53 protein-coding genes (1 of these 53 only partly in view) are annotated in these 54,825 nt (G+C 66.9%); 34 read left to right on the top strand and 19 right to left on the bottom strand.

Going from position 1 to position 54,825, the window contains the following annotated elements:
• Both AC3DET_RS00990 and AC3DET_RS00985 read left to right on the top strand, forming a co-directional pair.
• On the top strand, positions 1–838 hold the 3' portion of the coding sequence (locus AC3DET_RS00990) for a M14 family metallopeptidase (protein ID WP_488390438.1). 89 nt of this gene lie to the left of the window's left edge; only the last 838 of its 927 coding nucleotides appear in the window; the start codon falls outside the window, past its left edge; the stop codon is at positions 836–838.
• Positions 839–933: 95 nt separating this feature from the next.
• Positions 934–1,200, top strand: a complete 267-nt coding sequence (locus tag AC3DET_RS00985) for a DksA/TraR family C4-type zinc finger protein (RefSeq protein ID WP_488391150.1) — start codon at positions 934–936, stop codon at positions 1,198–1,200.
• Between the two features lie 28 nt (positions 1,201–1,228).
• Here AC3DET_RS00985 and AC3DET_RS00980 read toward each other — a convergent pair whose 3' ends face one another.
• A complete protein-coding gene (locus tag AC3DET_RS00980; protein ID WP_337729929.1) occupies positions 1,229–1,522 on the bottom strand; it encodes a YkgJ family cysteine cluster protein in 294 nt (97 codons plus the stop codon).
• Positions 1,523–1,921: 399 nt separating this feature from the next.
• Here AC3DET_RS00980 and AC3DET_RS00975 point away from each other — a divergent pair, with 399 nt between their 5' ends.
• The 7 genes from AC3DET_RS00975 (at position 1,922) to AC3DET_RS00945 (ending at position 15,528) form a co-directional block, all read left to right on the top strand.
• Positions 1,922–2,512 carry a DUF6151 family protein gene (locus AC3DET_RS00975; RefSeq protein ID WP_488390437.1) on the top strand — a complete coding sequence of 197 codons (591 nt, stop codon included), beginning with the start codon at positions 1,922–1,924 and terminating at the stop codon, positions 2,510–2,512.
• Positions 2,513–2,567: 55 nt separating this feature from the next.
• Entirely contained in the window at positions 2,568–3,458 is an 891-nt protein-coding gene (locus AC3DET_RS00970; RefSeq protein WP_488390436.1) for a bifunctional helix-turn-helix transcriptional regulator/GNAT family N-acetyltransferase, read from the top strand.
• Between the two features lie 428 nt (positions 3,459–3,886).
• Entirely contained in the window at positions 3,887–5,053 is a 1,167-nt protein-coding gene (locus AC3DET_RS00965; protein ID WP_337729926.1) for a sensor histidine kinase, read from the top strand.
• Positions 5,054–5,309: 256 nt separating this feature from the next.
• On the top strand, positions 5,310–11,867 hold the full coding sequence (locus AC3DET_RS00960; protein WP_488390435.1) for a fibronectin type III domain-containing protein: 6,558 nt from the start codon (positions 5,310–5,312) through the stop codon (positions 11,865–11,867).
• A gap of 204 nt (positions 11,868–12,071) precedes the next feature.
• Positions 12,072–14,195 carry a M13 family metallopeptidase gene (locus AC3DET_RS00955; protein ID WP_488390434.1) on the top strand — a complete coding sequence of 708 codons (2,124 nt, stop codon included), beginning with the start codon at positions 12,072–12,074 and terminating at the stop codon, positions 14,193–14,195.
• A 120-nt stretch (positions 14,196–14,315) separates the two neighbouring features.
• Positions 14,316–14,909, top strand: coding sequence for a 2'-5' RNA ligase family protein (locus tag AC3DET_RS00950; protein WP_446537208.1), 594 nt, complete (start codon positions 14,316–14,318; stop codon positions 14,907–14,909).
• 181 nt (positions 14,910–15,090) lie between these two features.
• Positions 15,091–15,528, top strand: coding sequence for a hypothetical protein (locus AC3DET_RS00945; RefSeq protein ID WP_488390433.1), 438 nt, complete (start codon positions 15,091–15,093; stop codon positions 15,526–15,528).
• A gap of 55 nt (positions 15,529–15,583) precedes the next feature.
• Here AC3DET_RS00945 and AC3DET_RS00940 read toward each other — a convergent pair whose 3' ends face one another.
• Complete coding sequence (locus tag AC3DET_RS00940; protein ID WP_446537206.1) at positions 15,584–16,657, bottom strand: tetratricopeptide repeat protein; 1,074 nt, start codon at positions 16,655–16,657, stop codon at positions 15,584–15,586.
• 147 nt (positions 16,658–16,804) lie between these two features.
• Here AC3DET_RS00940 and AC3DET_RS00935 point away from each other — a divergent pair, with 147 nt between their 5' ends.
• From AC3DET_RS00935 to AC3DET_RS00910, 6 genes are all read left to right on the top strand, one after another.
• Complete coding sequence (locus AC3DET_RS00935) at positions 16,805–18,163, top strand: M24 family metallopeptidase (protein WP_488390432.1); 1,359 nt, start codon at positions 16,805–16,807, stop codon at positions 18,161–18,163.
• Positions 18,164–18,195: 32 nt separating this feature from the next.
• Positions 18,196–18,636: a thioredoxin TrxC gene (gene trxC / locus AC3DET_RS00930; RefSeq protein ID WP_488390431.1), complete on the top strand. Its 441-nt coding sequence runs from the start codon at positions 18,196–18,198 to the stop codon at positions 18,634–18,636.
• Positions 18,637–18,706: 70 nt separating this feature from the next.
• On the top strand, positions 18,707–19,207 hold the full coding sequence (locus tag AC3DET_RS00925; RefSeq protein ID WP_488390430.1) for a GNAT family N-acetyltransferase: 501 nt from the start codon (positions 18,707–18,709) through the stop codon (positions 19,205–19,207).
• A gap of 26 nt (positions 19,208–19,233) precedes the next feature.
• Positions 19,234–20,046: an SAM-dependent methyltransferase gene (locus AC3DET_RS00920; protein WP_488390429.1), complete on the top strand. Its 813-nt coding sequence runs from the start codon at positions 19,234–19,236 to the stop codon at positions 20,044–20,046.
• 91 nt (positions 20,047–20,137) lie between these two features.
• Positions 20,138–20,419, top strand: coding sequence for a hypothetical protein (locus AC3DET_RS00915; protein WP_488390428.1), 282 nt, complete (start codon positions 20,138–20,140; stop codon positions 20,417–20,419).
• 34 nt (positions 20,420–20,453) lie between these two features.
• On the top strand, positions 20,454–22,271 hold the full coding sequence (locus AC3DET_RS00910) for a sensor domain-containing diguanylate cyclase (RefSeq protein ID WP_488390427.1): 1,818 nt from the start codon (positions 20,454–20,456) through the stop codon (positions 22,269–22,271).
• 24 nt (positions 22,272–22,295) lie between these two features.
• Here AC3DET_RS00910 and AC3DET_RS00905 read toward each other — a convergent pair whose 3' ends face one another.
• Positions 22,296–23,384 (bottom strand): diguanylate cyclase, encoded by a 1,089-nt coding sequence (locus AC3DET_RS00905; RefSeq protein ID WP_488390426.1) that lies wholly within the window; start codon positions 23,382–23,384, stop codon positions 22,296–22,298.
• A gap of 250 nt (positions 23,385–23,634) precedes the next feature.
• Between AC3DET_RS00905 and AC3DET_RS00900 the strand changes: the two genes are divergently transcribed.
• The 3 genes from AC3DET_RS00900 to AC3DET_RS00890 are packed head-to-tail and all read left to right on the top strand — an operon-like array spanning position 23,635 to position 24,815.
• Positions 23,635–24,207 carry a DUF998 domain-containing protein gene (locus AC3DET_RS00900; protein WP_488390425.1) on the top strand — a complete coding sequence of 191 codons (573 nt, stop codon included), beginning with the start codon at positions 23,635–23,637 and terminating at the stop codon, positions 24,205–24,207.
• A gap of 47 nt (positions 24,208–24,254) precedes the next feature.
• On the top strand, positions 24,255–24,599 hold the full coding sequence (locus AC3DET_RS00895) for a RidA family protein (RefSeq protein ID WP_192201024.1): 345 nt from the start codon (positions 24,255–24,257) through the stop codon (positions 24,597–24,599).
• A gap of 15 nt (positions 24,600–24,614) precedes the next feature.
• Positions 24,615–24,815, top strand: a complete 201-nt coding sequence (locus tag AC3DET_RS00890; protein WP_225590851.1) for a hypothetical protein — start codon at positions 24,615–24,617, stop codon at positions 24,813–24,815.
• 176 nt (positions 24,816–24,991) lie between these two features.
• Here AC3DET_RS00890 and AC3DET_RS00885 read toward each other — a convergent pair whose 3' ends face one another.
• On the bottom strand, positions 24,992–26,254 hold the full coding sequence (locus tag AC3DET_RS00885) for a TIGR03862 family flavoprotein (RefSeq protein WP_488390424.1): 1,263 nt from the start codon (positions 26,252–26,254) through the stop codon (positions 24,992–24,994).
• Between the two features lie 97 nt (positions 26,255–26,351).
• On the opposite strand from AC3DET_RS00885, the gene AC3DET_RS00880 reads away from it, so the two are divergent.
• Entirely contained in the window at positions 26,352–27,953 is a 1,602-nt protein-coding gene (locus tag AC3DET_RS00880; protein ID WP_488390423.1) for a serine hydrolase, read from the top strand.
• Between the two features lie 145 nt (positions 27,954–28,098).
• Here AC3DET_RS00880 and AC3DET_RS00875 read toward each other — a convergent pair whose 3' ends face one another.
• On the bottom strand, positions 28,099–28,533 hold the full coding sequence (locus tag AC3DET_RS00875) for an FKBP-type peptidyl-prolyl cis-trans isomerase (protein WP_488390422.1): 435 nt from the start codon (positions 28,531–28,533) through the stop codon (positions 28,099–28,101).
• Between the two features lie 87 nt (positions 28,534–28,620).
• Here AC3DET_RS00875 and AC3DET_RS00870 point away from each other — a divergent pair, with 87 nt between their 5' ends.
• The 5 genes from AC3DET_RS00870 (at position 28,621) to AC3DET_RS00850 (ending at position 33,267) form a co-directional block, all read left to right on the top strand.
• Positions 28,621–28,983: a DUF6164 family protein gene (locus AC3DET_RS00870; RefSeq protein ID WP_488390421.1), complete on the top strand. Its 363-nt coding sequence runs from the start codon at positions 28,621–28,623 to the stop codon at positions 28,981–28,983.
• Positions 28,984–29,017: 34 nt separating this feature from the next.
• Positions 29,018–29,770, top strand: coding sequence for a sulfurtransferase (locus AC3DET_RS00865; RefSeq protein WP_488390420.1), 753 nt, complete (start codon positions 29,018–29,020; stop codon positions 29,768–29,770).
• An 8-nt stretch (positions 29,771–29,778) separates the two neighbouring features.
• Positions 29,779–31,338, top strand: coding sequence for a protein adenylyltransferase SelO (locus AC3DET_RS00860; protein WP_488391149.1), 1,560 nt, complete (start codon positions 29,779–29,781; stop codon positions 31,336–31,338).
• A gap of 189 nt (positions 31,339–31,527) precedes the next feature.
• Positions 31,528–32,199: a glutathione S-transferase gene (locus tag AC3DET_RS00855; protein WP_337729909.1), complete on the top strand. Its 672-nt coding sequence runs from the start codon at positions 31,528–31,530 to the stop codon at positions 32,197–32,199.
• A gap of 84 nt (positions 32,200–32,283) precedes the next feature.
• Positions 32,284–33,267 (top strand): LLM class flavin-dependent oxidoreductase, encoded by a 984-nt coding sequence (locus AC3DET_RS00850; protein ID WP_192201031.1) that lies wholly within the window; start codon positions 32,284–32,286, stop codon positions 33,265–33,267.
• Positions 33,268–33,373: 106 nt separating this feature from the next.
• Here the strand turns inward: AC3DET_RS00850 and AC3DET_RS00845 are convergent, their stop codons facing one another.
• From AC3DET_RS00845 to AC3DET_RS00835, 3 genes are all read right to left on the bottom strand, one after another.
• Positions 33,374–34,993 (bottom strand): carboxylesterase/lipase family protein, encoded by a 1,620-nt coding sequence (locus tag AC3DET_RS00845; RefSeq protein WP_488390419.1) that lies wholly within the window; start codon positions 34,991–34,993, stop codon positions 33,374–33,376.
• 69 nt (positions 34,994–35,062) lie between these two features.
• Positions 35,063–36,244: a BaiN/RdsA family NAD(P)/FAD-dependent oxidoreductase gene (locus AC3DET_RS00840; protein WP_488390418.1), complete on the bottom strand. Its 1,182-nt coding sequence runs from the start codon at positions 36,242–36,244 to the stop codon at positions 35,063–35,065.
• A 4-nt stretch (positions 36,245–36,248) separates the two neighbouring features.
• Complete coding sequence (locus AC3DET_RS00835) at positions 36,249–36,806, bottom strand: YaeQ family protein (RefSeq protein ID WP_337729905.1); 558 nt, start codon at positions 36,804–36,806, stop codon at positions 36,249–36,251.
• 308 nt (positions 36,807–37,114) lie between these two features.
• Between AC3DET_RS00835 and AC3DET_RS00830 the strand changes: the two genes are divergently transcribed.
• A complete protein-coding gene (locus tag AC3DET_RS00830) occupies positions 37,115–37,324 on the top strand; it encodes a cold-shock protein (RefSeq protein WP_055942770.1) in 210 nt (69 codons plus the stop codon).
• 234 nt (positions 37,325–37,558) lie between these two features.
• Here AC3DET_RS00830 and dbpA read toward each other — a convergent pair whose 3' ends face one another.
• Genes dbpA through AC3DET_RS00810 form a run of 4 tightly spaced genes read right to left on the bottom strand, consistent with a single transcriptional unit; the run spans position 37,559 to position 40,727 of the window.
• Positions 37,559–38,935, bottom strand: coding sequence for an ATP-dependent RNA helicase DbpA (gene dbpA / locus AC3DET_RS00825; protein ID WP_488390417.1), 1,377 nt, complete (start codon positions 38,933–38,935; stop codon positions 37,559–37,561).
• Between the two features lie 40 nt (positions 38,936–38,975).
• The gene (locus tag AC3DET_RS00820; RefSeq protein WP_142125307.1) at positions 38,976–39,410 is read right to left on the bottom strand and encodes a barstar family protein; all 435 of its coding nucleotides are present in this window, start codon (positions 39,408–39,410) and stop codon (positions 38,976–38,978) included.
• On the bottom strand, positions 39,407–39,955 hold the full coding sequence (locus AC3DET_RS00815) for a guanyl-specific ribonuclease (protein ID WP_488390416.1): 549 nt from the start codon (positions 39,953–39,955) through the stop codon (positions 39,407–39,409). Before AC3DET_RS00815 ends, AC3DET_RS00820 begins: the two co-directional genes overlap by 4 nt.
• A 7-nt stretch (positions 39,956–39,962) precedes the next feature.
• The gene (locus tag AC3DET_RS00810; RefSeq protein ID WP_488390415.1) at positions 39,963–40,727 is read right to left on the bottom strand and encodes a YbaY family lipoprotein; all 765 of its coding nucleotides are present in this window, start codon (positions 40,725–40,727) and stop codon (positions 39,963–39,965) included.
• 153 nt (positions 40,728–40,880) lie between these two features.
• On the opposite strand from AC3DET_RS00810, the gene AC3DET_RS00805 reads away from it, so the two are divergent.
• The 3 genes from AC3DET_RS00805 to AC3DET_RS00795 all read left to right on the top strand — a co-directional run bounded on the left by AC3DET_RS00805 (position 40,881) and on the right by AC3DET_RS00795 (position 43,320).
• The gene (locus AC3DET_RS00805) at positions 40,881–41,486 is read left to right on the top strand and encodes a YdeI/OmpD-associated family protein (RefSeq protein WP_488390414.1); all 606 of its coding nucleotides are present in this window, start codon (positions 40,881–40,883) and stop codon (positions 41,484–41,486) included.
• Positions 41,487–41,635: 149 nt separating this feature from the next.
• Positions 41,636–42,517, top strand: a complete 882-nt coding sequence (locus AC3DET_RS00800) for a ZIP family metal transporter (protein ID WP_488390413.1) — start codon at positions 41,636–41,638, stop codon at positions 42,515–42,517.
• 50 nt (positions 42,518–42,567) lie between these two features.
• On the top strand, positions 42,568–43,320 hold the full coding sequence (locus AC3DET_RS00795) for a glutathione S-transferase family protein (protein ID WP_488390412.1): 753 nt from the start codon (positions 42,568–42,570) through the stop codon (positions 43,318–43,320).
• 73 nt (positions 43,321–43,393) lie between these two features.
• On the opposite strand, the gene AC3DET_RS00790 is transcribed toward AC3DET_RS00795, so the two are convergent.
• Positions 43,394–45,148 (bottom strand): M14 family metallopeptidase, encoded by a 1,755-nt coding sequence (locus tag AC3DET_RS00790; RefSeq protein WP_488390411.1) that lies wholly within the window; start codon positions 45,146–45,148, stop codon positions 43,394–43,396.
• Between the two features lie 149 nt (positions 45,149–45,297).
• Between AC3DET_RS00790 and AC3DET_RS00785 the strand changes: the two genes are divergently transcribed.
• From AC3DET_RS00785 to AC3DET_RS00775, 3 genes are all read left to right on the top strand, one after another.
• Positions 45,298–46,914: a POT-type proton-dependent oligopeptide transporter gene (locus AC3DET_RS00785; protein WP_337729897.1), complete on the top strand. Its 1,617-nt coding sequence runs from the start codon at positions 45,298–45,300 to the stop codon at positions 46,912–46,914.
• A gap of 9 nt (positions 46,915–46,923) precedes the next feature.
• The gene (locus tag AC3DET_RS00780) at positions 46,924–47,541 is read left to right on the top strand and encodes a rhomboid family intramembrane serine protease (RefSeq protein ID WP_142125314.1); all 618 of its coding nucleotides are present in this window, start codon (positions 46,924–46,926) and stop codon (positions 47,539–47,541) included.
• Between the two features lie 68 nt (positions 47,542–47,609).
• A complete protein-coding gene (locus tag AC3DET_RS00775; protein ID WP_488390410.1) occupies positions 47,610–48,344 on the top strand; it encodes a hypothetical protein in 735 nt (244 codons plus the stop codon).
• A 145-nt stretch (positions 48,345–48,489) separates the two neighbouring features.
• Here the strand turns inward: AC3DET_RS00775 and AC3DET_RS00770 are convergent, their stop codons facing one another.
• Positions 48,490–48,693, bottom strand: coding sequence for a hypothetical protein (locus AC3DET_RS00770; protein ID WP_192201043.1), 204 nt, complete (start codon positions 48,691–48,693; stop codon positions 48,490–48,492).
• Positions 48,694–48,891: 198 nt separating this feature from the next.
• Here AC3DET_RS00770 and AC3DET_RS00765 point away from each other — a divergent pair, with 198 nt between their 5' ends.
• From AC3DET_RS00765 to cfa, 3 genes are all read left to right on the top strand, one after another.
• Positions 48,892–49,185 carry a GNAT family N-acetyltransferase gene (locus AC3DET_RS00765; RefSeq protein WP_192201044.1) on the top strand — a complete coding sequence of 98 codons (294 nt, stop codon included), beginning with the start codon at positions 48,892–48,894 and terminating at the stop codon, positions 49,183–49,185.
• Positions 49,186–49,304: 119 nt separating this feature from the next.
• Positions 49,305–50,099: a DUF3298 and DUF4163 domain-containing protein gene (locus AC3DET_RS00760; protein WP_488391148.1), complete on the top strand. Its 795-nt coding sequence runs from the start codon at positions 49,305–49,307 to the stop codon at positions 50,097–50,099.
• A 7-nt stretch (positions 50,100–50,106) separates the two neighbouring features.
• Complete coding sequence (gene cfa, locus AC3DET_RS00755; protein ID WP_488390409.1) at positions 50,107–51,225, top strand: cyclopropane fatty acyl phospholipid synthase; 1,119 nt, start codon at positions 50,107–50,109, stop codon at positions 51,223–51,225.
• A 64-nt stretch (positions 51,226–51,289) separates the two neighbouring features.
• On the opposite strand, the gene pilH is transcribed toward cfa, so the two are convergent.
• The 5 genes from pilH to AC3DET_RS00730 all read right to left on the bottom strand — a co-directional run bounded on the left by pilH (position 51,290) and on the right by AC3DET_RS00730 (position 54,736).
• Positions 51,290–51,682 (bottom strand): twitching motility response regulator PilH, encoded by a 393-nt coding sequence (gene pilH, locus AC3DET_RS00750; protein ID WP_093297747.1) that lies wholly within the window; start codon positions 51,680–51,682, stop codon positions 51,290–51,292.
• Between the two features lie 104 nt (positions 51,683–51,786).
• Entirely contained in the window at positions 51,787–52,779 is a 993-nt protein-coding gene (locus AC3DET_RS00745) for a YhdH/YhfP family quinone oxidoreductase (RefSeq protein ID WP_488390408.1), read from the bottom strand.
• Between the two features lie 21 nt (positions 52,780–52,800).
• Positions 52,801–53,097, bottom strand: coding sequence for a GIY-YIG nuclease family protein (locus AC3DET_RS00740; RefSeq protein ID WP_488390407.1), 297 nt, complete (start codon positions 53,095–53,097; stop codon positions 52,801–52,803).
• Between the two features lie 787 nt (positions 53,098–53,884).
• The gene (locus AC3DET_RS00735; RefSeq protein WP_488390406.1) at positions 53,885–54,478 is read right to left on the bottom strand and encodes an LOG family protein; all 594 of its coding nucleotides are present in this window, start codon (positions 54,476–54,478) and stop codon (positions 53,885–53,887) included.
• A 3-nt stretch (positions 54,479–54,481) separates the two neighbouring features.
• On the bottom strand, positions 54,482–54,736 hold the full coding sequence (locus tag AC3DET_RS00730) for a hypothetical protein (RefSeq protein ID WP_488390405.1): 255 nt from the start codon (positions 54,734–54,736) through the stop codon (positions 54,482–54,484).
• Between the last annotated feature and the right edge of the window lie 89 nt (positions 54,737–54,825).

Genomic DNA, 54,825 nt, shown 5'->3' with positions numbered 1-54,825 from the left:
CGTGCAACGCCGTCATGCGGATGATGTGGTGACGGTGATCGATCGGCTGCGCGGACGCTTCGATGTGCAGCAGTACGGCACGCTGGACTACGGTCCGGGCGAGGTCTATCCGCTGTTGGCGGTACGCAGCCGCGACTGGAGCGAGGCACTGCCCACGATGCTGGTCACCGGCGGCGTGCATGGCTACGAGACCAGCGGCGTGCATGGCGCGCTGCAGTTCCTCGACGAGCGTGCCGCCGACTATGCCGGCAAGGCGAACCTGCTGGTGGTGCCGTGCGTCAGTCCGTGGGGCTACGAACGCATCCACCGCTGGAACGCCGATGCGCTGGATCCGAACCGTTCGTTCCGTGCGGACAGTCCTGCGCAGGAATCCGCCGCGTTGATCGCGCTGGTTGCGCCGGTGAAGGACCGCGTGCTGATGCACATCGACCTGCACGAAACCACCGACAGCGATGAGAGCGAGTTCCGTCCTGCACTTGCCGCACGCGACGGAAAGCCGTTCGAACCCGGGGAGATTCCGGACGGCTTCTACCTAGTGGACGACAGCGCGAATCCGCAGCCCGATTTCCAGCGCGCCGTGATCGCGGCGGTGGCAGCCGTCACCCATATCGCCCCGGCCGACGACAATGGCGAGATCATCGGTTCGCCGGTGGTGGCCGAGGGTGTCATCCAGTACCCGGTGAAGTCGCTGGGCCTGTGCACCGGCATCACCGACGCTCGCTATACCACCATCACCGAGGTCTATCCCGACAGTCCGAAGGCGACGCCGCAGCAGTGCAACGATGCGCAGGTGGCGGCGGTGGTGGCGGCGATCGGATACGCACTGGCGCAGGATTGAAATCCACCCGTCGCGGCCCCATTCCTGTTCGTGAAAACCGCTGTGGTTGCCGGGCGTAAGCTGTCCGGGCAGCAGTGCGAAGCGAGGACATGACCATGGCAACCGGATGGGCCGGCGATGGCGCCGTGCAGGAACAGATCGATGCGACCGTGAAGGACGGCATCGAACGCGCGCGCCGCGCGCTGCCGAAGGGGCCGAGCCTGACCCACTGCGAAGCGTGCGACAGGCCGATCCCGGTTGCCCGCCAGCAGGCGGTGCCGGGCGTGCGACTGTGCGTGGAATGCCAGGAGGCGGCTGACCAGGAAGAGCAGGGTGCCGGGCTGTACAACCGGCGGGGCAGCAAGGACAGTCAGCTGCGCTAGCAAGGGCGCGTAACGGGCACGGCGGGCGTCACTCCACCGTCAGCGGGATGCCCTTCTTGCGCATGTCCAGGTAATCGGTACGCACGGCACGGCAGTAGGGTCCGCTCATGACGAAGCGGCGACACACGTCCGGCCGGGTCTGGTAGATGCCGCAGTTCATCCGCGCGCCATCGAGTGCCACGCACCAGCCTTCCTCGTCGCGCGCCATCACATGCAGGCCGGCGGGGGTACGGGTGGTGAGATGCGAGGGAATCTGGTCTTCCGGTTGCAGGACCACGGTCAGGCGGCAGCAGACGGCGTCGCACCGCGAACACGAGGTCATGACGGCATGACCTGCAGCGGCCGGTCCCCGGCAGCGCACGCTGCAGCGGGGAAAGGCATGGCATGTGCAACGACGGGGCGAGGGTGTGACGGGGAGGGCATGGAAGCTCCCGGGGGCAACCATCCCGTCGTGGGGAATGCGTCGCGTGGGAAAGGGAGCGAAGCGGAGGGCCGGGGGCCGTGCGGAACGCGCGAAGCAAGCGGAGGGCTCGCGGCACGCATGCTACAGCATGCATCGCGAGGAGCGGCCTGCGCGCGCGAAGATACGTCACCTGCGCTTCATGTCGCGTCGTGCAACGCCGGGTTGCCTGCGGGTCAGGTAGGCACGCCTGGTTTGACGCTGCACTCATACCGCGTGCGTTATCCCTGTCCGCAGATGTCTTGAAGCGGAGGTGCGTCGATGGCGCTGGAGCTGCGTTGCCGCTGCGGGCAGGTGCAAGGCACGGTGGATGCCCGTCGGGCGTATGCGCGTGCAACGTGCTACTGCGGGGATTGCCGGACCTACGCGCGTCACCTCGGGCAACCCGGCGTGATGGATGCGCAGGGCGGTACCGACATCGTGGCGATGAACCCGCTGGCGGTGCGTTTCACGGCGGGCGAGGAGCACATCGCCGGCCTGTGCCTGCGCGAAGGCGGGCTGTTGCGCTGGTACGCGGCGTGTTGCCGTACGCCGCTGGCCAATACGCCGCGCGACGGGAAAGTCGCCTACGTGGGCGTGGTTGCCACATGCCTGGTGCCGGAGACCGACGTCGATGCCGCATTCGGCCCGCCGGGCCACGTGGTGTTGAACTCCGACAGTGCCGTCGGCGAGGTGCGCCGCACGCCGCTTGCATTCCTCGCGGCCGGAGCGCGCATCGCCATGGGCATCATGGCGGCACGGCTGCGCGGGCAAGCGCCGGGCCTGTTCTTCAGCGCCAACGGCCAGCCCCTGCGTACCGCGTACCCCTTGGGCGAAGATCCGCGCGGCGAGGCGGGGCGGGAGCCGGCCTGAGCCGATCATGCGTACCGCAGTTGCTTCCGCTTGAATATCTGACTAAAGTCAGGCAATGAACGAGAGCCAGATCCAGCGGGTCCGCCGCTTCAACCGCACCGTCACCCGCCGCATCGGGGTGCTCACTGACGACTACCTCGGGCACGGCCGCCCGTTGGCCGAGTCACGCCTGCTGTTCGAAACAGGGCATGCGGGGGCGGATGTGCGCGACCTGCGTACACGCCTCGGATTGGACTCCGGCTATGCGAGCCGGTTGTTGCGTGCGCTCGAGGCGCAGGGGCTTGTGCGGGTACAGGCATCGCCCGTCGATGCACGCAGGCGGCATGTGGTCCTGACCGCGAAAGGGCGGCGCGAGGTGGATGCGCTCGATCGGGATTCGCGCGCGTTGGCGGATTCCCTGCTGGCGCCCTTGTCGGCGCGGCAGCGCGAACGGTTGGTCGAGGCGATGGATGAAGTGGAGCGCCTCATGCGTGCGTCCGCGGCGGAGATCGCGCTGGAGGATCCGGCCAGTGTCGAAGCGCAGGCGTGCATCCAGGCCTATCTGGATGAACTCGATGCGCGCTTCGAAGGCGGTTTCGACGCCGCCCGCAGCGTGTCGGCCGATCCCGGCGAACTGGTGCCGCCCCGTGGCGCCTTCGTGGTCGCGCGGCTGGAGGGCGCGGCGGTCGGGTGCGGGGGATTGAAGCGGATCGCCGGCGGCATGGGCGAAATCAAGCGCATGTGGGTGGCACCGGATGCGCGCGGGCTGGGCATCGCGCAGCGGGTGCTGGATGCGCTGGAGGCGCACGCGGTGGCAATGGGACTGCACACGTTGCGATTGGACACCAACAGCAGCCTGGTGGAAGCACGGGCGTTGTATGACCGCAACGGCTACATCGAGATCCCCGCCTATAACGACAACCCTTACGCGCATCACTGGTTCGAGAAACGCCTGCGGACGGACTGAGGGCGAGGCCCATCGCTTCGAGCGGAGATGGGCGGGGGCTCCGCGTTCGCTCGACCGCATTCGCGGCCGAGCCGTCCTTCCCGTACTTCGTGCCCTTGGTGCCCTGCGATCAGGAGCGTTTGCCGGGATTGGGCAATTGGCCCTTCCCATGATCCTTGGGAAGAGTGCGGGGTGGGGTTGATGGTGTGGCAGGCGCGGGTATCGCCCTGGAGGTGTCGTGGCGGGCGGGCGGCTTGGGATGGAATGTCATGGCAGGTCTCCTCCGGCCGACGGCCGGACGTGCACCGTGCACGTGGAGGGATGAGTAACGCGTGTAGTTATGGGGAAAGCAGGCCGTCAGGCCGGAAAAGGCCGGATTGCCCGATGGACGGCTGCGAATGCGCGCAAAAGACCCCTCTGTACCGGCAAAAGGCGCGTAAGGTCGAGGGATGATGCATCGGTTCCTCAGTGACAACCGCGCCGAACTGATTGCGCGCTGCCGTGGCAAGGTCGCGCTGCGATCCGCTACGGGCGTGCCCGGCCAGGAACTGGATCACGGCGTGACGGTTTTCCTGGACCAGCTGATCAAGACGCTGCAGGTGGAGGAGGGCGCCGAGCCGATGCGCAGCCGCAAGGTATCGGGACCCTCGGGCGGCGGTCGTCCCGCCCTGTCGGAGATCAGTGAGTCGGCGGCACTGCATGGCCGCGAACTGCTGACGCACGGGTTCACCGTCGACCAGGTGGTGCACGACTATGGCGACCTGTGCCAGGCGATTTCCGATCTCGCCTTCGAGCGGGGCGCGGTGATCGAGACCGATGAGTTCCGCACGCTCAACCGTTGCCTGGACAATGCCATCGCGCACGCGGTGACGGAATTCGGCTACCAGAACGAGATCGTGCAGTCCGACAGGCAGGCCCTGGCGTTGAACGAGCGGCTGGGATTCTTCGCGCACGAGTTGCGCAACCAGCTGTGCACGGCGACGCTGGCGCTGTCGATCATCAAGGAAGGCAGCGTGGGCATGTCCGGTGCGACGGCCGGCATCCTGGATCGCGCCCTGGCCGGGCTGGGAAGCCTGATCGATCGTTCGCTGGCCGAGGTGCGGATGGCGGCCGGCACGCCGGTGCAGAAGCGGCTGTACTCGTTGGCGGATTTCATCGCCGAGATCAGGCTGTCGGCCTCGCTGGAGGCCACGGTCCGGGGATGCGTACTGGTCGTGTCCGAGGTGGATCCTGTGCTGGCCATCGATGTCGACCGCGACCTGTTGCTGTCGGCAACCGGCAATCTGCTGCAGAACGCCTTCAAGTTCTCTGCGCCAGGCAGCGAGATCACGTTGAACGCCTACGCGCTCGCCGACCGCATCCTGATCGACGTGGAGGACCGCTGCGGCGGGCTGCCTTCCGGCGATGGCGCCGCCCTGTTCCAGCCTTTCGTGCAGGAGAGCGCGGACCAGAGCGGCCTGGGGCTGGGGTTGTCGATCTCGCAGCGCAGTGTGGAGGCCAACCAGGGGCAGCTGAGCGTGCGCGACGTGCCGGGCATCGGGTGTGTCTTCACCATCTCGCTGCCACGCCACCTGATGCCGCCATCGGAGGGGCCGCTGCCACGCGTGACGGGTTAGGGGTCGTTGGTACGGGGCTTGCATCGGCGACGGGACCGGAGACGGCGTCGCGGTCACTGGAGTAAGTGGCGTTACGCGGCTACCATGCCGCATCAGCGTTGGCCATGGCGTCGCCAGGGACACTGCTCATTCGGGTATGCCGGGGAAGTCCATCCGCGAGGAGGGCTGGCATGCACGGCCAAGAGGGGGGCGACCGTCTGTCGGCGTGTCGCTGGTCGATGTACGCATCACGCATTCACGTTTCCGGGGACTCGACATGCCTATCCTTTCCGGCGCCACGCGCCGTGTACGTCTGTTCGCGCGCGTGTTCCTGCTGGGCGTGTTCGCCAGTAGCGCGATGGCGATCCCTGCCGCAATGGCGGAGACGTTGACGTTCACAAACGATGCCGGCCTCGGAGACGGCATTGCCGCCGACGGTGAAGGCGGGTCGGGCGATATCGTCGGGCTGTCCATCCAGATCTACAACATCAGCAACGTCAATGGAAGCAATGTCGGCGTGATCCACTGGCGACCGAATGCCTTCCTCAATAGTGAAGACTCGGGGTATTCGGCCCTCACCTTCGATGATGGCGCACTCGGAATCACCAAGGGCATGGCGGTCCGCTCCGCGGATGGCAGTGAATTCAAGCTGACGTCGTTCCGCTATTACAGCTGGGGCGAGACGTCGCCCATGACGAATACCGTCGTGGGCTACCGGGACGGTGTCCAGGTGGCCTCCATGGCCTTCCAGGGATACGATCCCAACCCCATGCCGCAGACGGTCTCGTTGGGGGCAGCGTTCTCGTACGTGGACGACGTCAGGATGTTCACCTCCGCGGGCGGCGAGAACGGGGGTGTTGGCAGCTGGCACTCGATGAACAACATCGTCATCGATCCCGCCGTGCCGCCCGACACCACGCCTCCCACCGTCAGCTCGATCACTTCCAGTACGGCCAACGGCACGTACAACGTGGGCGATGTCATCAGTCTTGAGGTGACTTTCAGCGAAAACGTCACCGTCACCGGAACCCCGCAGCTGACGATCGAGACCGGTTCGACCGATCGCATCGTCAATTACATCAGCGGCAACGGCAGCAGCAGCACGCTGATCTTTATCTACACCGTGCAGGCCGGCGACACCACGGCTGACCTGGACTACACCTCGCCCACGGCGCTTGCGCTGAATGGCGGCACGATCCGCGATGCGGCCAGCAACAACGCCATCTTGACGCTGCCATCGCCGGGTGCGGCCGGCTCGCTTGGCGCGAACAAGAACCTGGTGATCGATGGCGTGGTGCCCTCGGTCACATCGGTCACTTCGTCCACGCCGGACGGCACGTACGCACTCGGGTCTACGATCAGCCTGCAGATCAGCTTCACCGAAGCGGTGACAGTCACCGGTACGCCGCAGCTGACGCTGGAGACGGGCAGTACCGATCGCGCGGTCAACTACGTCAGCGGCAGTGGCACCGGCACGTTGACGTTCAACTATGCCGTGCAATCGGGCGATGTCAGCAGCGACCTGGATTACGTGTCGACGAATTCGCTCGCGCTCAACGGCGGCACGATCCAGGATGCCGCCGCCAACAACGCCACGCTGGCGCTGGCCGTTCCGGGTACGGCGGGATCACTGGGGGCCAACAGGGCGCTGGTGGTGGATGGTGCGCCGCCTGCCGTCACCGCCATCACGGTGAGCGGTTCGCCCGCGGCCACCGCCACCAGCGTGACATTCACGGTGGCGTTCAACGAAGCGGTCAGCAATGTCTCGACCGACGACTTCTCCCTGGGCACGACCGGTTCGGCCACGGGCACGATCAGCGCCGTCTCCGCCAGCAGCGGTACCTCGATCGACGTCACGGTGAGCGGCATTGCCGGCAACGGCACCCTGGAAGTGAATCTCAACGGGTCCACCAACATCGCGGACGCGGCCGGTAACAGCGGGCCCGCGGCGTTCACCAGCGGATCGACCCATACCGTCGCCATTCCCACCGCACCGGCCGCACCGACCATCGGCACCGCCACGGCGGGTGACGGCCAGGTCAGCGTGACCTTCACTGCACCGGGCAGCAACGGTGGTTCCGCCATCACCACGTACACGGCGACGGCCAGTCCCGGTGGCGCGTTCGGCACCTGTGCGGGTCCGGCAGCCTGCACGGCCACCGTGACCGGGCTCAGCAACGGCACGGCGTATACCTTCACGGTCACCGCCACCAACGCCATTGGAACGAGCGTGGCGTCGGGCGCCTCGAACGCAGCCACGCCCAAGGGCAGCCAGACCATCACCTTCACCAACCCCGGTGCGCAGAACTTCGGCACCGCGCCGACGTTGACCGCCAGCGCGACCTCCGGCCTCACGCCGACGTTCAGTTCGTCCACCACCGGCGTCTGCACCATCACGTCCGGCGGCACGCTGACCTTCGTTGCCGCGGGCAGCTGCACCATCGACGCCGACCAGGCGGGCGACGCCGCGTGGAACGCGGCAACCACGGTGACCCGGACGTTCACGGTCAACGCGGTGGTGCCCGGAGCGCCGACCATCGGTACCGCGACGGCGGGCGACACCCAGGCCACGGTGACGTTCACCGCACCGGCCTCCATCGGCGGTGCCGCGATCATCGCCGGCGGCTATACGGTCACGGCGAATCCCGGCGGCGCAACCGGCACCGGCTCGAGTTCGCCGATCACGTTGACCGGCCTGACCAATGGCGTGGCGTACACGTTCACCGTGACCGCGACCAATTCCGCCGGCACCGGTGCCGCCTCAGCCGCATCGAACAGCATCACGCCTGCGTCGCCGCAGACGATCACCTTCGGCAATCCGGGCACGCAGAACTTCGGGACATCGCCGAATCTGTCGATCCTGGGGGGCGGTGCGTCTTCGACGTCGGGCCTGGCCGTGACGTTCACGTCGTCCACCACCGGCGTCTGCACGATCACGTCCGGGGGCGTGCTGACCTTCATCGCCGCCGGCACCTGCACCATCAATGCCGACCAGGCGGGGGACAGCAGCTACCTGCCGGCGCCGCAGGTCAGCCGGTCGTTCACCGTCATTCCCGTTGTGCCGGGTGCACCGACGATCGGCACGGCGATCGCAGGCGACACCCAGGCGAGTGTCGCGTTCACCGCGCCGCTGAACATCGGCGGATCGGCAATCACCAGTTACACGGTGACCGTCAGCCCGGCCGATGTGGCGCCGATCAATGGCGCGTCGTCGCCGATCGTCGTCACCGGCCTGACCAACGGACAACCCTATACGTTCACGGTGACCGCGGACAACGCGGCGGGTACCGGTCCTGCGTCGATGGCGTCCAACAGCATCACGCCGGCGGCGACGCAGACCATCACGTTCGCCAATCCCGGCGCGCAGAATTTCGGCACCACGCCGACGTTCACCGCGACGTCGGACTCCGGACTGACGCCGACGTTCACCTCGTCCACGACCAGCGTCTGCACGATCACGACGGGCGGCGCACTGACGTTCGTCACGGCGGGAACCTGCACCATCAACGCCGACCAGGCGGGGAATGGCAGTTACCTCCCCGCCCCGCAGGTCACCCGTTCGTTCACCGTCAATCCGGTGGTGCCGGGTGCGCCGACCATCGGCGTGGCGACCGTCGCCAGTCCGACCGAGGTCGATGTGGCCTTCGCGGCACCCGCGAGCAACGGCGGTATCGCCATCACCGGTTACACGGTGACGGCCAGCCCCGGCGGTGCCACGACTACCGGCGCGGCCAGTCCCATCCGTTTCCCGGGCCTGACGGCAGGCGTCAGCTATTCATTCACCGTCAGTGCAACCAACAGTGCCGGCACGGGTGCATCGTCGGCCGCGTCCAATGCCGTCGTCACCGCCGTGACGCAGGTCATCACGTTCGCCAATCCCGGTGCGCAGGATTTCGGCACCACGCCGACGCTGTCGGCAACGGCGGATTCCGGGCTCGCGGTGAGCTTCGCATCGGCGACGACCGCCGTCTGCACCATCACGCCCACGGGCACGCTGGCCTTCATCGCCGTCGGCACCTGCACGATCAATGCGGACCAGGCGGGCGATGCCAGCCATCTGCCGGCGGCCCAGGTCAGCCAGACGTTCACCGTGAATGCCGTGGCGCCCGATGCGCCCGTGATCGGTACGGCGACGATGGCGTCCGCCACATCGGTCACGGTGTCCTTCACCGCGCCGGTATCTACCGGTGGCGCTCCGGTTACTGGCTATGTGGTGACGGCGAGTCCGGGGGGCGCCACTGCGACTGGTGCCGGGAGCCCGATCACCGTCACAGGCTTGGCAAGCGGCACGGCGTACACGTTCACCGTGACCGCGCAGAATGCGGCGGACACCAGCGTGCCCTCGGCGCCGTCGAATGCGGTCACGCCGATCCCCGCGCTCACGGTCGCGGCGGCGAGCGCCACGTTGCCGTACGGCGCTGGTGTCACGCCCGTGACGCTGTCGATCACGGGTACCGCGACGTCGGTCGCCGTGGGTACGGCACCGGTGAACGGCATCGCGACGGTCAGCGGCACCACGATCAGCTACCAGCCCAACGCCGGTTACGCCGGCCCGGACAGCTTCACGTATACGGCCAGCGATGCGTACCAGACCACCACGATCGCGACGGTGACGATCACCGTGACGGCGCCGACGGTGGTGCTGGATGCCGCCAATCCCGGCAACGGCACGGGCGGCACCATCTACACGCACGCGTTCCTCGCCAGTGGCGGTGCGTCGCCTTACACGTTCCAGCTTGTCGGCGGTGCGTTGCCGAGCGGATTGAGTCTGGGCACGGATGGACGCATCACCGGCACGTCGACGGTGGCGGGCAGCTTCACGTTGACGGTGCAGGTGACCGACAGCAGTACGGGCATCGGTCCCTTCACGGCGCAGCAGCAGTACACGCTGCAGGTGGTGGCGCCGCAGATCGCGTTCGCGCTGCCCGCGTTGCCGCAGGCGACGCATGCCGGTGCGTTCAACCAGACCCTGGCGGTAACGGGAGGCACCGCGCCGTATACCTACGCGGTGACGGCAGGCAGCCTGCCGCAGGGCGTCGCGTTGAGTGCGGCGGGCGTGCTGTCGGGAACGCCGACCGCGTCGGGTCGCTTTTCCTTCACGGTGGAGGCGCGTGATGCGAACGGCTTCACGGGGGCGCAGGCGTATGAGCTGGTCGTGGCGCAGGCGCTGCAGGCGATCACCGGCTTCAGTGCGAATCCGGCAGCGCCGGTGTTCTCGCCGAACGGTACGTTCGCGCTGGTGGCCAGCGGTGGCGCCTCCGGCAATCCGGTGGTGTTCGCGAGCACCACGGCACAGGTCTGCCAGGTGACTGGTGCGACCGTCACCATGCTGGCGGCCGGGCGCTGCAGCCTGACCGCCGACCAGGCCGGTGATGCGAACCACGAAGCCGCGCCGCAGGTGCGGCTGGACGTGGACATCGCGGCCGCCGTGCCGACGCTCGTGTGGCCGGAAGAACTGCGCAAGGTGTTCGGCGAGCCTGCCTTCGACCTGGTGAATCCGCAGAGCCCCAGCAGTGGTGCCTTCACCTTCACCAGCAGCGATCCGGAGGTGGCCAGCATCAGCGGCCGCACGGTGACGCTGCATGCGGAAGGCACGACCGTCATCACGGCCACCCAGGCGGCTGCGGGCAGCTATGCCGCCGCCAGCGTGGAGATGCGCCTGCAGGTGGACGTGCGCCCCGATCCGACCCGGGACCCGGGCGTGGTCGGCCTGCTGCAGGCGCAGGTGGATGCGAGCGTGCGCTTTGCGAACGCGCAGCAGTCGAACATCCGCGACCGCCTGCGTCAGGTACGCAGCGGCGCGAACGGTTCCAGCAACAACGTCACGCTGGCCTATGCCGGTGCCGAAGACCGCCAGGGGCTTTCAGTGCCCGTGGGCCAGGCCACAGGCGGCAGCCTGCCGGCGTTGCCGCAGGGTTGGGGCGCATGGGCATCCGGCACGGCCTCGTTCGGCAAGAGCGGTCGGGTCGGCGGATACGACTTCCAGACCGATGGCCTCACGCTGGGCGCGGACCGCGCGATCGGCGAACAGGTGCTGGTCGGTGTGGCCGGCAGTCTGGCGCGCAACGACAGCGATCTGGACGGCACCGCCTCGCGCCTGAAAGCCGACCAGCGTTCGCTGGCGCTGTATGGCTTGTGGCGTGCAGGCGAGCATGTGTTCGTGGACGGCATGCTGGCCGCTGGACGCCTGGACTTCGACATCCGCCGCTGGAGCGACGATGCCGGGGCGATGAGCACGGCGGTGCGCGACGGCAAGCAGTGGTTCGGTTCTCTGGCCTTCGGCTACGAGCACCACGGAGAACGCATGGCGCTGACCACGTACGGCCGCTTCGATGCCAGCCGCACCACGCTGGAGGCGTATCGCGAGTACGGGATGGACATCTACGACCTGGCCTACCGGCGCCAGGTGGTGGAGAACAGCACGGTGGCGCTGGGCGTGGAAGGCAGCTACCGCTTCGGTGGTGACGACGGGCGCTACCGTCCGTTCTGGAGCCTGGAATATCGCCAGGCGCTGGAGGACAAGGGCGAGGCGGCGATGAACTATGTCGTGTGGCCGCATCCCACCGACTATCGCCTGGACATGCAGAGCTACAACGACGACGCACTGGCGTTGTCGGCGGGCCTGGACGTGAAGCTGCGGCAGGGGTGGCTGCTGTCGCTGCTGTTCGGCCACGAACAGGCCAGCAACAGCACGCAGGGCAGCAGCATCGGCCTGCGTCTGTCGTATGGGCAGCCCTCGAGCGGCGGGTTCGTGCCGGATGACGGCACGGTGGCCGGCGATGCCCCCCGTCGTTGCGGACGGCGATGCGCCAACAGCGGCGACGCACCGCGCTGACGCCGCTTTCCGGCGCGTCATCGTTGCCACCCACGCGAAGCCCGGCCTTGGCCGGGCTTCGTCTTTTTTCCCGGCGCGGAGCGGGGGCGGAACCCCCGGCCGTCCACCACCTTTTGGCACGGTCGCCGGGCCGGGGCCGGTGGGTATCCTCACGGGCACGCCCGCGCGCGACGCGGGCACCTGTCCTGTTTCCGGAGAACGCTTTTGAAGAAGACCCTGCTGACCACCGCGACCTTGCTCGCCCTGTCCCTTGCCGGACCCCTGGCCGCGCACGAACACGATGGCTGCCTGGATGACGGCTGCACGCTGCAGGCACTGTTCGCCGAATCCGGAAGTGCGGGCACATCCGCCACCGGTTCGACCATCGCGGCCAGGCGGTTCGGCGAATGGGGCATCGACACCGACGGCATGGACCGCAAGGCACAGCCGGGCACGGACTTCTTCCGTTACGTCAGCGGCACGTGGGCCGACACCACCGAGATTCCGGCGGAACGTTCCAGCTACGGTGGCTTCGCGATCCTGCGCGACCTGTCCGAGGCGCGCCTGCGGGTGTTGATCGAAGGCTATGCGCTGGGTGATCCGGCCACGCAGGGCGACCCTGCCAAGATCGCCGCGCTGTACCGGGGGTTCATGGATGAGAAGACCGTGGATGCACTGGGTGCCAAGCCACTGCAACCGCTGCTGGCCGACATCCGCGCTGCGAAGGACAAGGCGGCCGTGGCCACGCTGATGGGTCAGCGCGGTGGGATGTTCGACAGCTTCTTCAACCTCGGCGTCAGTGATGACCAGCGCGATCCCGACCGCTACACGCTCTACCTGAGCCAGGGCGGCCTGGGCCTGGGAGACCGCGAGATGTACCTGCGCGACACCTTCAAGCCGCAGCGCGAGCGCTACGAGGCCTATATCGCCCAGATGCTGCAGCTGGCAGGCTGGGACAGGCCGCAGGAGAACGCGAAAGCGATCCTGGCGCTTGAAACCCGCATCGCCGAGGCGCACTGGACGCGTGCCGAAAGCCGCAACCGCGACAAGACCTACAACCCGTTGGCGATGGCCGAGTTCGCGACGAAATCGCCTGGCTTCCCGTGGGCGGAATTCTTCAAGGCGGCCGGCGTGGACGGCGCGGGCCGTGCGGTGATCCGCCAGGACAGCGCCATCCCGAAGATCGCCGCGATCTTCGCCGATGCCGATGTCGCCACGCTGCAGGCCTGGCAGGCGTTCCATGTGACCGACAACGCGGCTCCGTTGCTGTCGTCCGACTTCTCGGTGGCGCAGTACGAGTTCCGCGACAAGTTCCTGTCCGGCCAGCCGCAGCAGCGCGAGCGCTGGAAGCGCGGCGTGGCGTTCGCCGAGTCGGCGATGGGCGAGGCGATCGGTCGCGACTACGTGCAGCTGTACTTCCCGCCGGATGCCAAGGCCAAGATGGATGCGCTGGTGGCCAACGTGAAGGCGGCGATGGGCGCGCGCCTGGATACGCTGGCGTGGATGAGCCCGGCCACCAAGGCGGAGGCGCACGCCAAGTTGCAAGGGTTCGGCCTGAAGATCGGCCACCCTGACACGTACCGCGACTACAGCGCGCTGGTGGTGAAGAACGGCGACCTGTTCGGCAACGCGCTGCGCGCCGGGCAGTTCGAGTGGGATTACCGTCGCAAGCGCGTGGGCCAGCCGGTGGACAAAGGCGAGTGGGGTATGACCCCGCAGACGGTGAACGCCTACTACAACTCGGTGAAGAACGAGATCGTGTTCCCGGCGGCCATCCTGCAACCGCCGTTCTTCGATCCGGACGCCGATCCGGCGGTGAACTACGGCGGCATCGGTGGCGTGATCGGCCACGAGATCATCCACGGCTTCGACGACCAGGGCCGCAAGGCGGATGGCAAGGGCGTGCTGCGCGACTGGTGGACGGTCGAGGACGCGGCCAAGTTCGAGGTGCAGGCCGCCAGGCTGGGCGCACAGTACGAGGCCTACACGTTCCCGCAACTGCCCGGCATGCACATCAACGGCCGGGTGGCGATGGGCGAGAACATCGGTGACCTGGGCGGCCTGACCATTGCGCTGGAGGCCTATCACCGTTCACTGGATGGCAAGCCGGCGCCGGTGATCGACGGCTTCACCGGCGACCAGCGTTTCTTCATGGGCTGGGGCCAGGTGTGGCGCACGCTGTGGCGCGACGATGCCCTGCGCCAGCAACTGGTCAACGGCACGCATTCGCCGGGCCACATCCGCGCCTTCGCCCCGCTGCGCAACATCGACGCGTGGTACGACGCCTTCGGCGTGAAGCAGGGCGACCCGCTGTACATCGCGCCGCAGGAGCGCGTGCGGATATGGTGATCCGGTGACGTTGCAGGAAGGCAGGAGCCAGCGCTCCTGCCTTCCCTGGCAGGGCTTTGCAGGCTTGCATCATCCGGTCCTCGCGCCGATGATGAGGCGGTTGTTCCACGCCCGCGCGCCATGTCATCCCGCTCCGCTTCCACTCCGCAAGGCGACCTGTTCGGCGGCCCGCAACCGGGTCGGCTGCATCGCCTGTTCTTTGCTCTGGTGCCTTCCGCGGGCGAATGCGAAGCGCTGCGGCACCGTGCCGAGGACCTGAAGGCGGCGTATCCGCAGGCGCACTGGGTACGACCGGAGCGCTACCACCTGACCCTGCATTTCCTTTGCGAGAGCGATGGGCCGCGCGAGGACATGATCGCCACCGCGCGCAACGCCATGCAGGATTGGCAGCCGGAACCCCTCGGCATCACCCTCGACCACCTGCTGTGCCTGGGCAATCCGAAGAATCCGGCGCTGACGCTGGCGGCATTGCACCCGTCGCCCGCGACGGTCGCGTTCTGGCGCAACCTGCAGCAGCGGCTGCTGCGTGCGGGCTTCAAGCAGCACGTCGGGCGCAGCTTCGTGCCGCACCTGACGCTGGCCTACGTGCCGCCGCGCACCGCCCCGGTGGACGTGCCGCCGGTGGTGCTGCACCCGCAGGGCGTGCACCTCCTGCAGAGCATCGAGGGGGAGGCCGACTACGCGCGCCTGGGTGAGTGGTCGCTCGCGGGCTAGCCTTCCCGCGCGCCGGGGCAGTCCGGTGCTTCGACAGCAGCGTGTGTAATACGGGGTCGCCATGTCGTGCGTTCGTCGGTCGGGCGCGTATTCCCGCCCCTGCATGGCCGTAGTGCCGCACCGTGACGCGTTCAGGTGGGCACCCGGAATCATCCGGCGATCATCGAACGAGGAATCCGACATGAAACGCTTGCCATTGCTGTGGGCGTTGTTGCTGTGCGCGCCGTCCTTCCCGCTGTCGGCGCAGGAGCGCAGCTATACCGAAGGGCCGGTCATGGAGGTCACGGCGGTGAAGATCATGGATGGCCAGTTCGACAACTACATGAAGCACCTGCAGGGCCAGTACAAGCGGGTCATGGAAGCGCAGAAGGAGGCCGGCATCATCCTCGGCTATGCGATCTATTCGACACAGGCGCGCCGGCCGGAAGACCCGGACGTCTACCTGACCGTGGTCTACCCCGACATGGCGGCCTTCGATGGCCTGCGCGACCGCTCCGAAGCGGTCTCCAGCAAGGTGACCGGGCAGAATACCGCGCAAGCCAACACGGCCTACGCCGACCGCGGCAAGATGCGCCAGATCCTGGGCAGCAATCTGATCCGCGAATTGAAGTTGAAGTAAGCCCGATGCGCGGGGCCATGCTTCCGGGCGTGGTCCCTCGCCGCTGCGCCGCAGCCTAGTCGCCCTGCCTGCGCAGCGTGTCCAGCTTGGCCTGGTAAAGCGCACGGGTATCGCCCTGGCTGAGTTCGCCTGCGCGCGCCAGCGCCTTTCCTGCGCGGCGGTGGTCGCCCTGCAGGAAATACACGCGGGCGAGGCCGAAGTGGAAGCGGTGCTCGCCGTCGTACAACTGGATGGCCTTGCGGTAGTGCGCGGCAGCGCGCACCAGGTTGCCGTCGCGCTCGAAGCCCGCGGCCAGCAGGAAATGGTGGAACGGGTCGCGGGCCTGCGCGGCATCCAGTCGCTTCTGCAAAGGACGTGCGGCTTCCACGTTGCCCGCACGCTGGTAGAACGTGACCAGGTTGAACAGCGCGCCAGGGTTGTCGGCGTCGAGGTCGAGTGCGTGCCGGTAGGCCCGCTCCGCGCGCGCTCCATCGCCGTCGCGCAGGTACATCACGCCGATGTTGCTCCAACTGGTGGCGTAACCGGGGTCCAGGGTCAGGGCGATCTCCGCATGGCGCAGGGCATCATCCAGCGCGCCGTGTTCGAGCAGCGCCGCCGCGCGGTTGTTGTAGTAGTGGGCGATGAGGCGGTTGTCGCGGATCGGTTCCGGTGGCTTGCGGGTGATGACCTCGTTCCAGGCCACATCCACCGTGAAGCGTCGTTCGCGGATGCGTACGCCGGCATTGACGTGCTGGGTGCGGTAGAGAATGTTGTGGTCCTGCCGCCAGGCCAGGGTTTCGTCCACCTGCTGCGCGTAGGCATCGAGCCCGGCCTCCCGCGCCAGCGCCACCGTCAGCAGGGTGAAGCTCATGCAGTTGGCCTGGCGCGTGGCGTAGGCCTCGGCCACGGTGTGGTTGGCGTCGGCGTGGTAGCTCATGCCCAGTCCCCCGGGGCTGAAGAGGAAGTCGACCATCCGCTCGAGCCGGGCATGCGGCAGGCGGGTGTGATCGAGGACCTGTTCGCGGAACTGCCGCTTCAGCGGCTCCGGTAGCGCCAGCACGTCGGCGGGAGCAGGGGGTGGGGCGGCTTGGGCCAGCGCGGACAGGGCCGACGACGCCAGCAGCAGGGTGCCGAGCCACTTCGTCCACATTGCCCACCTCCGGGTCCCGCATCGGGACGCGTCCGCGTGACCGGAGTGTAGTCCCGCATCGCAGTGCGGCATGAACCGCCCGGGCAGCGTTGACGCGATCATCGTGGGGCGGCTAGCGTCATGGCCCTTCCGTCGGAGGCTTCCTGCATGCGCGCTGCGATCTTCCTGCTCCTGCTGCTGGCCGGTCTGGCGTCGGCGCCCTGCGGACATGCCGCATCGATGCCGGAGCAGGGACGGGACGGGATCGGCGTGGGGGCAGTGCTGCCGCTGCGGGACCGCGTGGAGCCGGAGAACCGCATGCTCCGCGAGCGGCTCGACACTCTGCTGCCCCGCTTGATGCGTGACGCCGATCTCGACATGTGGGTGGTGATCGCGCGCGAGTACGCGGAAGACCCGGTGTACTTCACGCTGGTGCCGCAGCCGGCCCATGCGGCGCGCCGGACCACGATGCTGGTGTTCCACCGGCAGCCGGATGGCAGCGTGCAGCGGCTGTCCATCAACCGGTACCCGTTCGGCGCGCCCTACGAAACGGCGTGGTCCGGCGGGGATCTCGACGCGCAGTGGCGCGCGCTGGGCACGCTGATCACCGCGCGCGATCCGCGCAGGATCGGCATCAACGTTTCTGGCGAGTGGGCGGTCGCCGATGGCCTGACGCATGCGCTGCACGAGCGCCTGCTGTCGGTGCTGCCGGCCGCGCTGCAGGCCAGGCTCGTGCCGGCGGAGACGCTGGTGGTGCGCTGGATGGAGACCCGCACCGCGGCAGAGCTGGCCGCCTACCCGCATATCGTGTCGCTCGCACGCGGCGTCATCGCCGAGGCGTTCTCGGGCCGGGTCATCACGCCCGGTGTCACCACCACGGACGATGTGGCCTGGTACATCCGGGAGCGCTTCGAGTCGTTGGGGCTGGCGCCGTGGTTCATGCCGGACGTGAACCTGCAGCGGGCGGGCACGGCGTGCGCCGACGATGCGCCGTTCTGTGGCGAAGAAGGCGTGATCCAGCCCGGCGATGTACTGCACACCGATGTGGGGCTGTGCTACCTCAAGCTCTGCACCGATACGCAGGAAATGGCCTACGTGGCGCGTGCGGGGGACGCCGGGGCGCCCGCTGGGCTTCTTGCGGCGCTGGCACAGGGCAACCGCTGGCAGGACGCGCTGACCGGCCAGTTCGTCGCCGGCCGCACGGGTAACGAGATCCTGGCGGCGACGCAGCGCGAGGTCGCCCGCCTGGGACTGCGCGCGGCGACCTACTCGCATCCGGTGGGGTTCGTGGGCCACGCGCCCGGGCCGACCATCGGCATGTGGGACAACCAGGGATCCACCGCGGGGCAGGGCGACTGGCCGCTGCATGCCGATACGGTCTACGCCATCGAGGGCAACGTGAAGGCGCGCGTCCCGGAGTGGGGCGGGCAGAACGTGCAGGTCAAGCTGGAGCAGATGGCCGTGTTCGATGGCCGGAGGGTGGTCTATCTGGCGGGGCGGCAGGTGGTCTGGCACGTGGTGCGGTGACGCGCCGGACGCGCGGGCGTTAGGATGCCTGCATGAGCGCCGACGCCCACCTGATCGCCTGCCCGCACTGCGCGGCGATGAACCGTGTGCCGCCGGCGCGGCTGGTCGAGATACCCAACTGCGGGCGCTGCCACCATCCCTTGTTCACCGGCCTGCCGCTGGCGCTGGGCGAGGCGGACTTCGACCGCCACGCCCTGCGCAGCACGCTGCCGTTGCTGGTGGATTTCTGGGCGCCGTGGTGCGGGCCCTGCCTGCAGATGGCCCCACACTTCCAGCAGGCGGCGGGCGTGCTGGAGCCCGCGATGCGGCTGGCCAAGGTGGACACGGAAGCCTGCCCGGGACTGGGCAACCGCTTCGGCATCCGCAGTATCCCGACGATGGTGCTGCTGCAGGGCGGCCGCGAGCTCGCCCGGCAGAGCGGGGCGATGTCGGCGGAGGCGATCGTGAGGTGGGCGCGGGGGCTGGTGGGGTGAGACGTTTGTACCGAACTTCGATGGGGTGTGGGCGCGCTGCGTCTCCGCGCCCAGCTGTGAATGGATAGAAATGACGGCCCCGATTCTGACCGCAGGACCGGTCCGACTGCACCCAATTTGCGTTCAAGACGAAGATCTGTATCTCCGCCTTCATGCTTCGGTTGAGACGATGCGGCATGTGTCCGCAGTGGTGGGTGCGGACACTGCGCGCTTGCGCTTCAGCGACGCTTGCAGGCTGACATGTTCACGCGACCCGGCCTATTGGGTATGGACCGTTTCCTCGCCTGATCGCCGAGAGGGTGCCGGTATCATTTTGCTAATGGCAGGCGTTTCAAGTGCGGAGATTGGAGTTCTGTTGCTGCGCGAATGGCAGGGCCACGGTTTGGGAACGCATGCAGTGAACGCGATTACGGAGTATTGCTTCAACACGCTTTATTTGCTTCGGGTTGAATCTCGTCAACGCCCAAACAATATTGGCTGGGAACGATTGATGGAGCGCTGCAGTTTCAGGCGGGTCGAAAGCGCGCGCCTATCAGAGGATTGGACAAGGTGGCGACGTGATCGCGATTGAAGGTATTTGTACAGGGGGATGTTGCAATGAAATCAGGCAGCTTGGCGTGTGTCGGACTTGGAATGACGTTGGGGGCCCACTTGGCGCCACGCGCGAGGAGTTTTATCGAGGAGGCCGATGTGGTGTTCGTAGCCGCGTCCGACCCCTTGGTTGAACTGTGGGTGCAGGAGATGAATCCGGATGTTCGGAGTCTGCAGCCTTACTACGCAACGGAGAAGATGCGCAGCCAGACCTATAACGAGATGGTGGAGGCGATGCTGGAGGAGGTCGCCGCCGGCAAGCGCGTCTGCGGCGCCTTCTACGGTCATCCAGGCGTCTTTGCATGCGTGCCGCATCGTGCGATAGAGCAGGCCCGGCAATCCGGCTACGACGCCGTCATGGAGGCGGCGGTGTCCGCCGAGGATTGCCTGTACGCTGACCTTGGTATCGACCCGGGCAAGTTTGGTTGCCAGCACTATGAAGCCAGTCAATTCATGATGTACCGCCGTCAGGTGGATGCGAGCGCATACCTGGTACTCTGGCAAATCGGGGTCGCTGGGGATCCGACGCTGAAGAGCAGGGGCACGGGAGCTGAGCATCGGGAAATCCTGCTAGAGCTGCTTCGGCCGTACTATGGAGATAATCACGAGGTAGTGGTCTACCAAGCAGCAACGCTCCCCATGGACGCTCCGCGAATGGACCGGATTCTCCTGCGGGAGCTTGCGGGTGCGATCCTGACCGATGCCTCCACCCTCGTAATACCGCCTAGTCGCCCCATGGAACCCAACGACGGGGTGGCCGCACGCCTGAAGCAGTTGTCGGCCGTCAACGGGTGCAATCCGCCTATGGTAGGCAGGTAGGAAACGGGGTATCTTCGGCGACAAAGGTCGGCACTGTCTGTCGGGGAACAGTCCAGAATGGCCGAAGTTCATTAAATTCTATGGGGGAGTCGTGTCGAATAGCATCCAGTTCCTTGAAGCCATGGGACGTAGTTCGTCCGTTCGTCGCATGTCGGTGGCCGAGTATGAAGCCGCAGTGGACGCACTCGACATAGCTGAGCCCGAGGCCTTGGCGCTGAAGGCGCGGGACGCCTCGGTGTTGGCGAACGTCTTGGGTGCGCGACCGAGCATGATCTGCATGGTGTGGGCACCCGACCAAGCGCCCGCCAAGGAAGATGATGATTATTCGGACACGGATGTGCCCGACGAGGAAGCGCCCCCCGCACAAGAGTAGGGTGGGGACGCGCGTTCGCTACAGGAGCAAGGATATGTTGGCGCGCAAAACAATCGGAAACGTCTTCATTGCGTTGGTGCTGCTGGCCGGCACCGGGTCGGCGCTCGCTTTCGCACCGCTGGAAAAGGTGATTGATCAGGCGGAGGCGCTCAGGAGTTCGGACCCGAAATCATTCTTGCGCCTGCTGAAGCAACTTGATGAGCGAAGCGACGAAGCCGATGCGGCGCAGCGCGAGCGCATCGAGTACCTCAGAGCCTACTCCTTGGTCTTTGAGGGCAAGTTCGATCAGGCGGTCGCCAGCGCGCGGACACTGATGGGCTCGACCAAGGATACCGACACCAAGTTCCGCGCGGGAGTCCTTGTTGTTAACGCGTACGCGCTGAATCGTCAGTTCACGGAAGGCTTGAGGCAACTTGAAGAATCGCTTTCCTTGGTCAATGACGTGCGTTCCCGTGACGTCAGGCATCAGGGGCTCGGCGTTGCAGCGCTGATGAATTTGCAGATCGGCCAAAACCGCCAAGCTCTGTTCTATTCCGAGCGGATTCTTGCCGACAAACCGGATGGGCGCACCGCGTGCCTCGCGCGGCAGGTCCAACTGGATGCAAAACATAATCTCGCCTTGTTGGGTGCGGATGACTCCGAATTGACGCGAGGTATCGAGCAGTGCACAAGAGAACGCGAACCTGCGGCGGCGAACTTCATCAGGATTACGCTGGCCAAGAAGTGGGCTGATCAGGGTCAGCGTGATCGCGCCATCACGATGCTGCAGAAAAATCTGCGCGAGGTGGAAGCAACTCGTTATCCGCATCTCATCGCGGAAGTGAAAGCGCTCCTGGCAGAGTTGAGCTTAGAGAAAGGCGATATGGGCGCAGCCGAGGCTTATGCCCAAGGTGTGCTCGCGCAGAGCGGCAGCCTGACTAGTACACTTCCGCTGGTTAAGGCCTACCGCACCCTTTATGAGGTCGCGCAACAGAAGAGCGAACTTCCAAAGGCGCTGGCCTACTATCAAAGCTTCGCCGAAGCCGACAAGGCCTACCTCAATGAGGTCAAGGCTCGCGAACTTGCTTACCAGATCGTTCGCCAGGAAACGCTGCAGAAAACCCAACAAATCAGCATGCTGGACCAGGAAAACCAGGTCCTGCAGCTGCAGCGCACAGTCGATCAGCAGGCCGCGCAGAACACGCGGCTGATCGTCATCCTGCTGGTGCTGCTGGTTGCCTCCATCGGCTACTGGGCTTTCAAGATCAAGCGCGTGCAGCTGTCGCTGAAGAAGATGGCCGAAACCGACGCGCTGACCGGTATCTGCAACCGCCACCACTTCACGCTGCGTGCCGAGCGCGCGCTGGCCGAGTGCGCCCGCAATGGCGAACAGGCCGCACTGATCATGTTCGACCTCGACCACTTCAAGAACATCAACGACCGTTTCGGCCATGGCACCGGCGACTGGGCACTCAAGGAAGTGGCCGAAGCCAGCAAGGGCTTCTGCCGCCGCATCGACGTACTCGGCCGCCTGGGTGGCGAGGAATTCGCCATCCTGATGTACGGTTGCGACCTGCGCGCCGCCGCCCGCGTGGCCGAAGACTGCCGCGTGCGCCTGGCGCAGATCGAGACCCGCGAGACCGGGCATGTCTTCGCCATCACCGGCAGCTTCGGTGTGACCTCCAGCATGCAGTCCGGCTACAGCCTGGCCAAGCTGCTGTCGCATGCCGACAAGCAGCTGTACCGGGCCAAGCACCTGGGCCGCAACCGCGTCTGCGTGCACGAGAACGAACAGGAAAGCGTGCGCGCCGCCGGCAGCAACGTGCTGGAACTGCCGCAGCGCGAAGGTCGCACGGAACACCTGGGCGCCTGACGCGGCAGCGCCGCATCGCCTGGCTCAGCGCGTGGCGAGGGCTGGCTGCGGTCCTTCGTGGATGGCCAGCTGGTTGCGCCCACTGCTCTTCGCCCGATAGAGCGCCCGGTCGGCCGTTTCCAGCCAGGCCCGCAAGCCGCCTGCCGCAGCGTCCGCCTTCGCCAACCCCAGGCTCACCGTGTGCCGCAGGTCGGGCGCTGACTGGACCCGCAAGGCTTCGACGCCAGCCCGGATGCGCTGGGCGACGATCTCCGCCGCCACCAGATCGGTCCCGCGCAACAGCACGGCGAACTCGTCGCCACCCAGCCGGCCCGCGCAGTCCTGCGCGCGGATGCTGTGGCGGATCACGTCGGCGGTCGCGCGCAGCACGTCGTCGCCCACCGTGTGGCCGTGACGGTCGTTGATCGCCTTGAAGTGATCGATGTCGATCATCATCAGCGTGGCCGGTTCGCCCGTCGCGGCGCACTGGTCCAGCAGCAACGTGGCCTGCTCCTGCCAATGCCGACGGCTGTCCAGCGCGGTCAACGTGTCGCGCCGGCTCAGTTCGTCCAGCAGGCGGTTCTGCCGCTTGACCTTGCGGACCAGGTGATAGCTGGCCTGGCTGACGGCGATGGAATGGATGAGCAGCATCGGCAGGCACGCCAGCATCACCGGCATGCTGGTGACGGGACGCAATTCGAACCCCGTCACCAACCCGGCCACCAGCGCGCCGGCCAGCATCAACGGCAGCGACCAGTACCAGAGCCGATCGATGCCGGTGCTGATCTTGTCGACCGTGGCCAGTGTCACCAGCAGCACGCTGGGCAGCAGGTTGAACGCCATCAGCGGCACCCACATGCCGGCGAGCACCGAATCGAACAACAGGTTGCGGATCTCGCCCCGATAAGGCTTGGGATGGCGCAGCGACAGCCATAGCGCCAGTTGCGGCCACAGTACCGCCGTGAAGACCAGCCACGACCACGTACCCAGGCCGGCGTTGCCCTCGAGCAGGACGGTTCCCACCGGCAGCGCAGCCAGACCCATCCCCAGCATGCGAAGCCGGTAGATCCGGCGAGGCAGTCGCTGGCTCTGGCGCGCCGGATCGGCGCCGGGAAGCGGTGCGGTGAACGGCATTGGCGCGTGGAGTCCCCTTGCTCGTGACGGCCATCCCCGGTGCGCCGGGGGCAGGCGGAGTGTAGGCCAAACCGTGACGCTGGGCACGTCACGCAGCCCTGCCAACGACAGCGGCCCCGGCCGGGAAATCTTGAGGCGGTGCCGGATAATCGGGGGCCGGTTTCCGCTGCGCGTCTCGATGCCCGACTCCCCATGCCGTCCCGTTTCCCCGGACCCGCGCGTACGCGCTCGCATCGCGGCGCTCGCCGCGATGGCAGGTGCGTCGCTGTTCCTGGTGGTGGGCGCCGCGCTGCAGTTTCTCCGGGCCGATCTCGCTTGGCAGCAGGCCACCTTGAGCCAGTACCTGCTGGGCCCCGGCGGATTGCTGCTGCGCGTTGCCTACTGCGTGCTGGCCATTGCCATCACGGTGCTGGCGATCGGCATCTACCGGCAGTTGTCGGCACATGCGCGCAGTGCGGCGCCGCTCCTGCTGCTCTGCACGGGCGCCGTCGCGCTGGCGGGCGTGGCGATCGGGGACTCGTGGCTGCCGTCCGTCGCGCCCGACTTCCATCGATGGTTCCACCACACCTGTGCGATCACCGCATTCCTTTGCGTCACCGGCGGCATGGTGCTGCAGGCGTGGCGATTCCGGCTCGACGCGGCCTGGCAGCCGTACTTCCCCCTCGCGGCCGGATGGTCCCTCGGCTGCCATGCATTGCTGTGGCTGCATGCCCTGTGGGCGCCGGCCGGGCAGGGTTGGGTGCAGAAACTGCTGATCGCGCTGATCGTCACCGCCATGCTGCTCGCCGCAACATGGCTCTGGCGAACGAGCCGGGTGCGATGACGCAAGCCCGGCGCTAAGCTGCGGCTTCCAACAGGGAGAAAAGCATCATGATCCAGCGGTTCGACGTGGGTACGCGCTTGTCCGAGATGGCCATCCACAACGGCGTGGTGTACCTCGCCGGCCAGATCGCGGAGGATGCGACGCAGGGTATCGCCGGACAGACGCAGCAGGTGCTCGACGAGATCGATGCCCTGCTGGCGCGCGCGGGCACGGACAAGTCGAAGATCCTGCGCGCCGAGATCTTCCTGAAGGATCTGCAGGACTTCGAGGGCATGAACCGCGTCTGGGACAGCTGGGTGCCGGAAGGCAACGCGCCGCCGCGCGCGACCGTGCAGGCGCATCTCGCACGCGTGGGCTGGCTGATCGAGATCGTGGTCACCGCCGCGGTCTGAACGATGGCGACGCGCATGCCCGGTCCCTGGCATCGTCCGGCGCCGAAGCGTCGCGACGGCGGCCAGAAACTCACGCCCGACCAGGTGCAGGAAGCCAGGGCACGTGCAATTGCGGCAGGCCGGCGCTATCCGAACCTGGTGGACAACATGTACGTGGCCGCGAAGGCGAAGCGCGAAAGGGCGATGGCGGAAGGACCGCGTGACGAGGCAGAGTGAGGCCGGCACACGGCGTGAGAGCGAGGATGCACATCCGGCCGTAAATGTCTGTAATAAAACTGCTTCGAAACGCTAACCGGACCTCAACAATGGCTCGCGTATTGTGCGCGCACGTTCCGCAGCCGCTGCGGCACGCACTTCCCGGGGTGCGCGCCGCAGCCCCTGCGGACGACCACTCAGGCGTTGCGCTGCGCCAGCCAGTCGACCACGCCGTGCGCGGCATGGCGACCGCTGGCGAAGCACGCTGTCAGCAGATAGCCACCGGTGGGTGCTTCCCAGTCCAGCATCTCGCCGGCAGCAAACACGCCCGGTACTCCGCGCAGCATCAGGCGCTCGTCCGTTGCCTCCAGGGGCACGCCGCCGGCACTGCTGATGGCTTCGGCGATCGGGCGGGGACGCAACAGCCGGAACGGAAAACGTTTCAGCGTGCGCGCGATCCTGGCGGGGTCGGCCAGCGCTGCCTTGTCCAGCACCTCGTACAGCAACGCCGCGCGCACGCCGGTCACGCCGGCCTCGCGGCGGAGGTGTTCGCTCAGGCTGCGTGAGCCGCGCGGCTTGGCCAGCCGTTGCGCCAGTTCACGCTCATCGCGTCCTGGCAGCAGGTCCAGCACCAGCGTGGCGCTGCCGTCCCGCGCGATGGCATCCCGCAGCATCGGCGACAGCGCGTAGACCAGGCTTCCTTCAATGCCGGTGGCGGTGATGACGCACTCGCCCTGTCGCTGGCGGGCGCTGCCATCGGCCTCCTGCCAATGCGCGATGACCGGCTTGAGGGGGTCGCCAGCGAATCGTGACGCCAGATGCTCGCTCCACGCGATGTCGAAACCGCAGTTGGAAGGTTGCAAGGGGGCGATGGTGATGCCCTTTGTTTGCAATGCATCGACCCAGGCGCCGTCCGAACCCAGTTCCGGCCAGCTTCCGCCGCCCATCGCCAGCACGCTGGCGTCGGGAGACACGAGGATCTCGCCGTCGGGGGTCGCGAAGCGGAGGGCGCCTTCGCCGGTCCATCCCGACCATCGGTGGTGCACATGGAAACGCACACCCTGTTCGCGCAACCGCCGCACCCAGCCGCGCAGCAGCGGCGCTGCCTTGAGGTCTGACGGAAACACGCGGCCCGACGTGCCGACGAATGTCTCCACGCCCAGTCCGCGCGCCCAGCCGCGCAGGGCATCCGCGTCGAAGCCCCGCAGCCATGCGGCTACGTCGTACTGCCGCTCGCCGTAGCGCGTGACGAAGACGTCGGGCGGATCGGAATGGGTCAGGTTCATGCCGCCCTTGCCGGCGATCAGGAACTTGCGCCCCACCGAGCCCTTGGCGTCGTACAGGTCCACCTGCAGGCCAGCGGCTCGCAGGGTTTCGGCGGCCATCAGCCCGGCGGGCCCGCCACCGATGACGGCGACGGTGGGGGTGGAGAGCGTGTCATCGGAGCTTGGTGCGGGCATCCGCATAGTATGCCGCGCCGGCACGGCGCTTCCAGCAGGCACATCGCATGCGCTGCCTGCGGTATCGTCGCGCGGGACTCCGGACATGGGACACACGATGCGTTCGAACCTGATGGCGGCTACGGGCCGCGCACTCTGCCTGCTCGGCCTGTTGTTCGCCACCAGCGCTGTCGCCAAGGAACCCACGCCGCCGCCTGCGCTGCAGGACCTGGACGCCTACGTCGAATCCGTACGCCAGGCCTTCGACGTCCCGGGTATCGCGGTGGCGGTGGTGAAGGATGGCGAGGTGGTGCTGGCGAAGGGGTGGGGCGAGCGCGAGATCGGCAAGGCCGGCAAGGTCGACGCGCACACCATGTTCGCCATCGCCTCCAATACCAAGGCGTTCACGGCGGCTTCGCTGTCCATGCTGGCCGACGAGGGCAAGCTGAAGCTGGAGGACCGCGTCATCGACCACCTGCCATGGTTCCGCATGGCGGACCCCTACGTCACCCGCGAGATGCGCATCCGTGACCTGCTGGTCCACCGCAGCGGACTGGGGTTGGGCGCGGGGGACCTGCTGTTCTGGCCCACCACGACCTACAGCAACCGTGAAGTCGCCGAGCGCCTGCGCGACGTGCCGCTGAGCGGCGGCTTCCGTGAGCGCTACGCGTACGACAACATCCTGTACGGCGTGGCGCAGCTGGTCATCGAGCAGGCCAGCGGGCAGTCATATGACCAGTTCCTGCGTGCACGCATCCTGCAGCCGTTGGGCATGCGCGAGACGCGCTACAACAGCGATGCGTTGCGGCCGGGCGACAACGTCGCCACGGGCCATGCCAAGGCCGACTTCGCCACCCTGCAACCGGCACCGCGGATGACATGGCGCAACGTCGCCGGGGCGGGCGGCCTCTATTCCAGCGTGAACGACATGGCGAAGTGGATGAACGCGCAGCTGGCCGGCGGAACCTATCGCGACGCGAAAGGCCGCGAGCAAGCGCTTTTCAAGCCCGAGCGGCAGAAATCGATGTGGTCGCTGGTCACGCCGATCCCGATCACCGAACCGAAGATCGAAGCATTGAAGGCGGCGAAGCCCAATTTCCTCGGTTACGGTGAAGGCTGGATGGTGTCCGACTTCCAGGGCCGCAAGCTGGTTTGGCATACCGGTGGATGGCCCGGCATGGTTTCGCGGGTGACGCTGGTGCCGGAGCAGAAACTGGGCATCGTGGTGCTGACCAACCAGGAGATCGGTGCGGCATTCAATGCCGTCACGCTGAAGGTGCTGGATGCCTACCTGGCCAACACCGGCACCGACTGGCTCGCGGCCTACCAGGCACAGGTCGCGCAGGCGAAGGGCAATGCCGATGAGCACTGGCAGAAGCTGCAGGCGGCGCGCGATGCGGGCTCCAGGCCTTCGCTGCCGATCGCGGAATATGCCGGCACACTGCGCGACCCCTGGTATGGCGATGTCGTGGTGGCGCAGGAAGGCGGCGGGTTGGTGCTGCGCTTCAGCCGCACGCAGGAGCTGGTCGGCGATCTGCAGCCCTGGCAGCACGATACGTTCGTCGTGCGCTGGCGCGAGCGCTGGCTCAACGCCGACGCCTTCCTGACGTTCTCGCTGGAACCGGATGGCTCCATCCGGGAGGCGCGTATGGAGGCGATTTCACCGCTGACGGATTTCAGCTTCGATTTCCACGACCTGCGGCTGGCGCCGGTGGAGTAGTCCGTGCTTTCCGTAGGAGCGACGTGAGTCGCGACCGCGAGTACGCCGCGCACGGAATCCTGCGGGTTCGCGCGTGGATGGCACGCCATGATTTTCAAGCCGTGCGGTCGCGACTCGCGTCGCTCCTACAGGGGAAGCGCACTCCTCACTGGTGCGGCTTCACTTCCAGCAATTCCACGTCGAATACCAGCGATGCGCCCGGTGGAATCACGCCACCGGCACCATTGCTGCCGTAGCCGAGGTCGGCGGGGATCCGCAGCGTGCGCTTGCCCCCGGTCTTCATGCCGGCCACGCCCTCGTCCCAGCCGCGGATGACCTGGCCGGCACCGAGCAGGAAGGTGAAGGGCTGGCCGCGGTCCACGGAGCTGTCGAACTTCAAGCCGCGCTGCTGCGGGGCGTTCTCGTCGTACAGCCAGCCGGTGTAGTGAACGGTGACATCACTGCCGCTGGTCGCCACGGCACCGGTACCGGCGCGGGTGTCTATGCGTTCCAGTTCGACGACGCTGCCGCTTGGCGGCGGGACGGGAGCGTTGCAGGCAGCGAGCAGGAGCAGCGAAATGGCGAGCAGCAGGGGACGCATGGGGGGGGTCATCCATGGGGCGAAAGGCGCGCAGGGTAACGCATCCGGCTGCCCGGTGGCCTGGATCGCAGCGGTTACACTGGCAGCATGGCGAAACTCTTCCTGAATCTGCGCAACGTGCCCGGCGACGAGGCCGACGATGTGCGCGACCTGCTGCGGGCGAACGCGATCGACTTCTATGAGACGCAACCCAGTCCGTGGGGGATTTCCGCTGGCGGACTGTGGATCGAAGATGTCGACCAGCTGGCGCGGGCCAAGGTCCTGATGGCGGACTACCAGGCCCGGCGCCGGACGCAGGCACGCGAGGACCGCACGGCGGCCGAGCGCGAAGGGCGTGCGGAGACGTTTGCGGGCCAGCTGCGCGCGCGGCCCCTGTACGTGGTCGGAGTATTGGCGGCGATGGTCGCGATCATCGTGCTGACCCTCGCGCTGCCCTGGATGCTGCTCTGAGGCGCGAGCCGCCTGCGGCCGGTAAAATCAGCGCATGATCACCAACATTGCGGCCTACCATTTCACGCCCATCGACGCTCCCGAGGCATTCGCCTCGACGCTGCGCGCGCGCGCCGAGGCGCTCTCGCTGCGGGGTTCGGTGCTGGTGGCGGGCGAGGGCATGAACCTGTTCCTGGCCGGTGGCGCAGACGCGATCGAGTCCTTCCTGGCGCCGCTGCGCGCGGACCAGCGCTTCGCTGGCCTGCGGGTGAAGTACAGCACCAGTCGCCAGGTGCCGTTCGCGCGCCTCAAGGTCAAGGTGAAACCGGAGATCATCAGCTTCCGCCGCCCCGGCACCACGCCGGAAGACGTGCGCGCGCCCGTCGTCGAATCCCGGACGCTCGCCCGCTGGCTGGAGCAGGGTCATGACGATGCCGGCCGTCGCGTGGTGATGCTGGATACCCGCAACCAGCAGGAAATCGCATACGGCACGTTCAGCGGTGCGCTGACGCTGCCGATCGACAAGTTCACCGACCTGCCCGCGGCGCTGGAACCGCATCGCGATGCGCTGAAGGACGCCACCGTGGTCAGCTTCTGCACCGGTGGCATCCGTTGCGAGAAGGCCGCGCTGTGGATGCAGGCCGATGGCATGGACAACGTGCTGCAGCTGGACGACGGCATCCTGGGCTACTTCGAGCAGGTCGGGGGCTTCGGCTATGACGGTGCGTGCTTCGTCTTCGATGAGCGCGTCGCCCTACGGCCCGACCTGAGCCCGCTGGTGGACGATGAGACGGTGGGCGTGGCGTGAGCGCCGGCCTGCAGGCACTGCACTTTGACAACCGTTTCATCCGGGAACTGCCTGGCGATCCCGAGCAGGGCACGCGCCGCCGCGAAGTCCGTGGCGCTCTCTGGTCGACCATCGACCCGACGCCGGTCGCCGAGCCGCAGGTGCTGGCGTACGCGACGGAGGTCGCTGCGCTGCTGGGGCTGGACGAGCGCGACGTGGCATCCCCCGCATTCGCCCAGGTCTTCGGCGGCAATGCCGTGCTGCCGGGCATGCAGCCCTATGCGGGCAACTACGGTGGGCACCAGTTCGGCAACTGGGCGGGCCAGTTGGGTGACGGTCGCGCGATCACGCTGGGCGAGGTGGTCAACGCGGCCGGCGAGCGCTGGGAACTGCAGCTGAAAGGCGCAGGGCCCACGCCCTATTCGCGTACCGCCGACGGTCGCGCCGTCCTGCGGTCGTCGATCCGCGAATTCCTGTGCAGCGAAGCGATGCATCACCTGGGCGTGCCCACGACACGCGCCCTCAGCCTTGTAGGCACGGGCGAGCAGGTGGTGCGCGACATGTTCTACGACGGTCATCCGAAGCCTGAGGCCGGTGCGGTGGTCTGCCGGGTGGCGCCCTCGTTCCTCCGCTTCGGTCATTACCAGTTGCCCGCATCGCGTGGCGACACCGGCCTGCTGCGCGCGCTGGTGGACTTCACCATCCGTCGCGATTTCCCGCACCTGTCCGGCGAAGGCGAAGCGCTGCACGCGGCCTGGTTCGCAGAGGTCTGCGAGCGCACCGCGGTGATGGTGGCGCACTGGATGCGGGTGGGCTTCGTCCATGGCGTGATGAACACCGACAACATGTCGGTGCTCGGGTTGACGATCGATTACGGCCCCTATGGCTGGATCGACGCCTACGACCCGGACTGGACGCCCAACACCACCGATGCCCACGGCCGTCGCTATCGCTTCGGCTGGCAACCGCAGGTGGCGGGATGGAATCTGAGCCGCTTCGCGCAGGCGCTGTCGCCGCTGTTCGATGGCGTGGAGCCCTTGCAGGCCGGCCTGCAGCGGTTCGCCGATGCCCATGCACGCGCGCACCGCGACACCACCGCACGCAAGCTGGGGTTGGCGGACTGCCGGGATGACGACATCGAACGGATGGACACGTTGCAGCAGCTGCTGGCGCAGGGCGAGATCGACATGACCCTGTTCTTCCGCGCCTTGATGGATGCGGATCCGGCGGATGCATCGCTGTCCGCATTCGATGATGCGTTCTATGACCCGGCCCGTCGCGACGCCGTCGCGCCGGCGTTGCGCCATTGGCTGGTCGAGTACGCGCGCCGCCTCGATGACGAAACGCTGACGCCGGCGGCGCGCCGTGAACGGATGCGCCTGGCCAATCCCCGCTACGTGCTGCGCAACTACCTGGCGCAGCAGGCCATCGATGCGGCGGAGGCGGGCGACCTGTCCGGCGTGCATGCGCTGCTGGACGTCATGCGCCGGCCGTACGACGACCAGCCGGGTCGTGAACGCTATGCCGGGCGTCGCCCCGACTGGGCACGCGACCGCGCGGGTTGTTCGATGCTGTCGTGCAGTTCCTGAGTCGCATCGCTTCCTTGTAGGAGCGACGTCAGTCGCGACCGCACGGTTCGATCTTCCCGACCTCGCTCGTTGTGCACCGAATTTCGGGTGAGCAGAGTTCCGGTGCGTTGTTGCCGCACGGTCGCGACTGACGTCGCTCCTACAACGGCGGACATCGCGGTAGCATGGCCGTCTCCCACGGAGCTCCCCATGATCACCGTCCACCATCTCAACAACTCCCGTTCCCAGCGTGTGCTCTGGCTGCTCGAGGAACTGGGGCTGGACTACACGGTGGTGCGTTACCAGCGCGACCCGCAGACCATGCTCGCGCCGCCGGCGCTGAGGAAGATCCATCCGCTGGGCAAGTCGCCCGTGGTGGTGGATGGAGAACACGTGCTGGCCGAATCCGGCGCGATCCTCGAGTACCTCGTGGAGCGTTACGACACCGCGCGCCGGTTCGCGCCCTCGCCGGGCACCGCCGAGCATCTGCGCTACCGCTACTGGCTGCACTACGCGGAAGGCTCGGCGATGCCGCCAATGCTGCTCAGTCTGGTGTTCTCCCGCCTCAAGAAAGCGCCCATGCCGTTCTTCGCCCGGCCCATCGCGCGCGGCATCGCCGACAAGGCGATGCGGACGTTCGTCGGACCGCAGGTGAAGCTCCATCTGGGCTACATGGAAAGCGAACTGGGCAAGGCGCCGTGGTTCGCCGGTGACCAGTTCAGCGCAGCCGACATCCAGATGAGCTTCCCGGTCGAAGCGGCGGCGGTACGCGCCGGACTGGACGCCTGTCCGAACCTGGCCGGATTCCTGCAGCGCATCCACGCCAGGCCGGCCTACCAGCGTGCGCTGGAGCAGGGCGGGCCGTTCGACCTGCTCGGCTAGGCGGGATGCAGCGTCCCATGCCGCAGGGTGGAATCGGATCGCCTGCGGCCCCATGACGATGACATCGTCATTGCCGGTGTCCCCATGATCCCTTACTCGCTCCTCGACCTCGCGCCTGTCTGCGAGGGCAGCGATACCACCCGGGCTTTCGTCCACATGCGCGACCTCGCGCAGCATGCCGAGCGCTGGGGTTACACACGCTACTGGCTGGCCGAGCACCACAACATGCCGGGCATCGCCAGCGCTGCAACGGCAGTGCTGATCGGACACGTGGCCGGCGCGACATCCACCATCCGTGTGGGTGCTGGCGGCATCATGCTGCCGAATCACTCGCCGCTGCAGGTGGCCGAGCAGTTCGGCACGCTGGCATCGCTGTATCCGGGCCGCATCGATCTTGGCCTGGGCCGTGCACCGGGCACTGACCAGGCGACGGCGCGTGCGCTGCGCCGCTATTTCGACAGCGCGGAACAGTTCCCGCAGGACGTGCAGGAGCTGCTGCGTTACTTCGAGCCGGTACAGGAGGGCCAGGCGGTGCGTGCCGTGCCGGGCGCGGGCCTCGACGTGCCGGTATGGCTGCTGGGCTCCAGCCTGTTCGGTGCACAGCTCTCCGCCGCGCTCGGCCTGCCGTATGCGTTCGCGTCCCACTTCGCACCCGATGCCATGGACCAGGCGCTGCTGGTGTACCACCGCGACTTCCGTCCCTCGAAGCGGCAGGCCAAGCCGCACGCGATGCTCGCCTTGAACGTGGTGGCGGCCGAGACCGATGCCGAGGCGAAACACCTGTTCACCACGCAGCAGCAGGCTTTCGTCAACCTGCGTCGCGGGCGCGCCGGCCTGGTGCCGCCACCGATCGACGACATCGAAACGTTCTGGGAGCCGCACGAGAAAGCGGGTGTGGCACAGGCGCTGGCCTGTGCCGTCATCGGCAGCCGCGACACCGTGCGCAAGGGCATCGCGGACTTCATCCAGCGGCATCGCCCCGACGAGCTGATGCTGACCGCCAACATCTTCGACCACGACAAGCGCCTGCGCTCGTTCGAGATCGCCGCCGAGGTCATGCAATCGTAGGGTGGGCCTCGGCCTACCGTCGCACGGGGTCGGACGCGGCGTGCGTCGAGCCGCCGATCATCCTCCGCGAGAGCAGATGCGACACGATGGTGGGCCAAGGCCCACCCTACGAGGTGCCTCGTTGGAGAAACGGCACGCGCTCGTATAGCCGGCGCTCTCCGCCGCGCGGATCGTCCTGCATGCTGGATCTGTCGTCGAACACCATCGTCTGCCGCTGTGGCAGCGTGTAGGGCGACCACGCCGGAAGGTCCGCGTGGTTCGGGTCGCCACGGCGGGCGAGGGCGATCAGCGCCTCGCTCATGCGCGAGGCCATCGTGCGTGCGCGTTGATCATCGCCGGTCTTCGATCCCTCGGCCGCCACGTTGTCGAACACCAGTGGGATGTCGAGCGTGTGGAAGGCTCGGAGGCGTCCGCCCTCGGACGGCGAACGCCAGTCCAACTGATAGACCCACGCAGGCGATCCCTGCTTCGCACGCTCCTCTGCTTCGATGACGGCGCCGCGCCAGGAACGGCCCGCGGTGGTCGCAGCGAAGAACACCTCGGACGGCGTGTAGTCCGGATACAACCGGCGGTACTCGGCGATCACCACGTCCGGCGACAGGTCCACGTACTGCTGCTCGCGCAGCTTCTGCGGCAACTGGTCCCAGGTCAGCGCCAAGTTCGCTTCGTCGTTGCCGAGGAACGCGCGCGTCTCGTCGCGCGTGTTGCCGATGATCATCGGAATGCGCGCCGACTGCGCCGGCGCATCGGGGTAGAAGGGGTGACGGGGCAGGTTGTACGTGTCCAGCACGGGCCCGAAGTAGAGCGCGGCGTTCTCCACGCGCGACGAGTCGCGCACGCGCGTGGCATCCAGCAGTCGCGCCATCGGCATCGCCAGCAGCGCATCGGTGTCGCGTGGGCCGAGGTCCAGGTCGGCGAGGAACAGTGCGGTGCGCTGCGCCGCCGCACGCGGACCCGCAGCGGTGACCTGCTGGCCGCTCATCGTCATCGCCTTGTGGAACAGGCCGTCGGCCTCCGGCATCGCCATCAGCGTGGCGATCTTGGCGCCGCCCCCGGACTGGCCGAACACGGTGACGTTGCCCGCATCGCCGCCGAACTCGTGCGCGTGTTCGCGCACCCAGCGCAGGGCGTCGATCAGGTCGAGCTGGCCCACGTTGCCGGCGTCACGCAGGCGCTCGTCGCCGCTCTCGCCCAGGTAGAGGTAGCCGAACGCGTTGAGCCGGTGGTTGACGGTCACCACGACCACATCGCCGCGGCGGCACAGGTTCACCCCGTCGTACAGCGGGTGGGAGCCGGAACCGTTGTTGTAGCCGCCACCATGGATGTAGAACAGGATCGGACGCTTGCCATCATCGCGCAGGGCAGGGGTGTAGACGTTGAGGAACAGGCAGTCCTCGCTGACGGACTGGCCGTCAGCATCGCCGCGCTGGGGTGCGGATGCGCCGAAGCGGGTGGCATCGCGCGCACCGGTCCAGGCGGTTTCGCGCACCGAGCGCTGGAAACGGCGGGTAGCGGTGTCGGCCCCGTAGGGCACGCCGCGGAAGACGTGGATGCCGCGATCCACGGTCCCGGCAATGCGTCCGCTCCGCGTGGCGGCAAGCGGAGACCGCGAGCCCGCCTGCGCGGTGAACAGTCCGGGGCCGAGCAGGCCCGCCATCGCGGAGGTGGCGGTGAGCTGCCGCAGGAAGTCGCGGCGCGAGGAGGGAACGGGACGGAACGGACGCATGGAATGCCTGTGATGACACCGGTTTCCAAAGGCTAGCAAAGGCGTCCTGGACAGGAACGCCGCAGTGCGTCAGACCGCCATGCCCGCCGCATGGCCCGAAGCCCAGGCCCACTGGAAGTTGTAGCCGCCCAACCACCCGGTGACGTCGAGTACCTCACCGACGAAGAACAGGCCAGCCACGTGCTTCGACATCATCGTGCTGCTCGAGACCCCGTCGGTGTCCACGCCACCCAGCGTCACCTCGGCGGTGCGGTAGCCCTCAGTGCCGCTGGCGACCAGTGGCCAGTTGGCCAGCAGGCCGGCGGCGTCCTTCAGCTGGGGCGGGTTGAACTGCCTCATCGGCCGGTTCGGCAGCCAGACCTCGCACAGGCGTTGCGCGAAGCGGCGCGGCAGTACGTCCGACAGCACGGTCTTCAGTTCCGCATCCTGCCGCTGCGCCCGTTGCGACTGCAGCCAGTCCAGCGCGTCGTGGTCGGGCAGCAGGTCCAGTCGCAGGTCATCGCCCGGTTGCCAGTACGAGGAGATCTGCAGGATCGACGGACCGCTGACACCGCGGTGGGTCAGCAGCATGAAGTTGCGGAAACGCGCCTTGCCGCATCGGGCTTCCACCGGGAGAGCGACGCCGCTCAGGTCGGCCAGCCGCTCCTGGTGTTTGCCGGTGAGCGTCAGCGGCACCAGTCCCGCACGCGTGGGCAGCAGGGCATGTCCGAACTGCTTCGCCAGTTCGTAGCCGAAGCCGGTGGCGCCCATGCTGGGGATCGACAGGCCGCCGGTGGCCACCACCAGCGATGGTGCGGCGAAACGGCCCAGTGGCGTATCGACGCGGAACACGCCGCTGTCGTGGTGGACCTGCTGCACGCTGCAGCCCGTCTCGATGCGTACGCTTGCGGCGACGCATTCGTCCACCAGCATCTTCACGATGAGCTTGGACGACACGTCGCAGAACAGCTGCCCCAGCTCCTTCTCGTGGAAGGCAATGCGATGGCGCTGGACCATTTCGATGAAATCGCCCGGCGTGTAGCGCGCCAGCGCCGACTTGCAGAAATGCGGATTGGCCGACAGGAAGTTGGCAGGCGCGGTGCCGGTATTGGTGAAGTTGCAGCGCCCGCCACCGGACATCAGGATCTTCTTGCCGACCTTGTTGGCATGTTCGATGACCAGCACGCGCAGGCCGCGCTGGCCCGCCGTGAGTGCGGTCATGAGACCGGCCGCGCCGCCGCCGATCACCAGTACGTCGTGAGTGGGCGCCATGCGCTCAGGCAGCCCGCGCGAGCCCCGTCTGGCGGACCACGGGGATGACGCTGACCACGCGATCGTCGGTCATCCACTGCATTTCGCCGTCCTGGATCATCACGTTGAACCGCATGCTGCGCACCATCAGCGCGGTGAGGGCATCTACCGCCTCCGGCGCGATGTCGAGCACGGTCAGGTTGCGATGACGTGCCAGCAGCGCTGCGTTCCTGTCCCACCAGAGGTCGGCCGCGCGGCCGCCGTAGTTGACCACGACGACCTCGCGGGCACGTCCGCAGGCCTTGCGGATCCGGGATTCGTCCGGTTGGCCCAGGTCGATCCACTGCTCGATCAGGCCGGTGTAATCCTTGCGCCAGAGGTCGGGTTCTTCTTCGTTGCTCAGGCCCTTGCCGAACTCCAGCCGGTCCTCGGCCAGCAGCGCGAAGGCGAGCAGGCGCACCATCAGCCGCTCGTCGGTCTCCGACGGGTGCTGGGCCAGGGTCAGGCCGTGGGCACCGTAGTAATGACGGTCCATGTCGCTGATCTGGAGTTCGGCTTTGACGACGGTGGACTTGAGGGCCATGGTGGGGGTTCGGGCAAGGGGGCGTCATGATACGCCGCATGGAGGGGCGCCCCCCCGAATGCCGGCAACCGGTCAGCCGGACCGCTCGGACCTCCCTGTTCAGCTTGCGAGCGGGAAGGATTCGCTTTTCTCCGGAAACCCCGGTAGAGTGCCGGCACTGTGCTTGCCAGGGTCACCGTGAATCGTGAGCCTGATGCGGTAGATACATCTGCTACATCTTCCCGCTTTACCAACGCCTGCAAACCCAGTCCCGTCCCGGTTTCCCCGGGGTTGTGGTCCTTTCATCCATGTTTCAGGAGTTAGTAAAGATGTCTGATCGTCAGACCGGTACCGTCAAGTGGTTCAACGACGCCAAGGGCTTCGGCTTCATCACCCCGCAGAGCGGCCCCGACCTGTTCGTGCACTTCCGCTCGATCCAGGGCAATGGCTTCAAGTCGCTGAAGGAAGGCCAGGCGGTCTCCTTCGTCGCCGTGCAGGGCCAGAAGGGCATGCAGGCCGACCAGGTGCAGCCGCTGTAATCCAGCGCTGAACCCTACGGTTCAAGAAAACGCCGGTGCGCAAGCGCCGGCGTTTTTGTTTGTGGGCTGGCCAGAGGATGACGTGGTGCGCGAGACGGAGTGCGGAGCGCACTCGCAACCGCTGCCGTCATTCCAGCGCAAGCGGGAATCCATTGGCCGTCAACACGACAGTTCTTGCCGCCCGGCAGGGGAGACAACAGCAAGATGGGTCCCGGCTTTCGCTGGGACGACGGTTCAGAGTTTCCGTACGCGGAAGCTGCGGCCCTTGATCTTGCCGGCATTCAAGCGCGCCAGTGCCGCGCCGGCCTTGTCGCGCGCGACGGCCACGTAGGTACGCGTGGCGAAGACATTGATCTTGCCGATCGCGGAAGCGGACAGGCCGGCGTCGCCGGTCAATGCGCCGAGCACGTCGCCGGGGCGCAGCTTGTCGGTCTTGCCGGCGTCGATGCGCAGCGTGGTCATCGCGGCGGGCGGCGCGGTATTGGCCTTCGGGGGTATGGGGACATTGCGGTCCCACAACAGCGGCGCGCCCAGGCGTTCCTCGATCACGGCGGCGCGCGGCAGTTCGCGCGGCGTGCACAGGCTGATCGCCAGGCCATCGCGACCCGCGCGGCCGGTGCGGCCGATGCGGTGCACGTAGGTATCCGCGTCGCTGGGCATGTCGTAGTTGACCACCAGCACCAGATCCTCGATGTCCAGTCCGCGCGCGGCCACGTCGCTGGCGACCAGCACGTTGCAGCTGCGGTTGGCGAAGCGCACCAGCACTTCGTCGCGGTCCCGCTGTTCCATGTCGCCGTGCAGGGCGAGCGCGGAGAAGCCGAAGTGCTGCAACGAACCAGCGACTTCGTCCACGTCCTTGCGCATGTTGCAGAACACCACGCACGACTCCACGCCGCGTTGCGCCAGCAGGCCCGCCAGCGCGGTCTGCTTGCGTTCCGGATCCACGCGCACGAAGCGTTGCTCGATGACCGCCTGTTCCTGTGGCGCATCCACCGTGACTTCGAGCGGATCGCGCAGGGTGTTGCGGGCAATCCCGCGGATGGCGTCGGTGAAGGTGGCCGAGAACAGCAGGCTCTGGCGATCCTTCGGCGTCTTGCCGGTGATCTCGCGGATCGGCTCCTCGAAGCCCATGTCGAGCATGCGGTCGGCCTCGTCCAGCACCAGCGTGCGGATGCCACCCAGGTGCAGCGCCTTCTTGCGCAACAGTTCCTGGATGCGCCCAGGCGTGCCGACGACCACGTGCGGGTCGTGCGCTTCGAGCGAGCGCAGCTGCGGCTCCAGCGGCATGCCGCCACACAGCGTCAGGACCTTGATGTTGGGGATGCCGACGGCCAGTTTGCGCAACTGCTGCGCCACCTGGTCGGCGAGTTCGCGGGTCGGGCACAGCACCAGGGCCTGCGTGCGCCCCGTGGCGACATCGAGCCGGTGCAACAGGCCCAGGCCGAAGGCAGCAGTCTTGCCGCTGCCGGTGGGTGCCTGCGCGATGACATCGCGGCCATCGAGGATGGCGGGCAGGCTGCGGGCCTGGATGGGGGTCGGCCGGGCGTAACCCAGCGCCTGGACACCCTGCTGCAGGCCGGGTGCCAGCGGAAGAGAAGTGAAATCGAGCATGCGGCATTTTCGCAGATCGGCGCGGTTGCCGCCGGAAAACCTATTGCAGGTCGGGGAAATCTTCCTCGGGCAGCGCGATGAACGACCAGAACGGGACCTCGTTGGACGTCCAGAACTGCGAGACTTCGTCCAGGATGTCGAGCAGGGTGTCGAAATCGGCCTCGGTGCGTTCGCGCAGTTCGTGGGCCTGTTCGAAGAGCAGGACGTAGCCGGGCGCCTCCAGCCACGACAGGTCGCGCAGGCTGTCGGACAGCGCATCCCAGTTGCGCCCGGAGGACTGCGGGAAGTCCAGCACCGTGGCGATGCGCAGCAGCAGGGCGCCCTTGCTGTCGCAGCCTGACAGGTCTATCCGGCGCGACAGCAGCCCGGCATCGCGGCCGACCGCTGCCAGCGGATCGAGATCATCCTCGGTCACGAAGAAGACGCCCGCGCGCGTGGGATCGGCCAGGCCGGGATCGAAACCGGATTCGCTCATTGCAGGGTTCCGTTGCCGATCTCGAACCGGCGGAAGCTCTCGTAGTGGTCGTCGGTGTAGTAGTACTCGCGCGGTGGTTGGCCGCCGGTGACGATGCGGCGTGTACCGCGATGGTCGAGCCCGGGCGTGTCGACCGTGTACTCGCGGTAATAGCCGCGCGACTGACGTGGCAGCCGGCCCTCGCGATTCTGGAAGACTGAGCCGTCCTGCCGATGCGGGAACGGGCCTCCGCTGCGTATCAGCGCCAGTGTCTGTCGTGCCTCCGCCGGCAGGAAGGCCGGAAGGTCCGCACCCGGCGTCGGCAGGGCAGCGGCAGGCGGATCTCCCACGGGTGCGTCGGGGCGCGTCTGTTCCACCGGCGGAAGCGCGAGTTCGGCGTTCGTGCGCTGAGGATGGGTGGCTTCCTGCGTTTCGGCAGCCGGCGCGGGGGCATTGTCGCGCTGCGACCACCACCATGCGCCTGCACCCAGGACCAGCAGGGCGAGGAATGCGATCAGGGGGAGCCGCTGCCGGCTCTGCCGGCGGGCGCGGGAACGTCGACTCATGCGTGGATCATTCCGTCAGGAAGCGGCCGCAGCCGCGGTAGACCTTGCCACCCACCGTCAGGGTCGCGGAGGCGGGATACTCGTTGTCGCTCATGCCGTCGCTGCAGACTTCCTTCTTCGTCGTCAGTGACACGGCCAGGCCATCGGCGGTGCTGCCCACATAGCCCTCTCCCGTCTTGCGGGCCCGGGCGACATCGACCTTGCGTTCGCCGTAATCCAGGTCGGCACTCAGGCGGGGCGTCGCGCCACCACCGACCTCCACGGACCAGCCGGGTTCGGTGCCGATCCCGCGGAAAATGCTGCCGCGTGCCCTGGCCTGCTCCCAGGGTGTCCCCGCCGCTGGAGGAGAGGGCTCTCCGCCGGCCCGCACCATCCTGAACTCGACCGGCGCAGACGCACCCGGCGTCACAGGGACGCGCGTATCGGTGACGAACCAGAGCTTGCCCTGCGCGTCGCGCAGGCCCGCGTGCAGGCCGTACATGCCGTTCGGGCGCACCTTGGCCGGGTCATAGGGGAGGGTGAAAGCGAACGGCGGGCCCTCCAGGTCGCTGAAGTCGGCGCTGGCGACCACGGCAGCCGGTGTATCGGCAAGCTGGTTGTCCACGAGTTGCACGCTGAGTGTCGCGCCTGGCGGTGGCGCGATGCGTTCGAGATAGAGGGCCCGCCCATGGATCGCCGCGACAGGCTGTGCCGGGGCTCCGCTGCCGGTGGGCGGCGACTGGCAGGCAGCCAGTGTCAGCAGGCAGGCGGTGGTCAACAGCGGACGGAACATCGTGCGCGCTCCTTGGGGTGGTCGTGGCTGGCCGCCAGCTTAGCGGTGGCCGGTGTAATGGTTCGTCAACGCGGAAAGGGTCGTGGTGCGGTCCCGGTTCGCGCCCACGCGGCCGTCGCGCTACAGTCGCGCCGGGACACGGAGGCCGCCGGGATGCCGTCGCACGATCCGAGAGTGGATGCCTACATCGCGATGGCTGCCGAGTTCGCGCGCCCGGTCCTCGAACGCTTGCGGAGCGTGGTGCACGAAGCATGTCCGCAGGTGGAAGAGACCATCAAGTGGAGCATGCCGTCGTTCCAGTACGGCGGACGCATCCTGTGCAACATGGCCGCATTCAAGCGGCACGCATCGTTCGGCTTCTGGCAGCACACGCAGGTCACGGACGGCAAGGCGCGCGACGGCATGGGGAGCCTGGGCAAACTGGTGTCGCTGGAAGATCTGCCGCCCAGGCGGGAACTGATTGCACGGGTGCGCAAGGCGATGGCGCTGATCGATACTCCTGCGGCTTCATCGGCGCCCGTCTCAGCCAGGGCCGCTGCGCGTCCCGTGCTGCGCACGCCGGCGGATCTCCGCGATGCGCTTGCCGGCAACCCGGAAGCGAAGGCGACATTCGATGGCTTCAGCCCCAGTGCCCGGCGCGAGTACATCGAATGGATCATGGGGGCCAAACGGACGGATACGCGTGAGCGAAGACTGACGCAGGCGGTCGCGTGGATGGCGGAAGGCAAGATGCGCCACTGGAAGTACCAGGCACGCTGAGTCCGCATCGGGCGACATAGGCCGCGCCCATCGGGGCGATTCAGTATTGCGATGACGATGTGGTTTGCGGACGGTTAGTATCGGTCGCAAGCCACCGAACCCCCGTCATCGCACTGCGCGCACCCCTGCGCGCGCCGGAGACCCCTGGCATGAATCGCGTCCTGCGACCCTTTGCCTACACCCGTGCCGCGGTGGCCTGGCCCTACATCGCGGCCGTCATCGCGCTTGTGGGTGCGTCGTTGTGGGTGCTGTGGCTCGCGCCGCCCGGGCAGGAAAGCGGCATGCGACTCGCGCTGCGCGGCGGTGCGTTGTGCGCCGCTGCCACGGCGATCGGTGCGTTGCCGGTGTTGGTGATGCGGACGATTCCGCAGCGACTGGCAGACGGGTTGCTCGGCTTCGGAGCCGGTGTGATGCTGGCGGCCACGGCGTTCTCGCTGGTGCTGCCGGGCTTGGCGGCGGCGGAAGCACAGGGCTTCTCGCCTTGGGGTGCGGCGGGCCTCGTGAGTGCCGGGACCCTGCTGGGCGCATGCGCGCTGCTCGCACTCGACCGTGGCCTGGTCGACGACCCACTGGACGCACAGCGTCGTCTCGTACCCTCGCGGGTGATGCTCTTCGTGCTGGCCATCGTGCTGCACAACATTCCGGAAGGCATGGCGGTGGGCGTGGCGGCTGGCGGTGCGCTCAGTGGTGCGGCCGGGCTGGCGATCGGGATCGCCCTGCAAGACATACCGGAAGGCCTGGTGGTTGCCCTTGTGCTGGCGACGGCGGGCATGGCGCGGAGCAAGGCGGTCTTCCTGGGCGCGCTGTCGGGCGTGGCCGAACCGCTGGCCGCGATTCCCAGCGCGTGGGCAGTCGGCATTTCGTCGGTGCTGCTGCCGTGGGGGCTGGCGTTCGCGGCGGGAGCCATGCTGATCGCCGTGGGCCACAGCGTGATCCCCGAGTCGAACCGGCACGGCCACGGCGGCATCGCATCGTTCGGGCTTACGCTGGGCTTCTGCCTGATGATGGCGCTGGACACGGCATTGGGTTGACCCCAAGGCGCGACGTGCCCACGCTGCCGTTGTCCTCGCTGGAGAATGGCATGTCCGAACCGTTGACGATCATCGGCAATTACATCTCGCCTTACGTGCGCAAGGTGCTGGTCTGTCTGGAGCTGAAAGGCATTCCGTACCGGATCGATCCGATCGCCCCCTTCGTGGGGGACGCGGAGTTCAGCCGCATCAGTCCCCTGCGCCGCATCCCGGTACTGCGCGACGGTGACCTGGTGCTCAACGACTCCACGGTGATCTGCGAATACCTGCAGGACAGGTTCCCCCAGCCATCGCTGTATCCGGCCGATCCCGTGCAGCGGGCACAGGCACGCTGGCTGGAGGAATACGCGGATTCCTACCTGGGTGATGTGATCGTCTGGCGCATGTTCTTCCAGAAAGGCGTGCGCCGGTTCCTGTTCAACGAAGGCACCGACGAAGACGTGGTGCGCAGGGCCCGGGACGAAGAGCTGCCGGTTGCGCTGGATTATCTGGAAGCACGGATGCCCGACGCCGGTTGGCTGTTCGGTGACATTTCCATCGCCGACATCAGCATCGCCGCTTTATTCCGCAATGCGGTGTTCGTGAAGTACCAGGTCGACGCGCAGCGATGGCCGCGTACCGCCGACTTCCTTGCGCGTGCCTGGGCGTTGCCGCCGTTCCAGGCACTGGCTGCATACGAAGAGCGGACCCTGCGCACGCCGCTCCCGGAGCAGCGTGCGGTACTTGCGGAGATGGGGGCGCCGCTTACCGACACGACCTGCGGCAATGCGGCGCCGCGCTATGGCGTGATGCGGCTGGGGTGAGGGATTCCGGTCAGCAACTTCTGCAGCAGCGGTGCGAGGGGTGACGGCCCGCTCCTGCAATCCCATCGGGGCATCACGGGTTCGTGCCGACGCGCAAGACCGGATAGAGCCGATAGCGTTCGTCCCATGACGGATGCCGGCGGTAGAAGAATTCGAGCCGTGCAGCGGGATCGTCGGAGAAGGCTTTGTCTTCACGCAGTCGGCGTTCGAACTCGGCCTTCACGGCGGGGTCGCGCAACATCTCGCGTGCCACGCTCTCGGCCACGTAGTCTTCCATGTACTCCTTGCGCTCGAACGCATTGTTGAAGCGGCCCCAGGCGAGCAACGAATCGGGCGCCTGCGGTTCAAGCAGCGCCATGACCAGGCGCGACTTCGCCTGCGCGATGGGCACGAACAGCGTGCCGGCCGGCACGCTGCGCGCTTCCTGCCTCCAGTCGCCTTCCACCGTCAGGCGCTGGCGGGCTTCCACCGGGCTGCTGCCGAAGCTGGATTTCGTGGCGCGAAACGCGGCCACGTCACCCTGCCAGGGGTTGCCCAGGAGCCGATATTCCACGCCATGCGTCTTCAGTACATCGGCAACCCAGGCCGCTTCCGCGGTGGGTACCAGGTAGCCCGCTCCGGGCGCATCGACGACGAGGGAGGGTCGGATGTCATCCTTCAGCGGCACCTTCCAGAGCTGCGGTGTTGTTTCGTCGTAGCGCGTCATCAGTGCGCCGGAGACGTCCGAGCGGGTGCGCGTGTAGGCGTATCCGCGAAAATCCACGGTACGCGCGGCGGGCGCGGCCGCATAGGTCAGTGGCTCGGGGTGGCCGGCGAGTTGCGCGGCGGCGGCATCGGCTTCCCGTGCACTGGCGAGCCAGTCGCTGCCGTGCGCCGCCACCTGTTCGAGTACCGACACCACCGTGTTGCGGGTGATCTTCACCCGTACCGGGTACTCCTTCCAGGAATGCGTTTCGACCAGCATCGCGATCCGGTTGCGGAGCAGGAAGTAGCCATGCGAGAAGCGGGGCGGTGCCACGCTGTCCTCGAAGCCCGAAGTCGGATCGTCACTGACGACGAAGGACGGGTAGTAGGGAAGGGGCAGTGAACCCTGCGCAGCGAGATCGCCGATCACCGACGTCCGGAGGGCCAGACCTGCCTGCCGCAGCCCCGCATCGCCGGCATGCACGGGCTCCACCTGGATCGAGATGTCGTGCTCGAACTGCGCGCCGTTGGTCGCGTGCAGGTCCACTGTGACCAGTGGATCCCAACGCTGTACGAGCTGCAGCATCGCCCGCATCTCCGGAGTGTCGGCTTTCAGGTAGTCGCGGTTGAGGTTGAAGTTCTGCGCGGTGGTGCGCCAGCCCATCTCTTTCGGGCCGCGCTGGTTGGGCCGGTTCCATGCGCCGAAGCGCTCGTGGCCGTCCACGTTGAACACCGGCACGAACAGCCACACCTGCTTGTCCAGCGCACCGCTCGCTGCCTTGCCTTCGAGCACCTCGCGCAGCGCCAGGAAGCCGGCGTCCTTGCCGTCGATCTCGCCGGCATGGATGCCGCCTTGCACCAGCACGACGGGAAGTCCGTGCTTGCGTGCCAGGTCCGGCGTCAGCGCGCCACTGGTCGAGGCCACCAGCATCTTCATCGGGCGTCCCTCCGGCGAGGTGCCGAAGGTATGGCAGCGCACCGCCTTGGGGTACTGGCGCGCAAACGCGTCGCACAACGCGATGACCTCGTCGTAACGCCCGGTTTCAACGAACCCCGAGCGCTCTGACACGGTGGCGAGGGGAGGCGTGGCATGCGTCAGTGGTGCGAGGACCAGCAACAACACGGCGTAGAGGGGACGCAGCATGGAAAAATCCTGAACAGGGCAGGGGCGAATGATGCCGCGCAATCGCGGTCAGTCCCAGTCCCCGTTGTCCGCGTGCCCGGCACGCGGGTGGTTCGACCCTGCGCGGGCGGATACGGTACCCTTCCGGGACTTTTTCACCGGAAGATCGGATGAGCACGACCGCAGAAGCCAGCCAGGGCCGCATGCCCCGCCAGATTCCCTACATCATCGGCAACGAGGCGTGCGAACGGTTCAGCTTCTACGGGATGCGCAACATCCTGGTGCCGTTCCTGATCAGTTCGGTGCTGTTGGCCTACCTGCCGGACGAAGCGTCGCGCAATGGTGCGGCCAAGGACATCTTCCATAGTTTCGTCATCGGTGTGTATTTCTTCCCGCTGCTGGGCGGCTGGCTGTCGGACCGCTACTTCGGCAAGTACAACACCGTCCTGTGGTTCTCGCTGATCTACTGCGCCGGCCACGCCTGCCTGGCGCTGTTCGAGAGCAACGCCACCGGTTTCTATACCGGCTTGTTCCTGATCGCGCTGGGGTCGGGCGGCATCAAGCCGCTGGTCGTGACGTTCTGTGGCGACCAGTTCGACCAGACGAACAAGAGCAAGGCGAAGATCGTCTTCGACGCTTTCTACTGGATCATCAACTTCGGTTCGTTCTTCGCCTCCCTGCTGATGCCGCTGGTGCTGGCCAGTTGGGGGCCAGCGTGGGCGTTCGGCATTCCGGGCATCCTGATGTTCATCGCCACGCTGATCTTCTGGGCGGGGCGCAAGAAGTACGTCAACGTGCCGCCGTCGCGCGGGACAGACCCGGATTCGTTCCTCAACATCGTGCGTAGCGCGTTGTTGGGCAAAGGGGTGGGCATCGGCACGTTGGTCGCCGCGATCGGGATGATAGGCGCCGTGGTGATGCTTGCGTTGTGGGCGTTGAAGTTCGCCGAGGTCGCAGCATGGCCGGAGGCGTGGGGGTTCGTCATTACGGCGTGTCTCGCGCTGGGGGCCATCATCGCCGGCGTCGGCTTCGGCGCATCGCTGCAACTGGAGCGCGCCCGTGGCCTGCATCCGGATGCCGCCATCGAAGGCGTTCGCTCCGTGCTCCGTATCCTGATCGTCTTCGCGCTGGTGACGCCGTTCTGGTCGCTGTTCGACCAGAAGGCCTCGACCTGGGTCATCCAGGGCAAGGATATGGTGATCCCGCATGACGCATGGTGGTGGCCGAGCCGGCTGGTGAAGGACGCTACGCAGATGCAGGCGCTGAATCCGCTGATGGTCATGCTGCTGATTCCGTTCAACAACCTCGTGCTGTATCCGGCGCTGCGCCGGATGGGCTTCAACGTCACCGCGCTGCGGCGGATGGGATGGGGCATCGCCATCTCCGCGCTGTCGTGGGTCGTGGCCGGCCTGCTGCAGTTGCAGATGGACGATGGTCAGCAGGTGTCTCTGGCCTGGCAAACCCTGCCGTACCTGCTGCTGACGTTCGGTGAAGTGCTGGTGTCGGCGACGGCGCTGGAGTTCGCGTACAGCCAGGCGCCGATGGCGATGAAGGGCGTGATCATGGCCTTCTGGTATCTCACCAGCACGTTCGGCGGATTGTGGGTGCTGCTGACGAATGCCAGCGTGCGCGACCCGGCGGTGATCGGCTGGATCCAGACACAGGGTTGGACCGAGAACGCGTTCCTGATGTTCTTCTTCGCCGGTTTCGCTTTCGTGGCGGCATTGGCATTCGCGCTGTACGCGCGTACGTATCCCATGCAGGACAACTACCGCACCGCGGCGTAAGGACGAGGGATGAGCGCACCCATTACCCTGCTGCTGATCGCAGTGACCTGCGTAGTCAGCTTCATCGCATTCCGCACGCCGTCATTGCTGATGCGGCTTATCCTGTGGCCGCCCGCGATCCATCGCCACCGACAGTACGACCGGCTGGTCACCTACGGGTTCATCCACGCGGATTTCTGGCACCTGCTGTTCAACATGTTCACGCTGTTCTTCTTCGGGCGACTGATGGAACAGGTGATCACCCAGATCAGCGGCAGTCGGCTGACCTTCGTGGCGTTCTATTTCTCCGCGCTGGTGGTGTCGATCCTACCGACCTACCTGAAGCACCAGAACGACCCCAACTACCGCAGCCTGGGTGCGTCCGGTGCAGTATCGGCGGTGCTGTTCTCCTACATCCTGATCGACCCGTGGGCGCGGATAGGCGTGTTCTTCATCCCCATGCCCGCCATCGTGTTTGCCGTGCTCTACATCGCCTACAGCATCTGGATGGACCGTCGCGGCGGCGACAACATCAACCACGGCGCGCATCTGGCGGGGGCCGCTTACGGCGTGCTGTTCCTCGCGGCGATGGAGCCTCGCGTGCTGGGCCATTTCCTGGAAGCATTGTCACAGCCGAGCTTCGGTTAAGCCGTCATTGCGGCAGCGCTCACCTGCGCTGAAGGTCCTGCGTGTTATCCCGGTGCCACGTCTCACACGTGGAGCAGCGCATGGCAACCGCAAAGACACGCAAGGCAACCCGCAAGACCGCGAGCAAGACCGCCACGAAGAAGAAGGCGCCCGCCAGGAAGGTCGCGAAGAAAGCAGCCGCGAAGAAGGTGGCCAGGAAGGTCGCGAAGAGTACGACGAAGGCCACGCGCAAGACCGCGACCGGCAAGGCGGCCACGAAGCAGGCGACTCAGCGCGTCGGCACCCCGAAGGCGGGCGCCGCCACGAAGAAGATCGCGACAAAGAACGCAGCGCCAACGAAGGTAGCAGCCGGGAAGGTCGCGGCAAAGAAGACGACAGGCAAGGTTGGCGGCCCCCAGCCTGCGCGCAAGAGTGCCGCGACGAAGATCGCGAGGAATTCCGCGGCAACACCCGTGAAGAAGACGGTGGGCAGCGCAGCAGGATCCCGGACGGCTGGGAAGCCTGCAGCACGCAAGACGCCGGCCCGCAAACGCGCGCCGCGCAGGATCACGCCGACGCAGGCGCTTGAAACAGCACGCGCGTTACTGGAACAGAAGCACGAACTGGATCGGCAACCTGCGCCGTGGCAACAGCTCGATCACCACGATCAGGGGGCGGCGACGGGTGCGGGATTCGTCTCTTCGGAAGCCGCAGGCAAGGCGCTGGAACTGCATGCTGCCGAAAGCAGGATGAAAGCCATCCAGGGCAGCGCGGGAACACAGGACCGGCGCAACCAGGGCAAGCGCGACCATCGCGGCGAGTGACTTGCGACGCCCTGGAGAAAGGGAAGGTGGAACTACGTGCTGGCCGCGTCAGGCGATGCGGCCGGGACGGGACTCCGGCGCGGCAGTCACACCCGAAGGCGGACCCCTGCGCCGCGCCGGAGCACCCGGTAGAAAGGTCGTGCGATCAATCCACCAGCGAGTGGACGGCGTGCACGCCGGCGTTGTCGCTGCTCGAGTAGGTGGACATCAGGCGCTCGTACACGGCGTTGTTGAGACGCTCGAACTCCCAGTCCTTGGTGTGGCCGGTGACGGTGAGCTGGTACAGGCCTTCCAGCAGGGTGAAATCGCTGGCGCTGGAGACGTCGGGCAGTTCTTCGATCAGGCTCATGGCGGGCTCCGGATTGCAGTTCGTTTGAGCCATACCACGCAGCAATCGTGCCAACATGCGTTATGAGGCGTCCGTCACGTTTATCCCGGGCATCGAATCCTTCACAAGCATGAATGTGACGCGATGCGTCCAGTTCTGCCACAGCAACGTCTGGGCATTGGGTCACAATGCCCCTGAGCCCCCTGCCACGGAGACGCCATGACCGGTGACCAGCCCTCCCTCGACCTGCATCACGACCCGGCCGCCCGCCGCTTTGCCGCCCGGCTGGACGGACGGGAAGCCGAACTGCTGTATTCGCTGCGCGATGGCCGCATGGTGATCGACCATACCGGCGTGCCCGACGCCATCGGCGGGCGCGGCGTCGCCGCCGCCCTGGTCAAGGCCGCGCTGGACCATGCGCGATCGCAGGGTTGGCGTGTCGTGCCCGCGTGCTCGTACTCCGCCGCATACGTTCAGCGGCATCCCGAGTACGCCGATCTGGTGGATGCCTGATGTATCTGGAGGAAGGCAATGACGCGGCCTAGAATGACGGCCATCACACACCCGGAAGGAGCCCGAACGTGTCCCCCAGCATTTCCCCACCCCCCTTCCTCCGGACCGCCTTGCTGTTGATGGCGGTCCTGGCCTTGTCCGCCTGCAAGCGCGAGGCCGCCGTACCGCCCACCGCCTCCGGTGATCCCGCCCCGCCTGGCGCGGCGCCCGCTGACGCGCCTGCCCCGCCGGTCGAGCTGAAGGATGTCATCGAAAGTACGGACCGCTATGTGGTGGGAATCAGTTATCCGGCCTCGGTCAACCGGTATCCGGGCCTGGCCAAGGCACTGTCGGACTATGCGACGGCAGAACGCGCCGAACTGATGGAAGCGGTGGAGGCCTTCGGCAACGACAAGCCCACCGCACCGTACGAGTTGTCGCTGGCGTTCGAGCAGGTGGTGGATACACCGCAGATCGTGGCGGTCGCTGCGGACGGCAGCCGTTATACCGGGGGCGCACATGGTCAGCCGCTGATCGCGCGCTTCGTCTGGCTGCCGCAGCAGGACACGCGGCTGACGGCAGCGGCGCTGGTGCCGGGTCCTGCAGGGTGGCGTGCCATCAGCGACTACGTGCGGGAGCAGCTGCACACGGCGGTGGTGACCCGGGCCGATGAGGACGAACTGGCGCCGACGGATCGGGCCGCGCTGATCAAGAGCACCGCGCGGATGATCGACGAAGGCACCGAGCCCGACGCCGGGAATTTCAGCGAGTTCGTACCCGTGCTGGACGCTGCGGGCCGCATCACGGCGCTGCGTTTCGTCTTCCCCCCTTACCAGGTGGGCCCTTACGCGGACGGTACCCAGGCGGTCGATGTGCCGGCCGCCGTGCTGCTGCCGCACGTGGCACCTGAGTACGCGGGGCTGTTCGCCCGCTGATGCCGCAATGCCACATCACCGCTTCCAGCGCAGGATCACGGACCTGTTGGCCGAAGCGGATGTGCTGATCGGAGGGGACCGGCCGTGGGACCTGCAGGTGCACGATGCGCGCTTCCATGCGCGCGTGCTTGGGCAGGGTTCGCTGGGCCTGGGTGAAAGCTACATGGAAGGCTGGTGGGACACGGCCTCGCTGGACGGCCTGCTGTTCCGCCTGCTGGCGGCCCGCCTGGACGAACGCGTGCACCGCGCAGGCGAGGTCTTCGATGCGCTGCGTGCGCGCCTGACCAACCTGCAATCGCCACGCCGCAGTCGCGAAGTCGGGCGACGCCACTACGATCTGGGCAACGATCTGTACCGCGCGATGCTGGGCCGCCGGCTGGTCTACAGCTGCGGCTACTGGCGTGGGGCGAAGGACCTGGATGCCGCCCAGGAAGCCAAGCTGGATCTTGTCTGCCGCAAGCTCCGCCTGCAGCCAGGCATGCGCGTGCTCGACATCGGCTGCGGTTGGGGCGAGGCGCTGAAGTTCGCGGCCGAGCGTTACGGCGCAAGCGGTGTCGGCATCACCATTTCCCGCGAACAGGCGGAGTACGCCACCGCACTCTGCGCGGGGTTGCCGATCGAGATCCGGTTGCAGGACTACCGGGAGGTGGACGAGTCGTTCGACGCCGCGTTCTCGCTGGGCATGTTCGAACATGTCGGCATGAAGAACTACGCCGGCTATTTCGATGTGGTGCGTCGTTGCCTGCCGGCGGAAGGCCTGTTCCTGCTGCATACCATCGGCGGAATCCGGTCGGTCAACCGCACCGATCCCTGGATAGCGCGCTATATCTTCCCCAATTCGATGTTGCCATCCGCGCTGCAGATCACGCAGGCCATCGAGGGACGCTTCGTACTGGAGGACTGGCACAACTTCGGAACGGACTACGACCGCACATTGCAGGCGTGGCGCGAGAACGTCGAATCGGCGTGGGATGCACTGGATGCGCGCTACGACGAGCGGTTCCGGCGGATGTGGCGGTTCTATCTTGCAGCGTCGATGGCCACCTTCCGCAGTCGCCGGTCCCAGCTCTGGCAGGTCGTGCTGTCACCGCGCGGCGTCCCCGGAGGCTACGTGGCACCAAGATGAAGCGCTGGAACGGAAAGAGCAGGCCGGGGCCTGCTCTTCGCATGTCGGTGGATGTCCTGCCGGTTCAGGCGGAGGGCGGCGACGGCAGCTCGCGGGCGTTGAAGATGCGCTCGATCACCTCGGCCAGTTCGTCTTCCGAGAACGGCTTGGTCAGGTAGGCCTTGGCGCCCTGGCGCAGGCCCCACATGCGGTCGGTGTCCTGGTCCTTGGTGGTCACCAGGATGACGGGGATGTGCTTGGTCGTGGCTTCGCGGCTGAGCGTGCGCGTGGCCTGGAACCCGTTGAGGTTGGGCATCACCACGTCCATCAGGACCATGTCCGGGAGCTCGCGCTTGGCGACTTCCACGCCGGCCGCGCCGTCCTCGGCGGTGATGGATTCGTGCCCCAGCTTCTCGACGATGCGCTGGATGCCCAGCAGTTGCGACGGTGAATCGTCGACGATCAGAATTTTTGCCATGGAGTTCCCCAGATTGTCCCCGCCGTCGATTGTAGAGCGTGTTCGAGACAAGACAAATGGGGAACGCGGCCAGCACATGACGCCCGTCGTGCCGCCACTGCCGTTCATCCCATTCGCACGAGCGTGCGGCCGAAGGAGCCGCCGGCCAGCATGGTGCGGAATACGTCGGGCAGCCCGTCCAGGCGGGTCTCGCGGGTGCAGATGGTGTCCAGGTGGGCGGGCTTCCAGTCGCTCGCCAGGTGCTGCCAGACCGCGTCCCGGATGTCGCGCGCGGTGCCGGCCGAGGCCACCCCCAGGAGGGATACTCCGCGGATGATGAAGGGCATGACGGTGGTCGGCAGCTCAGCACTGGCGGCCAGCCCGGCCGTGGCCACGTTGCCATAGGGCACGGTCTGGGCCAGCAGGCTGGCCAGCATCGTCCCGCCCACGTTGTCCAGCCCGCCGCCGAAGCGCGCGGTCTCCATCGGTCGCGCCGTCGCCAATGCGTCGCGCCCCAGCACTTCGCGGGCGCCGATGGCTTTCAGATAGTCCGTGTTCTCAGGCTTGCCGCTTATCGCATGCACGTCGAAGCCCGCCTTGCTGAAGATGTCCACTGCCAGGGAGCCCACGCCGCCGGTGGCACCGGTCACGGCGAGCGGACCGAGGTCGGGGGTCTGCCGGTTCTCGCGCATGCGGAACAGCGCCAACGCGGCGGTGAACCCTGCGGTGCCCAGGATCATGCTCTCGCGCAGGCTGAGGCCGGCGGGCAGGGGAATGACCCACTTCGCCTCCAGCCGGGCGTACTCGGCATAGCCGCCATCGCGCGTCTCGCTGAGGCCGCAGCCGGTGACGAGCACGGCATCGCCTTCGCGGAAAGCGGGATCGGTGGAGGCCACGACATGCCCGGCCACGTCGATCCCCCCCACCAGCGGAAACTTGCGGAGGATCTTGCCTTCGCCGGTGCCGGCGAGCGCGTCCTTGTAGTTGACCGACGAGTACGCGGTCTTGATGACCACTTCACCCGGGTTGAGCGCATCAAGCGTCAGCGCCTCGATGCCGCTGCGATAGCCGGCGGCGTCGTTGTGGATGCGGAAGGCGTTGAAGGTGGTGAGGGTCATCGTTGTTGTGTCTCTATCGTCTCAAAGGATGTCCTGGTACAGATCGCGCCACGTCGGATTCACATCCTCGATCAGTTGGATTTTCCACATCCGCTTCCAGGCTTTCAGTGTCTTTTCGCGCAGGATCGCAGATTCCATCTGCGCGTGGAGCTCATACCAGACCAAAGTATGGATGCCATAGCGTCGGGTGAAGCCATCGACCTGATCATGCTTGTGCTGCCAGATACGTGCTGGAAGGTCGGACGTTACACCGACGTAGAGGGTGCCTCGTGGTTGGCTGGACAGCAGGTAGACGCAGGGAATCCGTTCCCGTGGCATGCAGGCTCTCCTTTGCCTGTCCTTGGTTTCGTCAGTGGACTATAGACCGACCCCGTCATTCCAGCGAACGCTGGAATCCAATGGCCGTGAGTGTCGTGGTGATCGCCGCAAGAGCAAGATGGGCCCCAGCGTTCGCTGGGACGACGGAGGGGAGTGCTGGCGCGTGATCCGCCCGAACCCGTCATTCCAGCGAACGCTGGAATCCATTGGCCGTGAGTGTCGTGGTGAATGCCGCAAGAGCAAGATGGGTCCCAGCGTTCGCTGGGACGACGGAGGGGAGTGCTGGCGCGTGATCCGCCCGAAGCCGTCATTCCAGCGAAAGCTGGAATCCATTGGTCGTGAGCGCCGTGGTGGTCGCCGCAAGAGCAAGATGGGTCCCAGCCTTCACTGGGACGACGAAGGGGGAGTGCTGGCGCGTGATCCGCCCGAACCCGTCATTCCAGGGAAAGCTGGAATCCATTGGCCGTGAGCGCCGTGGTGATCGCTGCAAGAGCAAGATGGGTCCCAGCCTTCGCTGGGACGACGGAGGGGAGTGCTGGTGTGTGATCCGCCCGAACCCGTCATTCCAGCGAACGCTGGAATCCATTGGCCGTGAGCGCCGTGGTGATCGCCGCAAGAGCAAGATGGGTCCCAGCCTTCGCTGGGACGACGAAGGGGGAGTGCTGGCGCATGATCCCCCCGAACCGTCATTCCAGCGAACGCTGGAATCCATTGGCCGTGAGCGCCGTGGTGATCGCCGCAAGAGCAAGATCGGTCCCGGCGTTCGCTGGGACGACGGAGACGCAGCTCAGCGCAACGACTTGCGCCGCTTCTCGTCGATCCACTTGTCGGCCTGCGCCGGGGAGTAGGCGCGCATCCAGCCGACCATCGCATCGAGGTCGTCGCCATGCCAGAGATCGTTGCGCTGCTCGGGGTGCAGGAAGCGCTCCTCCACCATGCGGTCGATCATGCCCATCAGCGGCGCGTAGAAGCCTTCCACGTCGAGGAACGCGCAGGGCTTGTCGCCGATGCCGAGCTGGCGCCAGGTCAGCATCTCGAACATCTCGTCGAGCGTGCCGAAACCGCCGGGGAGAGCAACGAAAGCGTCGGACAGGTCGAACATGCGCTTCTTGCGTTCGTGCATGTTGGCGACCACTTCCAGCCGGGTGACGCCCTTGTGCGCGACTTCCCAGCCCACCAATTGTTCGGGAATCACCCCGATGACTTCACCGCCAGCAGCGAGCACCGCATCGGCGACGATGCCCATCAGGCCGACGTTGCCGCCGCCGTAGACGAGTTGCAGGCCTTCCTTCGCGATGCGGTCGCCCAAGGCGATGGCGCGTTCGGTGTAGGCGGGCTTGTTGCCCGCATTGGAGCCGCAGTAAACGCAGAGGGAACGCATGGGTCAGTCTTCCTTCAAGGGCGAGGGGACGGCGGACGCGACGTCGACGCGGCCGCAGTCCACGCTTTCGATGGTGCCGCCGCTGTAACGCAATGCGGACGTGCGGCGGACGCCCTGTGCATCGGTGGTCTTGGTCTGCCAGAAGTCGATCGCGAAGCTGCCTGCGGGTGGATCACCGGCCGCGCCGGCGGCGCTGTGGCCACTGAGCGTGCTGTCGGGTGGGCGTCGCATGATCGCCAGCGCTTCTCGAAGGTTCATGCCCACGTTCACCAGCGCGCATCTTGCGTGCGGATCATCGTGCCCGTCGGGTGATGTCATGGGGGTGGCCGATGTCGTCAGGGGAATCA

This window comes from Pseudoxanthomonas sp. 97-1-1, assembly GCF_057773125.1.
This window is presented reverse-complemented; position numbering and strand designations above follow the sequence as displayed.

What these genes read in the sequence shown, in the direction of transcription:
- AC3DET_RS00985 (WP_488391150.1), top strand. Translation starts at nt 934, where the DNA reads ATGGCAACCGGATGGGCCGGCGATGGCGCCGTGCAGGAACAGATCGAT.
- AC3DET_RS00980 (WP_337729929.1), bottom strand. Translation starts at nt 1,522, where the DNA reads ATGACCTCGTGTTCGCGGTGCGACGCCGTCTGCTGCCGCCTGACCGTG.
- AC3DET_RS00975 (WP_488390437.1), top strand. Translation starts at nt 1,922, where the DNA reads ATGGCGCTGGAGCTGCGTTGCCGCTGCGGGCAGGTGCAAGGCACGGTG.
- AC3DET_RS00970 (WP_488390436.1), top strand. Translation starts at nt 2,568, where the DNA reads ATGAACGAGAGCCAGATCCAGCGGGTCCGCCGCTTCAACCGCACCGTC.
- AC3DET_RS00965 (WP_337729926.1), top strand. Translation starts at nt 3,887, where the DNA reads ATGATGCATCGGTTCCTCAGTGACAACCGCGCCGAACTGATTGCGCGC.
- AC3DET_RS00960 (WP_488390435.1), top strand. Translation starts at nt 5,310, where the DNA reads ATGCCTATCCTTTCCGGCGCCACGCGCCGTGTACGTCTGTTCGCGCGC.
- AC3DET_RS00950 (WP_446537208.1), top strand. Translation starts at nt 14,316, where the DNA reads ATGTCATCCCGCTCCGCTTCCACTCCGCAAGGCGACCTGTTCGGCGGC.
- AC3DET_RS00945 (WP_488390433.1), top strand. Translation starts at nt 15,091, where the DNA reads ATGAAACGCTTGCCATTGCTGTGGGCGTTGTTGCTGTGCGCGCCGTCC.
- AC3DET_RS00940 (WP_446537206.1), bottom strand. Translation starts at nt 16,657, where the DNA reads ATGTGGACGAAGTGGCTCGGCACCCTGCTGCTGGCGTCGTCGGCCCTG.
- AC3DET_RS00935 (WP_488390432.1), top strand. Translation starts at nt 16,805, where the DNA reads ATGCGCGCTGCGATCTTCCTGCTCCTGCTGCTGGCCGGTCTGGCGTCG.
- trxC (WP_488390431.1), top strand. Translation starts at nt 18,196, where the DNA reads ATGAGCGCCGACGCCCACCTGATCGCCTGCCCGCACTGCGCGGCGATG.
- AC3DET_RS00925 (WP_488390430.1), top strand. Translation starts at nt 18,707, where the DNA reads ATGACGGCCCCGATTCTGACCGCAGGACCGGTCCGACTGCACCCAATT.
- AC3DET_RS00920 (WP_488390429.1), top strand. Translation starts at nt 19,234, where the DNA reads ATGAAATCAGGCAGCTTGGCGTGTGTCGGACTTGGAATGACGTTGGGG.
- AC3DET_RS00910 (WP_488390427.1), top strand. Translation starts at nt 20,454, where the DNA reads ATGTTGGCGCGCAAAACAATCGGAAACGTCTTCATTGCGTTGGTGCTG.
- AC3DET_RS00905 (WP_488390426.1), bottom strand. Translation starts at nt 23,384, where the DNA reads ATGCCGTTCACCGCACCGCTTCCCGGCGCCGATCCGGCGCGCCAGAGC.
- AC3DET_RS00900 (WP_488390425.1), top strand. Translation starts at nt 23,635, where the DNA reads ATGGCAGGTGCGTCGCTGTTCCTGGTGGTGGGCGCCGCGCTGCAGTTT.
- AC3DET_RS00895 (WP_192201024.1), top strand. Translation starts at nt 24,255, where the DNA reads ATGATCCAGCGGTTCGACGTGGGTACGCGCTTGTCCGAGATGGCCATC.
- AC3DET_RS00890 (WP_225590851.1), top strand. Translation starts at nt 24,615, where the DNA reads ATGCCCGGTCCCTGGCATCGTCCGGCGCCGAAGCGTCGCGACGGCGGC.
- AC3DET_RS00885 (WP_488390424.1), bottom strand. Translation starts at nt 26,254, where the DNA reads ATGCCCGCACCAAGCTCCGATGACACGCTCTCCACCCCCACCGTCGCC.
- AC3DET_RS00880 (WP_488390423.1), top strand. Translation starts at nt 26,352, where the DNA reads ATGCGTTCGAACCTGATGGCGGCTACGGGCCGCGCACTCTGCCTGCTC.
- AC3DET_RS00875 (WP_488390422.1), bottom strand. Translation starts at nt 28,533, where the DNA reads ATGCGTCCCCTGCTGCTCGCCATTTCGCTGCTCCTGCTCGCTGCCTGC.
- AC3DET_RS00870 (WP_488390421.1), top strand. Translation starts at nt 28,621, where the DNA reads ATGGCGAAACTCTTCCTGAATCTGCGCAACGTGCCCGGCGACGAGGCC.
- AC3DET_RS00865 (WP_488390420.1), top strand. Translation starts at nt 29,018, where the DNA reads ATGATCACCAACATTGCGGCCTACCATTTCACGCCCATCGACGCTCCC.
- AC3DET_RS00855 (WP_337729909.1), top strand. Translation starts at nt 31,528, where the DNA reads ATGATCACCGTCCACCATCTCAACAACTCCCGTTCCCAGCGTGTGCTC.
- AC3DET_RS00850 (WP_192201031.1), top strand. Translation starts at nt 32,284, where the DNA reads ATGATCCCTTACTCGCTCCTCGACCTCGCGCCTGTCTGCGAGGGCAGC.
- AC3DET_RS00845 (WP_488390419.1), bottom strand. Translation starts at nt 34,993, where the DNA reads ATGCGTCCGTTCCGTCCCGTTCCCTCCTCGCGCCGCGACTTCCTGCGG.
- AC3DET_RS00840 (WP_488390418.1), bottom strand. Translation starts at nt 36,244, where the DNA reads ATGGCGCCCACTCACGACGTACTGGTGATCGGCGGCGGCGCGGCCGGT.
- AC3DET_RS00835 (WP_337729905.1), bottom strand. Translation starts at nt 36,806, where the DNA reads ATGGCCCTCAAGTCCACCGTCGTCAAAGCCGAACTCCAGATCAGCGAC.
- AC3DET_RS00830 (WP_055942770.1), top strand. Translation starts at nt 37,115, where the DNA reads ATGTCTGATCGTCAGACCGGTACCGTCAAGTGGTTCAACGACGCCAAG.
- dbpA (WP_488390417.1), bottom strand. Translation starts at nt 38,935, where the DNA reads ATGCTCGATTTCACTTCTCTTCCGCTGGCACCCGGCCTGCAGCAGGGT.
- AC3DET_RS00820 (WP_142125307.1), bottom strand. Translation starts at nt 39,410, where the DNA reads ATGAGCGAATCCGGTTTCGATCCCGGCCTGGCCGATCCCACGCGCGCG.
- AC3DET_RS00815 (WP_488390416.1), bottom strand. Translation starts at nt 39,955, where the DNA reads ATGAGTCGACGTTCCCGCGCCCGCCGGCAGAGCCGGCAGCGGCTCCCC.
- AC3DET_RS00810 (WP_488390415.1), bottom strand. Translation starts at nt 40,727, where the DNA reads ATGTTCCGTCCGCTGTTGACCACCGCCTGCCTGCTGACACTGGCTGCC.
- AC3DET_RS00805 (WP_488390414.1), top strand. Translation starts at nt 40,881, where the DNA reads ATGCCGTCGCACGATCCGAGAGTGGATGCCTACATCGCGATGGCTGCC.
- AC3DET_RS00800 (WP_488390413.1), top strand. Translation starts at nt 41,636, where the DNA reads ATGAATCGCGTCCTGCGACCCTTTGCCTACACCCGTGCCGCGGTGGCC.
- AC3DET_RS00795 (WP_488390412.1), top strand. Translation starts at nt 42,568, where the DNA reads ATGTCCGAACCGTTGACGATCATCGGCAATTACATCTCGCCTTACGTG.
- AC3DET_RS00790 (WP_488390411.1), bottom strand. Translation starts at nt 45,148, where the DNA reads ATGCTGCGTCCCCTCTACGCCGTGTTGTTGCTGGTCCTCGCACCACTG.
- AC3DET_RS00785 (WP_337729897.1), top strand. Translation starts at nt 45,298, where the DNA reads ATGAGCACGACCGCAGAAGCCAGCCAGGGCCGCATGCCCCGCCAGATT.
- AC3DET_RS00780 (WP_142125314.1), top strand. Translation starts at nt 46,924, where the DNA reads ATGAGCGCACCCATTACCCTGCTGCTGATCGCAGTGACCTGCGTAGTC.
- AC3DET_RS00770 (WP_192201043.1), bottom strand. Translation starts at nt 48,693, where the DNA reads ATGAGCCTGATCGAAGAACTGCCCGACGTCTCCAGCGCCAGCGATTTC.
- AC3DET_RS00765 (WP_192201044.1), top strand. Translation starts at nt 48,892, where the DNA reads ATGACCGGTGACCAGCCCTCCCTCGACCTGCATCACGACCCGGCCGCC.
- AC3DET_RS00760 (WP_488391148.1), top strand. Translation starts at nt 49,305, where the DNA reads ATGGCGGTCCTGGCCTTGTCCGCCTGCAAGCGCGAGGCCGCCGTACCG.
- cfa (WP_488390409.1), top strand. Translation starts at nt 50,107, where the DNA reads ATGCCACATCACCGCTTCCAGCGCAGGATCACGGACCTGTTGGCCGAA.
- pilH (WP_093297747.1), bottom strand. Translation starts at nt 51,682, where the DNA reads ATGGCAAAAATTCTGATCGTCGACGATTCACCGTCGCAACTGCTGGGC.
- AC3DET_RS00745 (WP_488390408.1), bottom strand. Translation starts at nt 52,779, where the DNA reads ATGACCCTCACCACCTTCAACGCCTTCCGCATCCACAACGACGCCGCC.
- AC3DET_RS00740 (WP_488390407.1), bottom strand. Translation starts at nt 53,097, where the DNA reads ATGCCACGGGAACGGATTCCCTGCGTCTACCTGCTGTCCAGCCAACCA.
- AC3DET_RS00735 (WP_488390406.1), bottom strand. Translation starts at nt 54,478, where the DNA reads ATGCGTTCCCTCTGCGTTTACTGCGGCTCCAATGCGGGCAACAAGCCC.
- AC3DET_RS00730 (WP_488390405.1), bottom strand. Translation starts at nt 54,736, where the DNA reads ATGAACCTTCGAGAAGCGCTGGCGATCATGCGACGCCCACCCGACAGC.